A 45,146-nucleotide genomic window follows, 5' to 3' on the forward strand; every position below is an offset into this window, starting at 1 on the left:
TGCAGGGTGGCGGCTGCTCGGGCTTCCAGTATGGCTTCACGTTCGACGAGGAAGTCAACGAGGACGACACCGTGATGGACAAGAACGGCGTCCAGCTCCTGATCGACTCGATGAGCTACCAGTACCTGGTCGGCGCCGAGATCGACTACAAGGACGACATCAACGGCGCCCAGTTCGTGATCAAGAACCCGAATGCGACCACCACGTGCGGGTGCGGTTCGTCGTTCTCGGTCTGAGCGCACGACAGATCCGCACCGGTTCGCCGGAATGAAAAACGGGGCTTCATGCCCCGTTTTTTATGTCCGTGTGTGGCGCCTGCCGTGCGGCAGGCTTGGCGTCAGCCCGGATAGAGGGCGCCGAGCACGCGGTTGCCGGCCGCACCGGTGACCGTCGCGAGATTGCCTGGCTGGCGTGCGGTGAAGCGGTACGCGAGCCACGCGAACGCGAGCGCCTCGACCTGTTGCGGCGGCACGCCGAGCGCGGCCGTCGTATCGACCGTGGCCTGCATGCCGGCCTCGCGCAGCGCGTGACGGAGCGCGTCGAGCAGCACCGGATTGCGCGCGCCGCCGCCGCACACGAAGACGGCCTTGCAGCCGGGTGCGTGCTGCGCGACCTCGCGGGCGACCGAGACGGCGGTGAGCGCCGTGAGGGTCGCCTGCACGTCCTCCGGCGCGACCTGCGAGAACGCGGCGAGCTTTGTGTCGAGCCACGCGGGATTGAACAGGTCGCGTCCGGTGCTTTTCGGCGGCGGCGCGGCGAAATACGGTTCGTCGAGCAGCGCGTCGAGCAGCGGCGCGTGCACGGTGCCGCGCGCGGCGAACTTGCCGCCGTCGTCGTACGGCTTGCCGAGATGGCGGGTCGCCCACGCGTCGATCAGCGCATTCGCGGGGCCGCAGTCGAAGCCGCGCACGTCGCCGCTTTCGCCGGGCAGGATCGTGATGTTGCTGATCCCGCCGAGATTGCAGACGACACGCGTCTCGCCGGGCGTACCGAACACCGTCGCATGGAACGCCGGCGCGAGCGGCGCGCCGTGGCCGCTGGCGGCCACGTCGCGGCTGCGGAAATCGGCGATCACGTCGACATGGGTCAGCTCGGCGAGCAGCGCCGGGTTGTTGAGTTGCCGCGTATAGCCGCGCTCGGGGCGATGGCGTACCGTCTGGCCGTGTACGCCGATCGCGCGAATCTCGTCGCGCGACAGCCCGGCGGTGCGCTGCAATTCGTGGCAGCACACCGCGTAGCGCGTGACGAGCGCGTTCGCCGCGAGCGATTCGCGGTCGATCTCGTTGTCGCCGGGCTGCTGCAGCGCGAACAGCGCGTCGCGCAGCGATTGCGCGAAACCGACGAACGCTTCCGCGAGCACAGCCGGCGCCTTGCCGGTCTCGAAACGCACGGCGACGCCGTCGACGCCGTCCATGCTGGTTCCCGACATCAGCCCGAAGTAGATGCCGTCGGCCGGATGGGCGTTTTGCGGCTGTCGTTGCGGCACGTTGGGTTCTCCTGGATCGTGCGGCGCGGGCCGGTGCCGCGCGCCTTGCGCCCGATTATCCGCGCAACGTGACGTGCCGTTAAGCGATGCGCGCGCAAGTTATGGGAAAATCCCTGTTTTTGCGACATTTCTTCCTGGCACCGATGAGCACCGAACCCAGTTCCAAGCCTGTTTTCCCGATTACCGACGAAGTCCGGCATGCGCTCGCCGTCACGAAGCGCGGCGTCGACGAGCTGCTGATCGAGGAAGAGTTCGCGCAGAAGCTCGCGCGCAGCGCGGCCACCGGCACGCCGCTTCGCATCAAGCTCGGCCTTGACCCGACCGCGCCTGACATCCACATCGGCCACACGGTCGTGCTGAACAAGATGCGTCAGCTGCAGGACCTCGGCCACACGGTGATCTTCCTGATCGGCGATTTCACGTCGCTGATCGGCGATCCGTCGGGCCGCAACGCGACGCGCCCGCCGCTCACGCGCGAGCAGATCGAGTCGAATGCGAAGACCTACTTCGAGCAGGCCGCTCTCGTGCTCGATCGCGAAAAGACCGAGATCCGCTACAACAGCGAATGGTCGATGCCGCTCGGCGCGGACGGGATGATCAAGCTTGCGTCGCGCTATACGGTCGCGCGGATCCTCGAGCGCGAGGACTTCACGAAGCGCTTCCAGGGTGGCGTGCCGATCTCGATCCACGAATTCCTGTACCCGCTGATGCAGGGCTACGATTCGGTGGCGCTGAACGCCGATCTCGAACTCGGCGGCACCGATCAGAAGTTCAACCTGCTGGTCGGCCGCGAACTGCAGAAGCAGTACGGCCAGGAACAGCAGTGCATCCTGACGATGCCGCTGCTCGAAGGCCTCGACGGCGTCGAGAAGATGTCGAAGTCGAAGGGCAACTACGTCGGCATCAGCGAGAAGCCGACCGACATGTTCGGCAAGCTGATGAGCATTTCGGACACGCTGATGTGGCGTTACTTCGAACTGCTGTCGTTCCGCAGTCTCAACGAGATCGCCGGCTTCAAGCGCGAGGCCGAAGGCGGCCGCAACCCGCGCGATTTCAAGGTGCTGCTCGCGCAGGAAATCGTCGCGCGGTTCCATTCGCAGACCGACGCCGAGCGCGCGCTCGAGGACTTCAATCACCGCGCGAAGGGCGGCGTGCCGGACGACATTCCGTCGGTTACGCTCGCCGGCGCGCCGCTGGCGATCGGCCAGTTGCTGAAGCAGGCCGGCCTCGTGCCGTCGACGAGCGAAGCGCTGCGCAACATCGAGCAGGGCGGTGTGAAGATCGACGGCGCGACCGTGTCGGACAAGGGCCTGAAGGTCGAGGCCGGCGAGTTCGTCGTGCAGGTCGGCAAGCGCCGCTTCGCGCGCGTCACGCTGACCGCATGATCGCGCTGATCCAGCGCGTGAAGCGCGCCGACGTGCGCGTCGGCGACCGCACGACGGGCGAGATCGGCGCGGGCCTGCTCGCGCTGGTCTGCGCGGAGCGCGGCGACACCGACGCGGCGGCCGACAAGTTGCTGGCGAAGATGCTCGGCTACCGCGTGTTCAGTGACGCGGCCGGCAAGATGAACCTACCGGTGTCGAATATCGACGGCGCGGGCCGCGCGGGCGGCCTGCTGCTCGTGTCGCAGTTCACGCTGGCGGCCGATACCAACAGCGGGCTGCGCCCGAGCTTCACGCCGGCCGCACCGCCCGACGAAGGCGCGCGGCTGTTCGACTATTTCGTCGCGGCCGCGCGGGCGCGCCATCCCGTCGTCGAGACGGGCGAGTTCGGCGCCGACATGCAGGTATCGCTCGTCAACGACGGCCCCGTGACGTTCTGGCTGCAAGTGCGGCCCTGATTCTTCCCCGGAGACGCGCCGCGATGGCCACCACGCAGATTCTTTTCATCCGCCATGGCGAGACGGCCTGGAACCGCATCAAGCGCATCCAGGGTCATATCGACATCCCGCTGGCCGACACGGGTCTCGCGCAGGCGCAGCGGCTGGCCGCGCGGCTCGAACGAGAGGCGAGCGAGGGCGCACGAATCGACGCGGTCTATTCGAGCGACCTGGTGCGCGCGCAGCAGACCGCGCAACCCTTTGCCGATTCGCTCGGGCTGCCGCTGCAGTTGCGGGACGGGTTGCGCGAACGCTCGTACGGCGCATTCCAGGGGCATGACAGCACCGAGATCGAGACGCTGTTTCCGGACGCGTATGCGGCCTGGCAGACGCGCGATCCGGGCTTCGCGCCGGAAGGCGGCGAGTCGCAGCGTGCGTTCTATCACCGCGTGCTGCATGCGCTCGAGCCGATCGTCGCCGCGCATCCGGGCGGCCGGATCGCGTGCGTCGCGCATGGCGGCGTGCTCGATTGCGTGTACCGTTTTGCGAACGGTCTCGATCTGTCGGCGCCGCGCAATTACCAACTGCTCAATACGAGCATCAACGTCGTCGATTACGTGGATGGCCGCGCGCAGGTCGTGCAGTGGGCCGACGTGTCGCACCTGGGCGCCGAGAGCGACGACGACGGCTATCGCAAGGTGCTCTGAGCACGCGGGGCCGCCCGGCATTCCCTTCCTCCTGCGTGACGCTTACTGTGGCAGCGCGTGGCGCGTCTTGTAGTCGAGCGCGTATGCGATCTTGCCGGGCTGGTCGGCCGTGATCGGCTGGCGTAGCTTGTCGAATTCCCCGTTGTTGTATTTCTTCCCGCCGTTGATCGCATCGGCGCGCACGAGGTCGGCGCCCGTCTTGCCGTCGATCACGGGGGCCGTGGCCGCGACCATGCGCGTCGACGCATTCCAGGCCGCATTCACGTAGCCCGTGTCGGCCTTCGCCGGATCGGGGGCGGTCGTGCCCGCACACGCGCTTTTCCATTTGCCCGGTTGCGGCGTGACGGTGGCGGGCGGCGCGGGCGTCGTCGTGGTGCCGCCGGACGGCGTTGGGGTGTCCGTACGCACGACGGCGGCAACATCGTTGCCTCGGCAGGCGGACAGGGCGAAGACCGCGGACAGGCTGGCGGCAAGGACGAAGCGGATCGGCAGGCGTGGCATCGCGGGCATCGGATGTCGGTAGGGTGGCGGGACACCGCGCGGGTCACGGAAGGGCGGGACGTGCAGCACGTGCGACCGTGCGCAGGTGCAGGCCCGTCAGCTTGTCACAGGTATTTGAAATGAAATTGAAATAATCGGGAGAGGCTGATCGTCAGGCGGGTGGGGCGCCGTCGGGTGGGGGCGCGCTCGCGCGACGGCGCGCACGCTTCGACGCGCCGTTGACGAGCGCCCAGCGCAGTACGGGTGCGACGGCACGTACGCCGGGCCGGACCACCGCGCGCCGCAACGGCGCGAACGTCGACACGCCGAGCATGCGCTGCGCCCACGGCGGCAGCAGGTCGATCCCGGCATGCATCATCAGCGACGCGGCCGGCCGCAGCGCGGGCTTCGCGACCGGCACATTCAGCAGGATGGCCATCACGTCGAAGGTACGCGGCCCGGCTTCGAGTTCCGGCTGCATGCGCGCGAGATACGCGGCGACCTCGGCGCGCGAATGCGGCACCTCTTGTGCGCCTAGCATTTCGGCGATCAGCGCCGTTTCGGCGTAATAGCGGTCCTGCAATTCGCCCGACAGCGCCGGATTCACGTAGCACAGATGCGCGGCGAGGAAGCTCGATACTTCCGCGATATGCACCCAGGTCAGCAACGCCGGATCGTCGGCACGGTACGGCCGACCGTCGGGCGCGGTACCCGATACGCGCGAGTGGATCGATTTCACGCGCTCGATCAGCGCGAGTGCGTCCGCGCGACTGCCGAACGTCGTGCCCGTGATGAACGTGGCGGTGCGCCGCAAGCGGCCGAGAATGTCGGTGCGAAACGACGAGTGATCCCAGACGCCCGCGAGCGCGAGCGGATGGAGCGCCTGCAGCAGCAGCGCGGCGATGCCGCCTGTCATCATCGACGTGAAGTCGGCATGCACGCGCCAGCAGACGGCATCGGGGCCGAACAGCCCGGGATCGCCGGGCGGGGAAGAGAGATCGAGCGACGGGCCGCCGCCGCCCGCGGTCAGGTGCGTGATGCCGGCCACGAGGCGCTTGCGGATCGGCTCGGCCCAGCGCGGGCCCGGTGCGGGTGCGGCGGGGTGGCGGCTAGGCGGCGTCGTCATGGCTGGCGTGGCTCGGGCGGCCGGTTACTTCCCGGCGGGCGTATCCCACATGCCGCGTTCGGCGCTGCCGGCGTCGGGCGCGGAGAGCCCGAAGTGGCGGTACGTGAGCAGCGTCGCGACGCGCCCGCGCGGCGTGCGCTGCAGGAAGCCCTGCTGGATCAGGTACGGCTCGAGCACGTCCTCGATCGTGTCGCGCTCCTCGCCGATCGCGGCTGCCAGGTTGTCGATGCCGACCGGGCCACCGTCGAACTTGTACAGGATCGCTTCGAGCAGCTTGCGGTCCATCAGGTCGAAGCCGACCGGATCGACGTCGAGCATCGCGAGCGCGGCATCGGCCACCGCCGCGGTGATCTGGCCGTCGGCCTTTACCTCCGCGAAGTCGCGCACGCGGCGCAGCAGCCGGTTCGCGATCCGCGGCGTGCCGCGCGAGCGCTTCGCGATTTCCAGCGCCCCGTTCGGATCGATCTGCGCGTTCAGCAGCGACGCCGAGCGTCGCACGATACGCGACAGTTGATCGGCGTCGTAGAACTCGAGGCGCGAGACGATCCCGAAACGGTCGCGCAGCGGGTTGGTCAGCATCCCCGCGCGGGTGGTCGCGCCGACGAGCGTGAACGGCTGCAGGTCGAGCTTCACGCTGCGCGCGGCCGGACCTTCGCCGATCATGATGTCGATCTGGTAATCCTCGAGTGCCGGATACAGGATTTCCTCGACGACCGGCGACAGCCGGTGGATCTCGTCGATGAACAGCACGTCGTTCGCTTCGAGGTTCGTCAGCAGCGCGGCGAGATCGCCCGCGCGCTCGAGCACGGGGCCCGACGTCTGGCGCAGGTTCACGCCCATCTCGCGCGCGATGATGTGTGCGAGTGTCGTCTTGCCGAGACCCGGCGGCCCGAACAGCAGCACGTGGTCGAGTGGCTCGGAGCGGCGCTTGGCGGCTTCGATGAAGATCTCGAGCTGGCCGCGCACCTTTTCCTGGCCGACGTAGTCGTCGAGCTGGCGCGGCCGCAGCGCGCGTTCGAACACCTCCTCGTGCGACGAGGTGGGCGTGGCGGCGATGATCCGCTGCTCGGTGGCGAGTTTGTCGGTTTCAATCATGCGGCCATTGTACCGCGCGCCGCTCGCGGTCCGAACTGGCCGGGCGGCCGACTGGCGCGCGCCGCGCGGCGGCGCGACACTGCGTCCGACAGTCGGTTCTGGCAGGCGTTACGCCTTCGACAGTGCCTTCAGCGCGAGCTTGATGCCTTCGGACACGCCGGTGCCGGCCGGCACGTTCTTGATCGCAGCGAGGCCTTCCTTTTCGGAGTAGCCGAGCGCGAGCAGCGCGTTGAGGATGTCGGTCGCGTGGTCGGACGCCGACGCGGCCCCGGCGAGCGCGCCGAGGTCGGCGCCGAGCTTGCCCTTCAGCTCGAGCAGCAGGCGCTCGGCCGTCTTCTTGCCGATGCCTGGCAGGCGCGTGAGGCGCGCGGCGTCCTGCATCGTTACGGCCTGCGCGAGCTCCTGCACGCTCATGCCGGACAGCACGGCGAGCGCCATGCGTGCGCCGATGCCGGTGATCTTCAGCAGCTCGCGGAAGGTCGTGCGCTCCTGCGGCGTCAGGAAGCCGTACAGCAGGTGCGCGTCCTCGCGGACGATCTGCTGCGTGAGCAGCACGACGCGCTCGCCCGTCTGCGGCAGGTTGTAGAAGGTGCTCATCGGCACGTCGATTTCGTAGCCGACGCCGTTGCAGTCGACGAGCAGGTGAGGTGGGTTCTTTTCGAGCAGGATGCCGGCGATGCGACCGATCATGGATGGCGGGATGCGAGGAAGAAAGCGCGAGTGTAGCGCACGCGCGGCGCAATGCCGATGGGCTTCGCCGTCAGGCCGATGCGGTGCGTGTCGCGTGTGCGCCGCGCGCGGGCAAAACAGTCATCCGGTGTGCCGGGCGACGGTGCGCGCCGGCATCAGCCGACCAGCCGCCCGCGCCGCACACGCAGCCCTTTCTTCGCGAGCGCCGGTGCGAGGCCGCCGAGCGTGCTGAGCGTGTTGCCGCCGTGCGCATGGCAGATCGCCATGCCGAGCGCGTCGGCCGCGTCGGAACCCGGTTGTCCGGAGAGGTTGAGCAGCCGCGTGACCATTTCCTGCATCTGCGTCTTGGTCGCGCGGCCGTAGCCGACGACGGCCTGCTTGAGCTGCAGCGCCGTGTATTCGGCGACCGGCAGCCCGCCCGCGACGAGGCCGCAGATCGCGGCGCCGCGCGCCTGGCCGAGCAGCAGCGTCGACTGCGGGTTCACGTTGACGAACACCTTTTCGATCGCGGCCTGGTCGGGCGCATGTTCGCGCACGATCGTCGACACGCCCTGGAAGATCGTGCCGAGCCGGGTGGCCAGGTCGGCCGTCGGCGTGCGGATCACACCGCTCGTGACATAGGCGAGCCGGTGGCCGCTGACGTCGATGACGCCGAAGCCGGTGACGCGCAGGCCGGGGTCGATGCCGAGAATTCGCATGAGTGAGGAGAGATGCGTGATGCAGCGATACTACAACGAATGGTGCGGCGAGCCGGCCGCAAGGTCGCGCGCGACGGCGCCGCGCAATAACAAACCCGGCGGGTGCGACGCCGCCGGGTTGTCGTGCAACGGCCGCGCGGGCCGCGTGCGATCAGTGACGGAAGTGGCGCACGCCCGTCAGGATCATCGCGATGTTGTGCTCGTCCGCTGCCGCGATCACTTCGTCGTCGCGCACCGAGCCGCCCGGCTGGATCACGCAGGTCGCGCCGGCCGCCACGACGACGTCGAGGCCGTCGCGGAACGGGAAGAACGCATCCGACGCGACGGCCGAACCGGCCAGCGTCAGGCCCGCGTTCTGCGCCTTGATGCTCGCGATGCGCGCGGAATCGACACGGCTCATCTGGCCCGCGCCGACGCCGAGCGTCATGCCGTTGCCGCAGAACACGATCGCGTTCGACTTCACGTACTTCGCGACGCGCCAGGCGAACAGCAGGTCGTCCATTTCCTTCGGCGTCGGGTGGCGCTTCGTGACCACGCGCAGCTCGTGCGGCTGCACGTTCTTCGAATCGAGCGACTGCACGAGCAGGCCGCCGCCCACGCGCTTCAGGTCGAATGCGTTATGGCCGTCGCCGAGTGCGATTTCGAGCAGGCGCACGTTCTGCTTCGCGGCGAACACCTGCTTCGCGGCGTCGGAGAACGACGGTGCGATCAGCACTTCGACGAACTGCTTCGCAACCGCTTGCGCGGCCGCTTCGTCGACTTCGCGGTTGAACGCGATGATGCCGCCGAATGCCGACGTCGGATCGGTCTGGAACGCCTTCGCGTACGCGTCGGCCGAGTCGTTGCCGACCGCGACGCCGCACGGGTTCGCATGCTTGATGATCACGCAGGCCGGCGCGTCGAACGTCTTCACGCATTCCCACGCCGCGTCCGAATCCGCGATGTTGTTGTACGACAGTTCCTTGCCCTGCAGCTGGCGGTAGTTCGCGAGTGCGCCGGCCGGCGTCGCGATGTCGCGGTAGAACGCCGCGCTCTGGTGCGGGTTCTCGCCGTAGCGCAGGTCCTGCACCTTGTCGAACGCCATGTTCAGCGTTGCCGGGTACGCATTGCGCGATGCGTGCTTCAGCTCGTCGGTCAGGCTCGTCAGGTAGTTCGTGATCGCGCCGTCGTATTGCGCGGTGTGCGCGAACACCTTCGTCGCAAGGCGGAAGTTGGTCGGGTAGCCGACCGTGTTGCCGTTCGCCTTCATCTCGTCGAGTACGACCGCGTAGTCGGCCGGATCGACGACGACCGTCACGTCGCGGTGGTTCTTCGCGGCCGAGCGCAGCATCGTCGGGCCGCCGATGTCGATGTTCTCGATCGCGTCGGCGAGCGTGCAGTCGTCCTTCGCGATCGTCGCGACGAACGGGTACAGGTTCACGACGAGCAGGTCGATCGTCGGGATGCCGTGCTGTTCCAGCGCCTGCATGTGCTCGGGCAGGTCGCGGCGGGCGAGGATGCCGCCGTGCACCTTCGGGTGGAGCGTCTTCACGCGCCCATCGAGCATTTCCGGAAAGCCCGTGTAGTCGGCCACTTCGGTAACGGGCAGGCCCGCGTCGGCGAGCAGTTTCGCGGTGCCGCCGGTCGACAGCAGCTTGACGCCGAGGTCGGACAGCGACTTCGCGAAGTCGACGATGCCGGTCTTGTCGGAAACGGAAATGAGCGCTTGCTTGATCATGATGGAACCACCAATAGCCTGGGAAACGGGGACGGGGCGGCCGACTACAGCAGGCCGTGCTGCTGCAGCTTCTTGCGCAGCGTATTGCGGTTGATGCCGAGGTACTCCGCGGCGAGCGACTGGTTGCCGCCTGCCTGTACGAGCACGACCTCGAGCATCGGCTTTTCGACGCAGGACATCACCATTTCGTAGACGTCGTGCGGATTGGAGCCGTCTAGATCCCGGAAATACACGTCCAGGCTCTCGCGGACACATTGTTCGATGTTGTGCTTGCTCATGCTGCTAACTGGTTATGGTCGTCCGACTCGCCCTGGCCGTTTTCCTCTTCGTCATCGACGTAGACGAGATGGTCCGACAGCGCCTTTTGCGCCTCGAAGAATGCATTGACGGCGGCGAGTTGCTCGCGGGAGGAATCGAGCGTGTTCATCCTGTGCCGGAACCCGTTGGCACCGGAAAGGCCGCGAGTGTACCAGCCGATGTGCTTGCGCGCAGTACGGACTCCCGTGAATTCACCATAGAAAGCGTAGTGGTCTTCCAGGTGTTCGTTCATCACGTGCTGGATCTCGTCGATCAGCGGCGGGGGCAGCAGCTCGCCGGTTTGCAGGAAATGATCGATTTCGCGGAACAGCCACGGCCGACCTTGCGCGGCGCGACCGATCATCAGCGCGTCGGCACCGGTTGCATCGAGCACGGCCTTCGCTTTTGCGGGCGACGTGATGTCGCCGTTCGCGACGACCGGAATCCGCACGGCTGCCTTCACGGCCGCGATGGTGTCGTATTCGGCGTCGCCGCGGTAGAGATCAGCGCGCGTGCGGCCGTGCACGGTGAGCATCGAGATGCCGGCGGCTTCGGCCAGGCGCGCGACCGTGATCGCGTTCTTGTGCTCGCGGTCCCAGCCGGTGCGGATCTTCAGCGTGACGGGCACCGCATCGGGCCCCGTGCCGACCGCCGCGACGACGGCCTCGACGATCCGCTGCACGAGCGGCTCGTTCTGCAGCAGCGCGGAGCCGGCCGCGACGTTGCAGACCTTCTTTGCCGGGCAGCCCATGTTGATGTCGATGATCTGCGCGCCGTTGTCCACGTTGTAGCGGGCCGCTTCGGCCATCATCGCCGGATCGGCGCCGGCGATCTGCACCGCGATCGGCTCCACTTCGCCTTCGTGGTTCGCGCGCCGCATCGTCTTCGCGCTTTTCCACAGCTGCGCGTTGGACGCGACCATCTCGGACACGGCGTAACCGGCCCCCAGCCGCTTGCACAGCTGGCGGAACGGACGATCCGTCACCCCGGCCATCGGGGCGACGAACAGGTTGTTACGCAATACGTGAGAGCCGATAACGGGCATTGCAATGGCACCGCCCGCGACCGGCGCGGGCATGAAAAAGGCGGAGGGAAAACGCGCATTTTACCGTATTCCCATGCCCCGCCGATTTGACCCGGTTTGTGTGGTCCGGCGCGGGCGCACCGTACGGTGCGCCGCGCGTCAATTGCGCTGGCCGAACATCATCTGGCGCGCGATCGCCTTCTTGAGCGGCGGCACGAATTCGAGCGCGGTGAGCGCGGCGCCGCGCAGCAGCGGGAGCGGGCCCGCGTCGATCGTAAACAGTCGTGCAAGCGTGTCGGTCGCACCGATCGTGAAGCGCCGGTCGAGCGCGCGGCGCGCGTTGAAGGTTGCAAGTGCGGTCGCATCGAAGCCTTGCGAGGACAACGTGTCGACGAGCGTATGCGCGTCGCGCAGCCCGAGGTTGAGCCCCTGGCCCGCGACGGGGTGCAGGGTTTGCGCGGCATTGCCGACGATCGCGACGCGGCCGCTGACGAGCGTTTGCGCGGCGTTCAGCCCGAGCGGGAACGATGCCCGGCCCGCGATCGCGACGAACTGGCCCATGCGTTCGCCGAACGCGCTGCCGAGCTCGCGCAGGAACGCGTCGTCGGGCAGCGCCGCGCGGCGCGCCGCTTCGTCCGGCGTGCAGCACCAGACGAGCGCGTAGTCGGCCTGGCGCGGCCCGCCGAGCGGCAGCAGCGCGAGCGGGCCTTCGTGCGTGAAACGCTCCCATGCGACATTCGGGCGCGGCGCCGATACCGTGACCGTGCCGACGAGCGCGGTCTGCCCGTAGTCGCGGCGATGCTTGCCGGCGTCGGCGTGCTGTTCGTGGAACAGCCCGCCTTCGGCGTTGATGACGATGCGCGCGCGCAGCGTGCGTTCGCCCTGCGGGCCGTCGAGCGTCAGCGTGACGCCGTCGGTGTCCTGCCGCGGCGCGCGCGCGGTGGTCGACGTGAGCCAGTCGACGCGCGTGCCGCGCACGGCGTCCGCAAGCGCCTGCACCAGCGAGCCGTAGCGCACGACATAGCCGAGCGCGGCGAGGTCGTGCTCGTCGCGGTCGATCAGCGTGCGGCCGAAATGGCCGCGCTGCGACACGTGGATATGTTCGATCGGCGTCGCGTCGGCAGGCCACGCGAGCGTGTCGAGCAGCACGCGGCTGCCGTGCGACACGGCGATCGCGCGCGGGTCGTTCATGCTCGCGGCCGGTTCGCGCGCATCGATCAGCGCGATCGACGCGTGCTGCGTTGCGCTGCGGCGCGCGAGCCAGCCGGCGAGCGCGAGCCCGACAGGGCCCGCGCCGACGATGGCGAGGTCGTAGTCCGGCGTGGCCGGGGAAGAAGCGGTCGTCATCTTGATTCGTGAAACGGAGGTAACGGTCGGCAGCGGCCGGTCATGCGTCCGCGCGCATCAGCGCTTCGATCTCGGCGGCCGCGACGGGCACGCCGCGCGTGATCAGCTCGCAGCCGTGCTCGCGCACGATTGCGTCGTCCTCGATGCGGATGCCGATGTTCCAGTACTCGGGCGGCACGTCGTCGGCTGCGCGCACATACAGGCCGGGCTCGACCGTCAGCGTCATGCCGGGTTTCAGCGTGCGCCACGGCAGCGCGCCGTTGCCGTCGCGCTCGGCGAGCCGCTCGCGGTAGTCGCCGCAGTCATGCACGTCCATTCCGAGCCAGTGGCCCGTGCGGTGCATGTAGAAACGCGTGTACGCTCGCTCGACGATCACGTCGTCGACGTTCGAGAAGCGCGCTTTCGGGATGATGCCGGTGTCGAGCAGCCCCTGCGCGAGCACGCGCACGGCCGCATCGTGCGGCACTTCGAACGGCACGCCCGCGCGCGTCGCATCGATCGCGGCCTGCTGCGCGGCGAGCACGATGTCGTACAGCGCGCGCTGCGCGGGCGAGAAGCGCCCGTTGGCCGGGAACGTGCGCGTGATGTCCGACGCGTAGCCGTCGAGTTCGCACGCGGCGTCGATCAGGATCAGGTCGCCGTCCTGCGCGGCCGCGTTGCCGGCCGGGTAGTGCAGCACGCACGCGTTCGCGCCGGCCGCGACGATCGAGCCGTACGCGGGCGCCTGCGCGCCGTGCTTGCGGAACGTATACAGCAGCTCGGCCTCGAGTTCGTATTCGCGGATGCCGGGGCGGCACGCCTGCATCGCGCGGCGGTGCGCGAGCGCGGAGATGTGCGCGGCGCGCATCATGATCGCGAGTTCGTGCTCGTCTTTCACGAGCCGCATGTCGTCGACGAGCGGCGTGAGGTCGAGCATCGCGTCCGGCGCGGCGACGCCCGTGCGCGCCTGCGCGCGCACCGCGTCGAGCCAGCCCGCGAGCTGCCGGTCGAAGTCGGCCGAGGCGCCGAACCGGTAATGCACGGTGCCCGCGTCGGCGAGCAGGCGCGGCATCTCGGTGTCGATCACGTCGACCGCGAACGCCGTGTCGAAACCGAACGCGTCGCGCGCGGCTTCGGGCCCGTAGTGGAAGCCTTCCCAGATCTCGCGATCGACGTTCTTGCCGCGGCAGAACAGGATCGACTCCGGCGCGCCGTGCGGCGCGGCCGCGGTCAGCACGAGCACGGCATCCGGCTCGGTGAAGCCCGTCAGGTAATGGAAGTAGCTGTCGTACCGGTACGGGTAGGCCGTATCGCGGTTGCGCAGCAGTTCCGGCGCGGTGGGGATGATGGCGACGCCGCCGCCGGCGGCGCGCAGTGCGGCAAGCACGCGTTCACGGCGCTGGCGGTAGACGTCGACGGCGATGGCGGGTTCGAGGGGCGCATTCATCGTGCGATTGTAGCGCCGCCGGACGCGGCGCGTGAGAGGGCGGCCAAGCGCTGCGCCGGAAGGCCCGCGTGGCGGCTGTTGCAAACCATCCACAGGCCGGCCGGGCGATTTTCTACCGCGCGACGCTGGCCGGTTATGATCGGCGACAACGTATACTCTCGGCGGTTCCCTTAAAAAGGCAGATGATGAAATTAATCGGTTCGCTCAGCAGCCCGTACGTCCGAAAGGCGCGGATCGTGCTCGCTGAAAAGAAGATCGACTACAAGCTGGAGCTCGAGAACGTGTGGGCGCCGGAGACGGATATTCATGCATCGAATCCGCTCGGCAAGGTCCCGTGCCTCGTGATGGAGGATGGTGCCGCGGTGTTCGATTCCCGCGTGATCTGCGAATACGTCGATACGCTGTCGCCGGTCGGCAAGCTGATTCCGCCGTCGGGCCGCGAGCGCGTCGAAGTGCGCTGCTGGGAAGCATTGGGCGACGGCGTGCTCGACGCGGCGGTCGCGATTCGTCTCGAACACACGATGCGCGACGAGGTGCAGCGCAGCGCAAGCTGGATCGCGCGCCAGCAGCGCAAGATCGACGATGCGCTCGTTGCGATGTCACAGGGTCTTGGCGGCAAGACGTGGTGCGTCGGTAATCATTACTCGCTCGCCGACATCGCGCTCGGCTGCGCGCTCGGCTATCTCGACTTCCGGATGCCCGAGGTCAACTGGCGCGATCGCCACCCGAACCTCGACAAGCACTTCGTGAAGCTGCTGCAGCGGCAATCGTTCGCCGACACGCTGCCGCAGAACTGAGCCGCTGCCGGCCACGCATTCACGCCACGCAGTCGCACATTCGGCAGACGAAAGAAAAGCGCCCCGCAGGGCGCTTTTCTTTTTGCCGGGCCGCCCGGCAGCCGGGCGGTCGCGAGCCTCACTCGATCGACGCGTACACGGCCTCGCCGAGCGTGAACGAATCGCTGCGTGCAATCGGCCACCACTTGTCGTACAGCGAGAAGCCGCAATGGTTGCCGTCGAGCAGCGCGCCGGGCTTCAGGTACTTCAGCAACTGCGACATCAGCCGGACCTCGTGCGGCGCGATGCGCTGCACGATGTGATGCGCGCGCAGCTCGGACGGATGCGCGAGGCCGGCCGCCTGCACGAGTTCCTGCAGCGCGTGCAGCGTATTGCGGTGGAAGTTGTACACGCGGTCGGCCTTGTCGGGCACGACGAGCGCGCGCTGGCGCACCGGGTCCTGCGTCGCGACGCCGGTCGGGCAGCGGCCCGTGTGGCAGGTCTGCGCCTGGATGCAGCCGACCGCGAACATGAAGCCGCGCGCCGAGTTCACCCAGTCCGCGCCGATCGCGAGCGTGCGCGCGACGTCGAACGCGGAGATGATCTTGCCGCTCGCGCCGATCTTCACGCGGTCGCGCACGCCGATCCCGACGAGCGTGTTGTGCACGAGCAGCAGCCCTTCCTGCAGCGGCACGCCGACGTGGTCGGTGAATTCGAGCGGCGCCGCGCCCGTGCCGCCTTCCGCGCCGTCGACGACGATGAAGTCCGGCACGATGCCCGTTTCGACCATCGCCTTCGCGATCCCGAAGAATTCCCACGGATGGCCGACGCACAGCTTGAAGCCGGTCGGCTTGCCGCCCGACAGCGTGCGCAGGCGCTCGACGAATTCAAGCAGCCCGCGCGGCGTCGAGAATTCCGAATGCGTCGCGGGCGAGATGCAGTCCTTGCCCATCGGCACGCCGCGCGTCTCGGCGATTTCCGGCGTGATCTTCGCGGCCGGCAGCACGCCGCCGTGGCCGGGCTTCGCGCCCTGCGACAGCTTTACCTCGATCATCTTGACCTGCGGATCGGCGGCCTGCTTCGCGAACTTGTCGGGGTTGAACGTGCCGTCGTCGTTGCGGCAGCCGAAGTAGCCCGACGCGATTTCCCAGATGATGTCGCCGCCGTTCTCGCGGTGGTACTTCGACAGCGAGCCTTCGCCGGTGTCGTGCGCGAAACCGCCTTTCTTCGCGCCGAGGTTCAGCGAGCGGATCGCGTTCGCGGACAGCGAGCCGAAGCTCATCGCCGAGATGTTGAAGATCGAAATGTCGTAGGGTTGCGCGCGATTCGTGCCGACGCGGATGCGGAAATCGTGGTTCGGCAGTTTCGTCGGTGCAAGCGAGTGGCTGATCCATTCGTGCGCGACGGCCTTCACGTTCAGCTCGGTGCCGTACGGGCGATTGTCGGCGACGTTCTTCGCGCGCTGGTAGACGAGGCTGCGCTGCGCGCGCGAGAACGGTTTCTCGTCGGTGTCGTCCTCGACGAAGTACTGGCGGATCTCGGGGCGGATGAACTCGAACAGGAAGCGGAAGTGGCCCCAGAGCGGATAGTTGCGCAGGATCGCGTGGCGGTCCTGCTTCAGGTCGTACAGGCCGAGCGCGACGAGGGCGGCGGGGATCAGGATCCACAGCCAGGAGAGTGCGTGAGTCGACGCGAGCGCGGCCGTCGCGGCGAGCAGCAGCACGGCACACCACATCGCCAGATAGCGTCTTGAAAGCATGGGGACTCCGTAAGAATCTTGAAATACCGCCATGCGTACGCTGCGCGGCGGCACGCCGGCCTCGGCGGAATCGTGTTCCGTCGGGCGCGGCGTGCCGCAAGTCTAAACCGAATAGGTGTCAGCGTGCTTCGGCGAGCGCCGGTGCGTGGCCTTCCGCGGCTGCGGCCTGGCCGTGCCGGCCGGTTGCCGCGAACTCGATGATGCCGCCGCCGAGACAGATCTCGCCGTCGTACAGCACGGCCGACTGGCCGGGCGTGACGGCCCATTGCGCGTCGTCGAACGCGAGCGAGAAGCGCTCGCCGCCGGCATGCGCGAACGTGCACGCGGCATCGGCCTGCCGGTAGCGCGTCTTCGCGCCGCACGCGAAGCCTTCCGCCGGCGGCTCGCCGGCGACCCAGCTCACGTTGCCGGCGACGAGCTGCCGCGACAGCAGCCACGGATGATCGTGGCCCTGCACGACATACAGCGTGTTCGACGCGATGTCCTTCGCGGCGACGAACCACGGCTCGCCGCTGCCGCTCTTGCTGCCGCCGAGGCCGATGCCCTTGCGCTGGCCGAACGTGTAGAACGCGAGGCCGATGTGCTCGCCGACGACCTTGCCGTCGGGCGTCTTCATCGGGCCGGGTTTCGTCGGCAGGTAGCGGTTCAGGAAATCGCGGAACGGCCGTTCGCCGATGAAGCAGATGCCGGTCGAATCCTTCTTCTTCGCGTTCGGCAGCCCGATCTGCGCGGCGATCTCGCGCACCTTGGTCTTCGGGATCTCGCCGAGCGGGAACATCGTCTTCGACAGTTGCGCCTGGTTCAGCCGGTGCAGGAAGTACGACTGGTCTTTCGTGTGATCGAACGCCTTCAGCAGTTCGAAACGCCCGTCGCGCTCGCGCACGCGTGCATAGTGGCCGGTCGCGATCATTTCCGCGTCGAGCGACATCGCGTGATCGAGGAATGCCTTGAACTTGATCTCGGCGTTGCACAGCACGTCGGGGTTCGGCGTGCGGCCGGCCGAGTATTCGCGCAGGAACTCGGCGAACACGCGGTCCTTGTATTCCGCTGCGAAGTTGACGGCTTCCACGTCGATGCCGATCAGGTCGGCCACCGACACGACGTCGATCCAGTCCTGGCGCGTCGAGCAGTATTCACCGTCGTCGTCGTCTTCCCAGTTCTTCATGAACAGGCCGACCACGTCGTAGCCCTGTTCCTTCAGCAGCCACGCGGTCACCGACGAATCGACGCCGCCCGACATGCCCACCACTACACGGCGCTTGCTCATTTGCTGACCGCCTGACGTTCGAATGCCTCGGGGCGCGGCGCGACCGAATGCGTGTGCACGAAATCGAGCGGAATGCGCCGCCCGGCGAGATAGTCGTCGACGCAGCGCATCACCGCGGGCGAGCGATGGCGCTCGCTGCATGCGCGCAGTTCGTCGGCCGTCAACCACAGCGTGCGGACGATGCCGTCGTCGAGCACGTGGCCCGCGACCGGCTCGCCGGCCGTGCCGCAGAACGTGAAGCGCAGGTAGGTCGCACCGGCGCTGCCGGGACGGTCGTAGTGCGCGAGATAGACGCCGACGAGCGCGTCGGGCGTGAACGGGTGCGCGGTTTCCTCGAGCGTCTCGCGGATCACGGCGTCGGCCAGCGTTTCGCCGGCCTCGAGATGGCCGGCCGGCTGGTTGATGCGCAGGCCCGTCGAGGTTTCTTCCTCGATCACGAGAAAACGGCCGGCGTGCTCGACGAGCGCGGCGACCGTCACATGCGGGGTCCAGATTTCGGGTTTCATGGTTCGGCATTTTACCGGTTGCGCCCGAACGCTGCCCGGCATCTCGTTAGACGAATCCGACCCTCGCAGATCGTCCGTCCCGCCGATGCGTGGCGCCACGGGCCAGGCTGATGTCGCATTCGAGCACGATCGTGCGGAATGTGCTGGCGCAACCATCGCTTTCGGTTAAAGTGCAGCGTGAACGCCGTTGCCCGTGAGCCGGTAAGTCAGCCTGTCCGGCTCGTTGTGCAGTAAAAATCGCAAGAAAAGAAATACTGACAATGACTGGAGGAACCGACGATGCATATTGGAGTGCCTGCCGAGACGCGGGCGAACGAGGCGCGTGTGGCTGCGACGCCGGAAACCGTGAAGAAATACGCGGCTGCCGGCCATCGCGTCAGTATCGCGAAAGGGGCCGGCGTCGCAGCCAGCTATCCCGACCAGGCCTATGCGGCCGCCGGTGCCGAGCTGACCGACCAGTCGGCCGCTTTTGATGCCGACATCGTGCTGAAGGTCCAGGCGCCCACCGACGCGGAACTGCCATCGCTGAAGCGCGGCTCCGTGCTGGTCGGCATGCTCGAGCCGTTCAACGGCGAGCAGGCGGCGAAACTCGCGGCGGCCGGCGTGACGGGCTTCGCGCTCGAAGCCGCGCCGCGCACGACGCGTGCGCAGAGCCTCGACGTGCTGTCGTCGCAGGCGAACATCGCGGGCTACAAGGCCGTGCTCGTCGCCGCGGCGCTGTATCCGCGCTTCTTCCCGATGCTGATGACGGCCGCGGGCACCGTGAAGGCCGCGCGCGTGCTGATTCTCGGCGCGGGCGTCGCGGGTCTGCAGGCGATCGCGACCGCGAAGCGGCTGGGTGCCGTGATCGAGGCGTCCGACGTGCGGCCGGCCGTGAAGGAGCAGATCGAGTCGCTCGGCGCGAAATTCCTCGACGTCCCGTTCGAAACCGACGAAGAACGCGAGGCCGCGCAGGGCGTCGGCGGTTATGCACGCCCGATGCCGCCGTCGTGGCTCGGCCGCCAGGCCGCGCTCGTGCACGAGCGCGCGAAGCAGGCCGACATCGTGATCACCACCGCGCTGATTCCCGGGCGCCCGGCGCCGACGCTGATCTCGGTCGAAACCGCGCAGTCGATGAAGCCGGGCTCGGTGCTCGTCGATCTCGCGGCCGGCCGCGGCCCGGAATTCGACGGCAGGAAGAGCGGCAACTGCCCGCTGACGGTCGCCGACCAGGTGATCGTGCACAACGGCGTGACGATTGCCGGCTACACGAACCTCGCATCGATGGTCGCGTCGGACGCGTCGGCGCTGTACGCGCGCAACCTGCTCGACTTCATGAAGCTGATCGTCACGAAGGAAGGCACGCTGAACATCGACCTGACCGACGACATCGTCGCCGCGACGCTGTTGTGCCGCGACGGCGAAGTGACGCGCAAATAACGGAGGAGACCATGGAAGTCATCAATCACACGGTGATCAACGTGATCATCTTCGTGCTGGCGGTGTACGTCGGCTACCACGTCGTCTGGAACGTCACGCCGGCGCTGCATACGCCGCTGATGGCCGTGACCAACGCGATCTCGGCGATCGTGATCGTCGGCGCGATGCTCGCGGCGGCGCTCACCGTCGGCGTGACCGGCAAGTTCTTCGGCACGCTCGCGGTCGCGCTCGCGGCCGTCAACGTGTTCGGCGGCTTTCTCGTGACGAGGCGAATGCTCGAGATGTTCCGCAAGAAGGAGCCCAAGCGTGTCGAGGGCGGCAAGGAGGGCGCGCGATGAGCATGAACGTCGTTACGCTGCTGTACCTCGTCGCATCGGTGTGCTTCATCCAGGCGCTGAAGGGGCTGTCGAACCCGAAGAGCGCGCGCCGCGGCAACCTGTTCGGGATGGTCGGGATGGCCATCGCGATCCTCACGACGGTCGCGCTGATCGTCAAGCAGGCGGCCTGGCTCGGCGCGAACCTGCCGCTCGGCATCGCGCTGGTGCTCGGCGCGCTGATCGTCGGCGGCGGTGTCGGTGCGTTCGTCGCCGCGCGCGTCGAGATGACGAAGATGCCGGAGCTCGTCGCGGCGATGCACTCGCTGATCGGTCTCGCAGCCGTGTGCATCGCGTATGCGGTGGTGTCCGAGCCGGAAGCGTTCGGGCTCGTGCCGCAGGACGCCGTCGCGTCGAACTTCATCCCGTACGGCAACCGCGTCGAGCTGTTCATCGGCACGTTCGTCGGCGCGATCACGTTCTCCGGGTCGGTGATCGCGTTCGGCAAGCTGTCAGGCAAGTACAAGTTCCGGCTGTTCCAGGGCGCGCCGGTCGTGTATGCGGGCCAGCACCTGATCAACCTGATGCTCGCGATCGCAATGCTCGGCTTCGGCATCCTGTTCGTCATCACGCAGGCGTGGCTGCCGTTCATCATCATGACGGCGATCGCGTTCGTGCTCGGCGTGCTGATCATCATCCCGATCGGCGGCGCGGACATGCCGGTGGTCGTGTCGATGCTGAACTCGTACTCCGGGTGGGCGGCGGCCGGCATCGGCTTCTCGCTGAACAATGCGATGCTGATCATCGCCGGCTCGCTGGTCGGCTCGTCGGGTGCGATCCTGTCGTACATCATGTGCCACGCGATGAACCGCTCGTTCTTCAACGTGATCCTCGGCGGCTTCGGCGGCGAGGCGGCGGCCGGCGGCGCGGCGGGCGCGCAGGAGCAGCGCCCGGTGAAGTCGGGTTCGGCCGACGACGCGGCGTTCATGCTCGGCAACGCGGAATCGATCGTGATCGTGCCGGGCTACGGGCTGGCCGTCGCCCGCGCGCAGCACGCGCTGAAGGAGCTGACCGACAAGCTGATCGAGAAGGGCGTCGACGTGCGCTATGCGATCCACCCGGTTGCCGGGCGGATGCCGGGGCACATGAACGTGCTGCTCGCGGAAGCGGAAGTGCCGTACGACATCGTGTTCGAGATGGAGGACATCAACGGCGAGTTGGGCCAGGCCGACGTGGTGCTCGTGCTCGGCGCGAACGACGTGGTGAACCCGGCCGCGAAGAACGATCCGAAATCGCCGATCGCGGGGATGCCGATCATCGAGGCGTACAAGGCGCGCACGGTGATCGTCAACAAGCGTTCGATGGCGGCCGGCTACGCTGGCCTCGACAACGACCTGTTCTACATGGACAAGACGATGATGGTGTTCGGCGATGCGAAGAAGGTCATCGAGGACATGGTGAAGGCCGTCGATTAACGCACGCACCGGCAACTCGGGCGCCTGCTTCAACGCAGGGCGGCCCGACCGGACAGGCCCGACCGGCGCAAGCCGGCCGGGCCTCTTTCATGGTGCGACGAGGTTCGCGATGCACGCGGCGATCGCGTCCCGCACGCGCACGATCGCCGGATCGCGCTGCGTGCTCGTGCGCCAGCCGATTTCCACCGGATAGCGCGGCAGGTCGACGGGGCACGCGAGCGCGCGCAGCGGCGCCGATCGCTCGATCGCGCGTGCCGCGTGCGCGGGAATCGTCGCCACCGCGTCGGAGCCGGCGAGCAGGTATGGCAACGCGGCGAAATGCGTGGTCGATGCCACGACGCGCCGCTTGTGGCCGAGCGCGGCCAGCGCCTCGTCGACGATCCCGATCACGCCGCCCGACGAGACGAGCAGGTGGTCGCGCCGCAGGAAATCGGCGAGCGTGAGCGTGCGCGGCGGCCGCGTGCGGGCGGCCGGATCGATCAGGCACGCGTAGCCGCCGGTCGCGACCGCGCGCCGGCTGAGCCCGTTCGCCGAGAACCCGCCGGACGCGATCGCGAGATCGACGCCGTGCCGCAGCAGCGCATCGCCGGCGATGCCGCTGTGCGTTTGCCGGAAGATCAGCCGGATGCCCGCGGCTTCCCGCGCGACCGCATCGATCAGCGCGCGGCCGAGCGCGATCTCGAAGTCGTCCGACAGCCCGATCGAGATCGTGCGGCCGACGCGGTCGCCGCCGTCGGCCGCGATCGCGAGGCTTTCGCGGCAGCGGTCGAGCGCATCGGACAGGATCGGCTTCAGTTCGTCCGCGCGCGGCGTCGGCGCGAGCCCGCGGCCGGTGCGCGCGAACAGCGGATCGGCATAGATCACGCGCAGCCGCGCGAGCGCCGCGCTGACGGCCGACTGCGTGAGGCCGAGCCGCAGCGCCGCGCGGCTCGCGCCGCCTTCCTCGTATAGCGCCTCGAACACCTTCAGCAGATTCAGGTCGAGGCTGGCGATATCATCCTGGTTCATGATACTTATCGTTGTATCGATTTGATCGATGAGATTTTATCGATAAAGATGGCGTCACCCCATTCATCGGAGACGCCTTCATGTCCACGTCCATCATCGCCGCGCTGCAGATCGGCGCATCGCCCGCCGGCACGCGCGCCACGCTCGACACGATCCTCGGCTACGAAACCGCGATCCGCGACAGCGGCGCGTCGCTCGTCGTGCTGCCCGAGGCCGTGCTCGGCGGCTATCCCAAAGGCGAGATCTTCGGCACGCGGCTCGGCTACCGGCTGCCCGAGGGCCGCGACGCGTATGCGCGTTACGCCGCGCAGGCGATCGACGTGCCGGGCCCCGAAACCGACGAGCTGGCCGCGTTGTCGCAGCGTACGGGCGCGAGCTTCGTGGTCGGCGTGATCGAGCGCGGCGGCAGCACGCTGTACTGCACGGCACTGTTCTTCGATCCGCGCGACGGGCTCGTTGCGAAACACCGCAAGCTGATGCCGACCGGCACCGAGCGGCTGATCTGGGGGCAGGGCGACGGCTCGACGCTGCCGGTCGTCGACACGGCGGCGGGACGTGCGGGCGCCGCGATCTGCTGGGAGAACCACATGCCGCTGCTGCGCTGCGCGATGTACGCGAAAGGCGTGCAGATCTGGTGTGCGCCGACCGTCGACGAGCGCGACCTGTGGCAGAGCTCGATGCGGCACATCGCGCACGAGGGGCGCTGCTTCGTCGTGAGCGCGTGTCAGGTGCAGCCGTCGCCGCGCGCGCTCGGCATCGACGTGCCGGGCTGGGATCCCGAGCGGCCGCTGATCCGCGGCGGCAGCGTGATCGTCGGGCCGCTCGGCGACCTGCTGACGGAACCGCTGATCGGCGAGGCCGGGCTCGTGACCGCGCGCATCGATACCGACGAGATCGTGCGTGCGCGCTACGACTTCGACGTCGTCGGCCACTACGCGAGGGCCGACGTGTTTTCGCTGCACGTCGACGAGCGGCCGAAGCGGCCGGTGGTGTTCGGCGCGTAAGAAAATGCGGGCGCGGGCTCCGCGCGGCGGCCCGGGGAATGGACGGCGGCGGCACGCGCCCGCCGTCGTGCCGCGTCAACGCATCGGTGCTTCCGCGATCCGCATGTAGTCGGCGATCCGCCGTCCTTCCATGTCCGGAAACTGCTCGTGCACGGTGATGTCGCCCATCCGCGCGATGTCGAAGGTACGGAAATCGTCGCGCAGCTCGCACCACGCGCCGATCGTCCAGCGCCCGCCCCAGTAGACGAGCCCGAGCGGCCACACGCGGCGTTGCGAATGCGCGCCGAGCCGGTCGCGGTAGCCGAAGCTGACGATGTGGCGCGTGTCGATGGCCTGGTGGATCGCGTCGACCTTCGCGCAAAACGTCTCGTCGATGTGGAACGACGGCGCGAACACGGGCAGGCGGTCGAGCGCCGTGCGCTTGTCGGCCGGCATCGCCGACGCGATCTTCGCAAGCGCCGAGCGGGCGCCGCTCGCGAAGCGCGCACCGCCCCAGGTCTCGAGCATGCGCGCGCCCGTGGCGAGCGCCGCGAGCTCCTCCGCCGTGAACGTGAGCGGCGGCAGGCTCGCATTGCGGTTCAGCCGGTAGCCGATGCCGGCTTCGCCCTCGATCGGCACCCCTGACAGTTGCAGGTCGCGCACGTCGCGATAGACCGTGCGCGGCGACACCGACAGCCAGTCGGCAAGCTGCTGCGCGGTCGTGAGACGGCGCCCGCGCAACAGCTCGGCGATCTGGAACAGGCGGTCGGCACGGCGTGTCATGGCAGTACCTCGATTCCAACGGCTAAGGGGACTTCGCGATGATAGCGCCGCACCGCCCCGATGGCCGATGCGCTCAATGGCATTTCGGCGCGTGCAGGCCGACGCGGTTGCCTTCGGTATCGATCAGGTAGCCGATGTAGCCGTAGTTGTTCGGCAGCTCGACGACCGAGCCCTGCACGACGCCGCCCGCGCGCTTCGCGCGTTCCAGCGCCGCGACGACCGAGTCGCCGGCGTTCAGGTAGACCAGTACGCCGTTCGCGCTCGGCTTCATCTGCTGCGGATCGAACACGATGCTGCCGCCCGTGTTCGACGCCTCGTGATCGAACACGGCCATCGGCACGCCGCCGATGACTTCGCGCTGCAGCGTGGTTTGCAGCACGGTTTCGTAAAAGCGGATCGCGCGGTCGAAGTCGAGGGACGGAATGTCGAACCACGCGATCGCGCGTTCCTGGGTTGCGGTGGCAGTTGCGGACGTCATGACGAACTCCTTGTTGCGTTGTTATTCGGGTTCTGTGTGGAAACCAGCGTTGCATTGCGCCGGGATTGCAGTGTGAGCGCGGGCTGCTGACACCGTATTGTCAGTAGAGTTGTCATCCTTGACATGCAACCATTTGGTTGCATAATAAGGCCATCGACCCTGGAGTGGCATGGATCTCGTTTTCAAGGCGCTGGCCGATGCCACGCGCCGTCAGTTGCTCGACCTGCTGCATGCGAAAAGCGGCCAGACCCTGTCCGAACTGTGCGACGGGCTCGCGATGAGCCGGCAGGCCGTGAGCAAGCATCTCGCGCTGCTCGAGGCCGCGAACCTCGTTGCGACCGCATGGCGCGGCAGGGAGAAGCTGCATTACCTGAATCCGGTGCCGATCCACGATATCGCGGAACGCTGGATCGGCAAGTTCGAGCGTCAGCGCCTGCAGGCGCTGGCGGATCTCAAGCGCGGGCTGGAAGCGGCCCGCGGCACAGGAGACGACGATGGGTAACCCCGCCTTTGTGTACGTGACCTTCATCGCGGCGACGCCCGAGCGCGTGTTCGACGCGCTGACCAATGCCGAGCTGACGAAGGACTACTGGGTACGGCATCGCAACGCGTCGCCCGACTGGCGGCCGGGCTCGCGATGGGAGCATCAGGACTACGACGATCCGTCGCGGGTCGACATCGTCGGCGAAGTGGTCGAGAACGATCCGCCGCACCGGCTGGTCGTCACGTGGCGTACGCCGTCGGGAGAGGGCGAGGAATCGCGCGTGACCTATCTCGTCGAGCCGCACGAGGGCGTCGTGAAGCTGACCGTCACGCACGACGGGCTCGTGGCCGGTTCGGAGATGGATCGCGGGATTCGCGGCGGATGGCCGGTCGTGCTGTCGAGCCTGAAGACGCTGCTCGAGACGGGGCACGCACTGCCGTTCACGATGGCGCGCTGGTCGAAGTCGAAGCACTGACCCGCGCCGGGGGAGGAGCGCGCGGGCACCGCGATGGCGGCCCGCGCGATGGTGTCGCTTATGCGTCGCCTTCCGGCGCGGCCGGGCGCGCCTTCACGCTGCCGGCGATCAGGTCGAAGCGGAACAGCCGGCATTCGAGCGCGCCGTTGAACAGCGGCGTCTTCGCCGATTCGCGCAGCCGCAACTGGCCCGGCAGCGAACGGTCGGACGTCAGCAGGAATGCCTGCCAGCCCGTGAAGCGCTGTTTCAGCGCATCGCCGAGCGCGTTGAAGAACTCGCTGTCCGGCGCGTCGGTGTGCGTGCGGCGGAACGCATCGTCGTTGCCGCGGTTGCGGCCCGTCTCGCGCACCTCGCCGCGCGCGCTGCGGCCGCGCACTTCGATCCGCTCGCCGTACGGCGGGTTCGCGAGAATGATGCCCGGCCCGTCGCACGGCGGCGTCATCCCGCGGGCGTCGACCTGCTTGAGCCACACCGACGGCACGCCGGCGCGCTCGAGGTTCGCGCGCGCCTTCTCGAGCATGTCGCCGGAAATGTCGCTGCCGTACACGCCGAGCGCGTCGCCGCGCTTGCCGCGCGCCGCGCGCTTCGCGTCCAGCGCCGGGACCTTCAGCCCCTGCCACGCGGTGATGTCGTACTGCTTGAGCTTTTCGAAGCCGAACCGGCGCTCGACCCCGGGTGCAACGCCGAGCGCGATCTGCGCGGCTTCCGCGAGGAACGTGCCGCTGCCGCACATCGGGTCGTACAGCGGCGTGCCGGGCGCCCAGCCCGTCAGGCGCAGGATGCCGGCCGCGAGGTTCTCGCGCAGCGGTGCCGCGCCCTTGTCGAGACGCCAGCCGCGCTTGAACAGCGGCTCGCCCGATGTGTCGAGGTACAGCGTGCACTCGTTGGCCGTCAGGAACGCGAACACGCGCACGTCAGGCGCACCCGTGTCGATGCTCGGGCGCGCGCCGGTCTTGTCGCGCATCCGGTCGCAGATCGCGTCCTTCACGCGCAACGTCGCGAATTCGAGGCTTTTCAGCGGCGACTTGATCGCGGTGATGTCGACGCGCAGCGTCTGCGTCGCAGCGAACCAGCGCTCCCACGGCTGCTCGAGCGCGAGCGCGTAGACATCCTGCTCGTTGCGGTACGCGCGGTGCGCGATCTTCAGCAGGATCCGGCTCGCGATCCGCGAATGGAGGTTCGCGGCCATGCCGGCGGCCCAGCCGCCGCTGAAATGGACGCCGCCCGGCACCTGCGCGCCCGCGGCGAACGGCGCGCCGTTCAGGTGGCGGCCGGCGATTTCGGCCAGCTCGGCGGCAAGCGCCGCTTCGAGGCCGCGCGGGCAGGGGGCGAAGAATTCGTACAGGGTGGGCGAGGACATAAGGCGGGAGAGGACGTGCAAAAGTCCACTATTGTACGCGGCGCGGGCGACCGGGGCCGGCGTTTCGGCGCGGCGACGCAGGCGCGGCGGCCGCTTCCGCTCGCCGGGAGGCCGGCGCGGCGGCACCCGGCCGGGCACCGCCGCGCCGCCTCCGGCTCAGTGCGCGCCCGGCTGGCCGGTGCGCGCGGCCTGGCTGGCGGCCGGCCAGAACAGCGCGAACGGATTGGACAGCACCGTGCGGACGATCGCGCCGACGAGCGCGCGCACCTTGGTCGGGCGCAGGCTGCGGGAGCGCACGGCCATCGTGAACGCGAGCGCGAAACTCACGAGCACGTTGAGGATCGCCATGCTGAGCACGCCGGCGCCGGCCCACCACAGCTCGGGCGTCCCGAGCGCATTCTTGCCCAGCACGCCGAGCGCGACCCCGATCGAGCCGGCCGACAGCGTCACGTGCCGAACCTCGAACGGGAACATGAACACGGTGACGATCGCCGGAATGAGACCGAGCATCAGGCCGAGGCCGACGTTCGCGACCACGCCCGCGACGTTCGACCGGCAGAATTGCGCGAGCTTCGCGGCGCCGGCCGCGCCGAGCGTCAGGCGCAGCCGGCGGTTGTACGTGAGCGCGTCGCCGACCCGGTGCAGCACGAACCAGTTGTCGGCCCAGCCCGCGAGCAGGCTCGACGCCCACAGCAGCACGCCCGTCAGCGCCGCGTAGAGCGGCGTCGGGCCGAGCAGCGAGAACGAGTGCAGCGTCGCGTGCGCCTTCTCCGGCGAGATCAGGTTCGTGTGCAGCACGTTGCCCGCGAACAGTTGCACGAGCAGGCACACGGGCAGCACGACAAGCACGTTGCCGGAAATCGCGGCCGCCTGCGTGCGGATCAGCGCGATCACCGACGACACGAACGCCTTCACGCCTTCCTCGTGGCCGGTGTCGTCGAGTTCGCGCGCGAGCGTCGGCGCGGTCATCGCGGGCTGCTTGGTCGCGAGCGTGAAGTGCAGGAAGTGCATCAGCATGAAGCTGGCCGCGTAGTTGATGCCCGCGAGCAACCCTTCGAGCATCGACTGCAGGTGCGCGCCCGTGATCGCGAACTTCACGCACACGGTCACAACCGTGACGAGGCCGCCGCCCGCGGCCATCCGCAGCATCTTCAGGTACTCGGCGCGGCCGCGCGAGATGTAGTGCTCGCCGGTGTCCGCGTTGGTCTCGACGAGCTTGCGCGCGAACAGCGAGAAGTTGCTGCGCACGAGGTGCGTGACGCTCTGGCTGTTCTGGTTCGCGTCGACCAGCTCGGCCGTCAGGCGTGCCATCCCGTGCAGGTCGTCGCGTGCCATCCACGCGTTCAGCAGCGTTTCGGCGCGCAGGATGCGCATGCGCATCCGTTCGACCTGGAACACGATGTCGACCGACACGCCGTTGCGGTACAGGTGCGAGAACACGTTGTCGACCGCGATCCGGCATTCGTCGAGCAGCACGCGCAGGTAGTTCACCTCGTGCAGCAGCTTGCTCGGGTCGCCGCCGTCCTCGACGGCCGCGTGCGCGGTCTCGACCGCAAGCATCGCGCGCGTGAGGCGATAGAACGGCTGCGTTTCGAGCGGCTTGCGCGCATCGTCGTCGGACAGCCGGCTGCGCACCGTCTGCGACAGGCCGGTCGAGCTGATCTGGCAGGTCAGGTTGTGCAGCGCGGCCAGCAGGTCGCGCGAGAACGAGCCGGGCTCGTGGCGCTCTTCGTCGGTGACGTCGAACGAGAACAGCTCGGCGAGGCGTGCGAGCAGGTCGTCGGGCAGCGCGTCGATCCATTGCGCATCCTCGGGCGACGGGAACATCAGCGTGAACAGCGCCGACAGCTCGCGGCGGTTCGGCGCGGGCGGGATCAGCGACGAGTCGATCCGCTCGAACAGCGCGCCGAAGAAGCCCGAGTGCACGGGCATGCCGGCGTCGCACAGCAGCGAGATGCCGTCGCACTCGCGCAGGATGCCGCGCAGGATCCGCGCCGCGTGCGCTTTCCATGCGGGGTTGCGATCGAGCACGTGGAACAGGTAGCGCAGCCGCGCATGGGCCGGATACGTGCGTGCGTCGGCGTCGCGCTCGGCCGGTGCGTCCTGCATCGTGCCGTTGCGGCGCAGCCAGTGCGCGAGCTCGATCAGCCATTCGCTGCGCTCGGCGTACGACGCATCGGCATCGGCGTGCGCGAGCAGCGCATCGAGCTGGTGACCGGCATTGCGCGACGCGCGCCACTTCTTGATCAGGGTCGTCAGGGAACGAAACATAAACGGAATAGCGAAAGCCCTGGACGGGCGGGTTCGGGACGCCGGCCGGGAACGCGGCGCGGCGCCGGGGAGAACGGGTGAGACGGGGCCGGTTGCCGGACGATGCGCGGCGCCCCGCGGTGCGGCTGCCCCGCTGCGGTATACGCCGATCGCGTACGGGCGCCGGGAAGCACGGCGGTCGAGCCGAACGCGACCCGGCGCCGCCGGCTCGCACGCACGCCGAGCGTCGCGAGCCTGAAAGTGCGTAGGATGGTCAATCGGGACGGAAAACGCAAGCCGACCGCGTTGCATGGTGCCGGTTCCGGCCGACTTTGACAAACAATGCAAAGTTGCCGTTCGGCCGATGAAGCCGCTGTGCGATCGGCGGCGGCAGTGTCTGCGTCATGCAGGCGGCTGCCGGCGGACGCGCCGCGTCGGACGAAGCGGCACCGGCGAACGCCGCTTCAGGCGTCCGCCAGCGTGCTGCCCGCTTATGCGCCGGACTTGCCCGTCGCGCCGGCGTCGCCGCCGGACGTCGGGACGGCCGGGCACGGCACGACCGGCGCGGCCGTCGTCTTGCTGCCGGCCGCGGGCGTCGTACCGCGGCGTGCGGCCATCGCGCGCACGCCGGCCGCAGCCTGCGTGGCGATCACGTCGAGCGCGCGCCGATGGCCGGCGACGAGCGCATCGTAGCCGTCGGCGACCGGTTCAGCGACGCTCGTGCGACAGGTCATCACGGCCTGCGTGCCGAGCGGGCGCACGCTCCACACGGCGTCGACCGCTGCGCGCTTACCGGGCCACGACTCGAAGCGCTGCACGTTCACGCTGACGCGATACACGGGCACGCCGGGCGGGTACGCGGAATTCGCGACGTCGATCGTGCCGAGCTGCGCGGCGAGATCGTCGGACAGCGCGCGGCGGATCTCGTCGGCGGGCGGCGACGCCCAGCGCTCCTGCTCGAGCACGTCGACCTGCGCGGCGTTCTTTTGCACGACCAACTGGTTCTTCGCGACCTGCTCGGGCACGCCGACGGACGGCACCTCGATCAGGAACGCCGGGTTGGCCGGCGCGGTGCGCACCGGGGCCGCGGCGTCGGCCGGGCTGAGCGTGTAGAACCGCGCGGGCGGCGAGCTGCACGCGGCGAGCGCGAGTGCAGCGAAGGCCGCCGTCGCGCCGCTCGCGAAACCGTTCACGCGTGTCGTCATTGTTGATCTCCTGGCTTGCCCTTGAGCAGCGATTCGGGGTGGCGCTCCAGATAATCGGCGAGCGCGTTCAGCGACTGCAGCGTGCGGGTGAGCTCCTTCAGCGCGCCGCGCACGTCGGACTGCAGCGGCGAATCCTGCTGCAGCGTCGCCTCGGCGGTCGAGAAGGTCTGCTTCGCGGCCGACAGCGTGTCGCGCGCTTCCGGCGCGACCTGCGTGTCGAGCTGCTTGAACAGCTTGTCGGCGTTCGACAGCGCGCTGTTCAGGTTCGCGCCGATCTGGTCGAACGGCACCTTGTCGAGCTTCTTCGCGATGTCGGCGACCTGCAGTTGCAACTCGTCGAGCGTGTTCGGCACGGTCGGCAGCTCGAGCGGCTGGCGCGACGTGTCGATCTTCACGACCGGCGCCTTCGGGAAGAAGTCGAGCGCGACGTAAAGCTGGCTCGTCAGCAGGTTGCCGGTGCGCAGCTGGCCGCGCAGCCCGTGCTGGACGAGCCGCTCGACGATCTCGCGGCGGGCCGGTTCGCCTTTGCTTTCGATGGTTTCGCGGAAGCGGCGGCCGAGACGTTCCGGATACACGTTCATCGTCACCGGCATCGTGAAGTTCTTCGCCTTCGGATCGTAGTCGATGCCGATGTTCGTCACTTCGCCGAGCACGATGCCGCGGAAGTCGACCGTCGCGCCGACGGCGAGCCCGCGCAGCGACTGGTTGAAGTTCATCACGACCTGCAGCGGCAGGCCGTCCGGGTCGCGCATCGCGTCGCCCTCGTCGGAAGCCAGGCGGAACGTCGTGTTGTTCGGCGCCGTCGTGCCGCTGCCCTGGTTCGGCGGCGTCTGGAACGCGATGCCGCCGAGGATCACCGTCGCGAGCGACTGCGTGTTCAGCTTCAGGCCGCTCGAATCGAGCCGCAGGTCGACGCCGCTTGCCTGCCACCAGCGCGAGTTCACGCCGACGTACTGGTCGTACGGCGCATTGACGAATACGTTGAACGTGACGCCCGTGCCGTCCTTGTCGAGCGAGAAGCCGACCACCTGGCCGACCTGCACGCGGCGGTAGTAGACGGGCGAGCCGATGTCGACCGAGCCGAGCGAATCGCCGCGCAGAACGTACTGCGTGCCTTTCTGGTCACCCGTGACGGCGGGCGGCGTCTCGAGGCCCGTGAAGTCGGTCAGCGTATCCTGCCCGTGGCCGGCGTCGACGCCGATATACGCGCCGGACAGCAGCGTGCCGAGCCCCGACACGCCGGTCGCGCCGATGCGCGGCCGCACGATCCAGAAGCGCGAGCCCTTGATCGCGAAGTCCTCGGCTTCTTTCTTGAGCTGCACCTGGACGAGCACGCGCGACAGGTCTTTCGACAGCTTGATCGTCTTGACCATGCCGATCTCGACGTCCTTGTACTTGACCTGGGTCTTGCCGGGCTCGAGCCCTTCGGCGCTGTGGAAGCTGATCGAGATTTCCGGGCCACGCTCGCGCACGGACTTGATCACGAGGCCGATGCCGATCAGCGCCGCGATCAGCGGCACGAGCCAGACGAGCGACGGCAGCCAGCCGCCTTTCGTCGAGATCGTCGGGTCGGGTGGCCGGGACGCGTCGTGCTGCGGGCCTTGCGGACTATTCATGGTGATTCCCTGAGGTTTCGACTGGATCCCAGATCAGGCGGGGATCGAACTGCATCGATGCGAGCATCGTCAGGATCACGACCGAGCCGAACGCGAGCGCGCCGGGGCCGGCCGTGATGACGGCGAGCGAACGGAAATGGACGAGCGCGACGGTAAGCGTCACGACGAAGATGTCGAGCATCGACCAACGGCCGATGCGCTCGACGATCCGGAACAGGCGCGTGCGCTGCAGCGGTCGCCACGCGGAGCGGCGCTGCGTGCTGATCACCAGGATCAGCAGCACGCCGAGCTTGAGCATCGGCACGAGGATGCTCGCGACGAACACGACGACGGCGAGCGGCCAGTCGCCCGATATCCAGAAATAGATGACGCCGCTCATGATCGTGTCTTCCTGCGAGCCGACGATCGACGCGGTGCGCATGATCGGCAGCAGGTTCGCCGGAATGTAGAGGATCGCGGCCGCGAGCAGCAGCGCCCACGTGCGCATCAGGCTGTTCGGTGTGCGGAAATGGAGCACGCTGCCGCAGCGCGCGCAGCGCGCGTGCGGATGGTCGAGCGTCTGGACGAGCCCGCACGCGTGGCAACTGGCGTAACCCTCGCGGGCGGCGGTCGGGATCGTCATCGGCGGGCGGCCTCGGACAGTGGCGCGGCGTCGTCGGGCGGCTGCGGCTGTTCGGGCGGGCGCCCGGCGCGCAGGTCGTCGGCGATGTCCCACAGCGTGCGCGGGTCGAACATCAGCACGACGGCGATCATCAGCGTGAGCGCGGCGAACGCGAACAGCGCGGCATCGGGAACGACACGTGCGAGGCTCACCATCTTCACGATCGTCACGAGGATTCCGAGCATCAACACCTCGATCATGCCCCATGGCCGCACGAGCTCGATCGCGCGCAGCACCAGGTTGAAGCCGGGCGGCACGACGCCGCGCCGGATCGGCAGCAGCAGGTACAGCAGCGCGGACATCTCGACGAGCGGGAACAGCACGGTCGAGCAGAACACCATCACGCCGACGACCGCCATGTCCTGGTGCCACAGCGAGTCGATCGCGCCGATCAGCGTCGTCTGCACGCGGTTGCCGTTCACGTCCATTTCGAGGATCGGGAACGCCTGCGCGATCGTAAACGTGATCAGCGCCGCGAGCGCGAGCGCGCAGATCCGCTCGATCTGCGCGGCGCTGTTGCGATAGAGCAGCGCGTCACAGCGCGGGCAGCGCGCGATTTCGCGGCCGCCGAGGCGCGGTTTGTGCAACAGTGCGTCGCACTCGTGACAGGCAATCAGGTCGTTTCGTTGCATGGAAAAAGCGGTTGTGCGACGGCTGGAGGAGCGCGTCGACGGGGCCGGAACCCGCGCCAATCTTACCAAAACGCCTTTTTCTCGGTGTCAACGATCGCATGCTCGGTGACCGATCGGTAACATGGCGGGAAGCGGGCGGCAGGCTGACATGCCTGTCCTCAGCGTCCGCGCAGGTCAAAAGGTTGCGGTAGCATGGCGCCCTTGACATGCGTCGGACTCATGGCCGGCGCGGCTGTTCGCTGAACTGAGGAACCCAAGATGGCATCGAATTCGCTGCCGGCCAGGCCGGTACGTTATACGCAGACCGCGATCGCGCTGCACTGGCTGATCGCGCTGCTGATTATCAGCGGCTTCGCGCTCGGCTGGGTGATGACGGACATTCCCGGCTTCACGCCGACGAAGCTGAAGTACTTCTCGTGGCACAAGTGGATCGGCGTGACGGCGTTCGCGCTGGCCGTGGTGCGCGTGCTCTGGCGCGCGACCCACGTGTCGCCGCCGCTGCCGGGCGATACGCCGGCGTGGCAGCGTGCGGCGTCGCACGGCGTGCACATCCTGCTGTACGTGCTGATGCTGGTGATTCCGATCACGGGCTACCTGTACAGCTCGGCGTCGAACATTCCGGTCGTGTACCTCGGCATCGTGCCGCTGCCGCGGCTGATCGATCCCGATCCGGTGCTCAAGGAAACCTTCAAGACGCTCCACGTGACTTTGAATTACATTCTGCTTGCGCTCGTGTCGCTGCACGTGCTCGCGGCGCTCAAGCACCAGTTGTTGGACCGCGACGGCCTGCTGTCGCGGATGCTTCCCTTTGCCAAATGAAGGATCCCATGAAAGTGTCTTTCTCCCGCTCCATGCTGACCGCATTCGCCGCGGTGTCACTGGCCGCATCGGGCGCGGCGCTCGCCGATGTCGATTTCGCGAAGAGCAAGGTGTCCGCCGTGTCGAAGCAGATGAACGTGCCGACCGAGGGCGCGTTCAAGAAGTTTTCCGCGCAGGTGAAGTTCGATCCGGCGAAGGCCGCGCAGGGCAGCGCGCAAATGACGATCGACGTCGCGAGTTATGACCTCGGCGACAAGATGTACAACGACCAGGTCGCGGGCAAGGACTGGTTCGACGCGAAGGCGTATCCGCAGGCGACGTTCGTGTCGTCGGCGATCGCGCCGGCCGGCGGAAACAAGTACAACGTGACCGGCAAGCTGACGATCAAGGGCAAGGCCGAGACCGTCACCGTGCCCGTCACGGTCACGCAGAGCGGCGCGACGCAAACGTTCGACGGCGTGCTGCCGATCAAGCGTTCGGCGTTCAACGTCGGCACCGGCGAATGGAAGGACACGTCGATCGTCGCCGACGAAGTGCAGATCAAGTTCCATCTCGTCGCCACGAAGTAAGCGGCGGGCTATCGAGTCACCCGAATGCCGCGCGAGGGCGCGGCACCGTTCCAAGGAGAATGAGTTGAAAAAGCATCTGATGATCGCCGCCGGCGCACTGGCCGCTTCGCTGTCGTTCTCGGCATTCGCCGACAGCGCGACGTACCAGTTCGACCCGAGCCACACGTACCCGAGCTTCGAGGCCGACCACTTCGGTGGCCTGTCGGTCTGGCGCGGCAAGTTCGACAAGTCGAGCGGCACCGTGACGCTCGACCGCGCGGCGAAGACGGGCACCGTCGAAGTGACGACCGACGTCGCGTCGATCCAGACGGGCAGCGCGAAGCTCGACGAGCACCTGCAGACGAACGAATTCTTCGATGTCGCGAAATTCCCGCAGGCGACCTACAAGGGCGCCATCAAGTTCGACGGCGACAAGCCGGTGTCGGTGGTCGGCAACCTGACGCTGCATGGCGTCACGAAGCCGCTGACGCTGAAGATCGATTCGTTCAAGTGCATGCCGCACCCGATGCTCAAGCGTGAAGTGTGTGGTGTCGACGCGGTCGGCGAATTCAGCCGCGACGATTTCGGCCTCGACTACGGCAAGCAGTACGGCTTCAAGATGAAGACGAAGCTGCTGATCTCGGCCGAAGCCGTCAAGCAGCAGTAACGCCGCCGGCCGGGCCTGTCGCCGTCGGCCCGCCGCGAGCCAACCGCCGCGTTCCCGTTGCCGGGGGCGCGGCGTTTTTTTTTGCGCGCCTATAATCGCCCGAGCGCCGCTCGCGGCGCCCGGCGGGCCGACGGCGCGGGCGTGGCCGCGGCCGCCTCGAACAGAACGTACAACGACAAGGAGATCGCCGATGCATGCCGCCACGCAGTCCCGTTCCATTGCCTCGTCGCCGCGCGTGTGGCGCGCGGTGGTCGCCGCGTCGATCGGCAATGCGCTCGAGTGGTTCGATCTCGTCGTCTACGGCTTCTTCGCGGTGACGATCTCGAAGCTGTTCTTTCCGGCCGGCAACGATACCGTGTCGCTGCTGCTCACGCTCGGCACGTTCGGCGTGTCGTTCTTCATGCGGCCGCTCGGCGCGATCGTGCTCGGCGCGTATGCCGACCGCGCGGGCCGCAAGGCCGCGCTTACGCTGTCGATCCTGCTGATGATGGTCGGCACGCTGATCATCGCGGTGCTGCCGACCTACGAGACGATCGGCGTCGCGGCGCCGGTGATCCTCGTCGCCGCGCGGCTGATGCAGGGTTTCTCGGCCGGCGGCGAGTTCGGCAGCGCGACCGCGTTCCTCGCCGAGCACGTGCCGGGCCGGCGCGGCTTCTTCGCGAGCTGGCAGGTCGCGAGCCAGGGGCTCACGACGCTGCTCGCCGCCGGCTTCGGCACCGTGCTGAACGCGCAGCTGTCGGCCGCGCAGATGGCCTCGTGGGGCTGGCGCGTGCCGTTCTTCTTCGGCCTGCTGCTCGGGCCCGTCGCGTACTACATCCGCACCAAGGTCGACGAGACGCCCGAATTCCTCGCGGCCGAAGGCACCGCGAACCCGCTGCGCGACACGTTCGCATCGCACAAGGCGCGCCTGGTCGCGGCGATGGGCGTGGTCGTGCTCGGCACCGTCGCAACCTATCTCGTGCTGTTCATGCCGACCTACGGCGTGAGGCAGCTCGGCCTCTCGCCGTCCGCCGCGTTCGCGGCGATCCTCGTCGTCGGCGTGATCCAGATGGCGTTCGCGCCGCTCGTCGGCCACTGGTCGGATCGTTACGGCCGCGTGCGCGTGATGATCGCGCCGGCCGTCGGCATCCTCGTGCTGATCTATCCGGCATTCGCGTATCTGGTCGCGCATCCGGGCTTCGGCACGCTGATCGCGCTGCAGGTGCTGCTCGCATTCCTGATGACCGGCTACTTCGCGGCGTTGCCGGGCCTGTTGTCCGAGGTGTTTCCGGTGCAGACGCGCACGACCGGGATGTCGCTCGCGTATAACGTCGCGGTGACGATTTTCGGCGGCTTCGGGCCGTTCATCATCGCGTGGCTGATCCGCGCGACCGGGATGAAGACCGCGCCGAGCTTCTACCTGATGTTCGCGGCCGTGCTGAGCCTCGCGGCGCTGGTCGTGCTGCGCCGGCGATTCGGCTTCCGGTAGAAGGAGGGCGGGCGGCGCCGCGTCAGTTGCCGCCGCGTTCGCACACGGGCTGCGCGGGCATCAGTTGCGCCGGCGCGTCGACGGTCCGCACGGGGCGCCCCGCGAGCGCGGCGAGCGCCTGCTGCAACTGCCAGTCGCCGGCCGTGCCGAACGCGCGTTGTGGAAGCGCCGCGCTCTTCGACGTATCGACCTTCGCGCGCACGCGTGCTTCGCGCAGCTTCTGCCGCTCCTTGCGCACGGGCGCGAAAGGGTCGGGTGCTTGCCGGTCCGCATACGGTGCGCGCGCGAGATCGACTTCCCGGTACCACAGCATCACGCCGTCGACGTCCGAGTCGCGGCGCGGCGGCACGAGCCAGTCCGGCACGACGCCGTAGCCGTCCATCGGGCAGCCGTTCGGCCGCAGGTTGCGCGCGAACGTGAAATTCAGGCGCGTGCCGTCGATCAGGTCGACGCCGGTCTGCGCGAGCCCCTTCCCGTAGGTCGGCATGCCGAGCAGTTTCGCGCGGCCGAGATCCTTCAACGCCGCGGCGGTCGCTTCGGCCGCCGACGCGCTCTGTCCGTCGACGAGCACCACGAGCGGCACGGTGCGCCACCAGTCGTCGGCCTGCAGCGGCGCGAGCGGATCCTGCCCGTGCATCACCGGCAGTTCGTAGTCGGGCCAGTTGGTCGAGAAGCGGCGGCGGTTGGCATCGCCGCGCTCGACCGTCACCATCGCGGTGCGGTCGCGTCCGGCGAACAGCGCGGCGATGCCGATCGCCGCATTGAGTGCGCCGCCGCCGTTGATGCGCAGGTCGAGAATCATCCCTTTCGCCGGCGGGCCCGCGCGGCGCACGGCCTGCACCGCGTCGATGTAGTCGCCGACCGCCGGTTCCGGAAAGCTCGACAGCCGCGTGTACAGGATGTCGCCGTCGAGCCGCTTCGCGATCGCCGGATGCGGCTTGATGATCGCGCGCACGGGCGCGAAGCTCAGCACCGCATGGTTCGGGCCGCGCTGCACCGTGAGCTTCAGCGGGACGCCCGCATCGCCCTTCGCGAGTTTCACGAGCTCGCTGCTGTCGATGCCGACGACGCTCCTGTCGTTCATCGCGACGACGAGATCGTCGGGGTGCACGCCGGCCTTCTCGGCCGGTGCGTCGGGAATCACGTCGATGATGTGCAGCCCGTCGGGCCGCGTCTCGAAGACGATGCCGATGCCCGGCGCGCCGTCGCGGGCGCGCCGCTCGTCGTCAAGCTGCTCCTGGTGTTCCTTCGCGTTGAAGAAGCGTGCGTACGGCAGCGTCTTGATCCCGTCGTGGGTCGCGGCGTCGAGCAGCGCGCCGATGTCGACGTCGGTCAGGTGCTGCTTCTTCAGCACTTCGACGGCGGCCTTCAGTTCGCAGATTTGCGGCTCCCAGTCGCGCGGGCAGGGCGACGGCGATGCGGCGGCAGGCTGGGAGGCCGGGGGAACGGGCGGGGCGACGGGTTGTGAGACAGGCGGTGCGGCGGGCGGCGCGGCTGTTGATGCGGATGCCGACTGTGCGCTGGCAGGTTGCGTGCACGGCAGCAACGCAGCCGCGACGGCTGCGCAGACGGCGAGGCGGCGAACGACACACATCGGAGGCATCATCGGGACGGCACGTTCGGACGGGTGGCGAGGGTGCTTGCCCGCCGGCGCGCGACCGGCATGCAACGGGGCAGGGCGGTGACGATTGTAGCCGACGCCCGTGACGGTGCATGTCGGGCTGGCCGCGCGCCGCACGGCGGCGGCCCGCGCATGAAAAAAAGGCCGGTCCAACAGGACCGGCCTCTTTGCGTTTACCGAAACGGCGCGGTGCTTAAACCTGCGCGCCCGCGTTCGGATCGTCCGGATCGTGCGCGGTCTTCTTGTCCTTGATCAGGTCTTCGCGCTTGATGCCGAGCCACATCGCGAGCGAGCCCGCGACGAACACCGACGAGTAGATGCCGAACATGATGCCGACCGTCAGCGCGAGCGCGAAATAGTGCAGCGTCGGGCCGCCGAAGAAGAACATCGACAGCACCATCATTTCCGTCGATGTGTGCGTGATGATCGTCCGCGACATCGTGGTCGTGATCGCGTGGTTGATCACTTCCTGCACGCTCATCTTGCGTTCGCGGCGGAACGTCTCGCGGATCCGGTCGAAGATGACGACCGACTCGTTGACCGAGTAGCCGAGCACCGCGAGGATCGCCGCGAGCACCGCCAGCGAGAACTCCCACTGGAAGAACGCGAAGAAGCCGAGAATGATCACGACGTCGTGCAGGTTGGCGATGATGCCGGCGACCGCGTACTTCCATTCGAAGCGGAACGACAGGTAGATCACGATGCCGATCACGACGCACGCGAGCGCGAGCAGGCCGTCGGTCGCGAGCTCCCGGCCGACCTGCGGGCCGACGAACTCGACGCGCTGCAGCGTGACGTCCGGGCTCTGCGCCTTCAGCGCGGTCATCACCTGGTCGCTCTGCTGCGCGGACGTGAGGCCTTCCTTCAGTTGCAGCCGGATCAGCACGTTGCGCGACGTGCCGAAGTTCTGCACCTGCGCGTCGGCGTAGCCGAGCTTGCCGAGCGTCGCGCGCACGGGTTCGAGTTCCGCGGCCTGCTGGTACTGCACCTCGATCACCGTACCGCCGGTGAATTCGACGGACAGGTGCAGCCCGCGGTGGAACAGGAAGAACACGGCGGCGAGGAACGTGACCAGCGAGATCACGTTGAACACCAGCGCGTGCCGCATGAACGGAATGTCTTTACGGATGCGGAAAAATTCCATGGTCTCGTCTCCGGGGCCTTATTGGGTCGAGCCCGGTTTCTTCGGCGACACGCCTTGCTGCGCGCGATTGCGCAACTGCGGCTTGCCGGTGCGCGGCGCGTTGCCCTTCGCGGGTGCGGCGAGCTTCGCGGCGCGCGCGGTGTCGGTCGATTCGTCCGCGTCGGTGAACGACGCGGCGGCGGCGGCGCCTTCCGGCCTCCACACCTGGCCGATCGCGAGCGACTTCAGCTTCTTGCGGCCGCCGTACCAGAGGTTGACGATCCCGCGCGAGAAGAACACCGCGGAGAACATCGACGTCAGGATACCGAGGCAGTGCACGATCGCGAATGCGCGAACCGGGCCCGAGCCGAACGCGAGCAGCGCGAGGCCGGCGATCAGCGTCGTGACGTTCGAGTCGAGAATCGTCGCCCATGCGTGCGCGTAACCGGCCTGGATCGCGAGCTGCGGCGGCTGGCCCGCGCGCAGTTCTTCACGCACGCGCTCGTTGATCAGCACGTTCGAGTCGATCGCCATGCCGAGCGCGAGCGCGATTGCGGCGATACCAGGCAGCGTCAGCGTCGCTTGCATCAGCGACAGCACGGCGACGAGCAGCAGCAGGTTCACCGACAGGCCGATCACCGAGACCACGCCGAACAGCATGTAGTACGCGATCATGAACACGGCGATCGCGCAGAAGCCCCAGATCACCGAGTGGACGCCCATCTTGATGTTGTCGGCGCCGAGGCTCGGGCCGATCGTGCGTTCCTCGATGATGTCCATCGGCGCCGCGAGCGAACCGGCGCGCAGCAGCAGCGCGAGGTCGGCCGCGGCCTGCGGCGTCGGCTGGCCCGTGATCTGGAAGCGGTCGCCGAGTTCGGACTGGATCGTCGCGACCGTCAGCACCTCGCCCTTGCCCTTCTCGAACAGCACCATCGCCATCGGCTTGCCGATGTTGTCGCGCGACACCGTGCGCACCTCGCGGCCGCCTGCCGAGTCGAGGCGGATGTTGACCGACGGACGCTGGTGTTCGTCGAAGCCGGCCGATGCATCGATGATGCGGTCACCGGTGAAGATCACGTCCTTCTTCAGCAGCACGGGCGCCTGGATACCCTGCGTGAACAGCTCCTCGCCCGGCGGCACCGGGTCGTTCGGGTTCGGGTGCGTGTTGATCGGGTCGGCGAGGCGCGCCTCGAGCGTCGCGGTGCGGCCGATGATGTCCTTCGCCTTCGCGGTGTCCTGCACGCCCGGCAGTTCGACGACGATGCGGTCGCTGCCTTGCTGCTGCAGGATCGGCTCCGACACGCCGAGTTCGTTCACGCGGTTGTGGAGCGTCGTCAGGTTCTGCTTGAGCGCGGCGTCCTCGACGGACTTCTGCACGGCCGGCGTGAACGTGCCGACGACCTGCGTGCCGCCGCCGCCGGGCTGGGTCGCCCATTGCAGTTCGGTGACCGACTGCGCGAGCACCTTGCGGGCGTCTTCCGCGGTCTGCGCATCGCTGAAGTTGACGACGACGGACTGGTCGACGCGGCTCACGCCGCCGTCGCGGATGTTCTTGTCGCGCAGCAGCGAGCGCGCGTCGGATGCGTCGGAGTCGAGCTTCTTCGTGAGCGCGCCCGTCATGTCGACCTGGAGCAGGAAGTGGACACCGCCGCGCAGGTCGAGGCCGAGATACATCGGCAGCGCGTGCAGCGCGGTCAGCCAGCGCGGCGACGCGCTCTGCAGGTTCAGTGCGACGACGTACTGCGGATCGTTCGGGTCGGCATTCAGCGACTTCTGCAGCAGGTCCTTGACGCGCAGCTGCGTATCGGTGTCCTTCAGGCGCACGCGGATGTTCGCGTTGGTCGCCGTGTTCTCGAAGGTGACGTCGTCCGGCGTGATCTGCGCGGAGGCGAGCGCCGCCTCGACCTGGGTCAGCGTGGTCGAGTCGAGCTTGACCGTGGCCTTGCCGCTCGACACCTGCACCGCCGGCGCTTCGCCGAAGAAGTTGGGCAATGTGTACAGAAGGCCGATGGCGAGCGCCACGACCATCACGACATATTTCCAGAGTGGGTAACGATTCATGAGGGGGCCGAACGGGTGGTTGGCGTGAAAGCGTCGCGTCCGGCGCCGCGGCGTCCCGCTCTCTCAGGCGGGCACGGCGCGGGGAGCCGGACGCTCGGTGAAGGGCTTACAGCGACTTGATCGTGCCCTTCGGCAGAATGGTCGTGACCGCAGCCTTCTGCACGGTGATTTCGGTGCCTTCGGCGATCTCGACGCCGATGTAGCCTTCGGTGACCTTCGTCACCTTGCCGACGAGGCCGCCGCTCGTGACGACTTCGTCGCCCTTGGCCATGGCCGCGAGCATGTTGCGGTGTTCCTTCTGACGCTTCATCTGCGGACGGATCATGATGAAGTAGAGCACGCCGAACATCAGGATGAGCGGCAGGAAGCTCATCAGGCTCGATTCGGCGCCACCGGCACCTTGAGCGAAGGCATTGGAAATGAACGGCACGTTGGTCTCTCCGTAGGGGAAGATCGAAAAATAAGCCGGTTATTCTACCACCGGCCCCATGCGCAAACGGCGCAGCAAATGCGCTTTCGGATCAAGCTGTTAAAGCGCGAACCGGCACCATTGCGACTTGTTTGGAAAGGCAATTGTAATATTTGGCGGTCGGGTCCGGCAGTCGGGGCACGTTATTTAGTACATGTCCCATGTGACGAACCGCCGCGCGGCCCGTCGGCCCGTCAGTCGACGCCTCTGGCGCGATCCTCCGCGAAGCGCTGGCGGAACGCGTCGAACGTATGGGTCTCGATCGCGTCGCGGATCTCGCTCATCAGCTGCAGGTAGTAGTGCAGGTTGTGGATCGTGTTGAGCTGCGCGCCGAGGATTTCGCCGACGCGGTGCAGGTGATGCAGGTAACCGCGCGAGAAATTCCGGCACGTGTAGCACGCGCAGCTCGCATCGAGCGGCTTCAGCGAGTTCTTGTGCGTCGCGTTGCGGATCTTCACGTCGCCGAAGCGCGTGAACAGCCAGCCGTTGCGCGCGTTGCGGGTCGGCATCACGCAGTCGAACATGTCGATGCCGTTGGCGACGCCCTCGACCAGGTCCTCCGGCGTGCCGACGCCCATCAGGTAGTGCGGCTTGTGGGCCGGCAGCTTCGGGCCCACGTGCCGCAGCACGCGCATCATGTCTTCCTTCGGCTCGCCGACCGACAGCCCGCCGATCGCGAGGCCGTGGAAGCCGAGCTCCGACAGGCCCGCGAGCGATTCGTCGCGCAGGTCCTCGAACATCCCGCCCTGGACGATCCCGAACAGCGCATTCGGGTTGCCGAGCCGGTCGAACTCGTCGAGCGAGCGCTTCGCCCAGCGCAGCGACATGCGCATCGAGTCGGCCGCTTCCTTGTGCGTCGTCGGCACGCCGTCGGTCGCGTACGGCGTGCATTCGTCGAACTGCATCACGACGTCGGAATTCAGCACTTTCTGGATCTGCATCGACACTTCCGGCGACAGGAACAGCTTGTCGCCGTTGATCGGCGACGCGAACGTGACGCCGTCCTCCGTGATCTTGCGCAGGTCGCCGAGCGAGAACACCTGGAAGCCGCCCGAATCGGTCAGGATCGGCTTGTTCCAGCCCATGAAGCCGTGCAGGCCGCCGTGCGCGTCGATCGTGTCGAGGCCGGGGCGCAGCCACAGGTGGAACGTGTTGCCGAGGATGATCTGGGCGTTGATCTCGTGCAGCTCGCGCGGCTGGATCGCCTTCACGGTGCCGTAGGTGCCGACCGGCATGAAGATCGGCGTTTCGACCACGCCGTGGTTGAGCTTCACGCGGCCGCGGCGCGCGTGGCCGTCGGTCGTCAGCAGTTCGAATTCGAGCCCGCCCGCCGGGCGGTCGTGCACGGGGGCGTGCGTATCGTGATCGTGGGATGAACCTTCGGTCATCGCGTCGTTCTCCTTGCCACCGGAAAAAGCCTTGCATGGGACCGGAGTATGCGCTGAAGCGCTGACTCCGGATCGCAAGTCCGGCGCATGTTTGGAAACGCCGCCGGCGAGCCGGCGACGGGGAAAAACGGGGGGGGCGCGTCATCGTAGCGCGCGGCGGGCGAACGCGGCGGCCGCGCTGCGTGCGGGCTGTCGCGCCTGCCGCGCTTACGCGCGCGGCGCCTCCGGCGTGTCGCGCCGCGTGAGCAGCATCGCGTCGCCGTAGCTGAAGAAGCGGTAGCGTTCGTCGATCGCGTGCCGGTATGCGGCGCGGATCGTCTCGACACCCGCGAACGCCGACACCAGCATCAGCAGCGTCGACTTCGGCAGGTGGAAGTTCGTGACGAGCCGGTCGACCACGCGAAAACGATAGCCGGGCGTGATGAAGATGTCGGTCTCGGCCTGCGTCGCCGCGAGCGGGCGGCCCGCTTCGTCGGCCGAGCGCGCGGCCGCTTCGAGCGCGCGCATCGACGTCGTGCCGACCGCGATCACGTTGCCGCCGCGCGCGCGGGTCGCAGCGATCTTGTCGACGAGCGACTGCGGCAGGTCGTACCACTCGCTGTGCATCTTGTGCTCGGCGATGTTGTCGACGCGCACCGGCTGGAACGTGCCGGCGCCGACGTGCAGCGTCAGCGTCGCGCGCTCGACGCCCATCGCGTCGAGCTTCTCGAGCATCGGCTGGTCGAAGTGCAGCCCGGCCGTCGGCGCGGCGACCGCGCCCGGATTGCTCGCGTAGACGGTCTGGTAGCGCGTCTCGTCGGTCGCGTCGGGATCGTGCTCGATATACGGCGGCAGCGGCAGGCGGCCGTACTGCTCGATCAGCGCAAGGCACGGCTCGGGGAAGTGCAGCGTGAAGAACGGCTCGACGCGCTCGCCGACGGTCACGTCGAACGCATCGGCAAGGCGCAGCGTCGTGCCGGCGCCCGGCGACTTGCTCGCGCGGATCTGCGCGAGTGCCGTGTGCGTGCCCGTCACGCGCTCGATCAGCACCTCGATCTTGCCGCCGCTGGCCTTCTGGCCGAAGAAACGTGCCTTCAGCACCCTGGTATCGTTGAAGACGAGCAGGTCGCCGGGCGCGATGCACGACGGCAGCTCGGTGAAACGGCGGTCGACGAGGCGCGCGGGCTCGACGGTGCGGTCGACCTCGAGCAGGCGGCTCGCGGTGCGGTCGGGCAGCGCGGTTTGCGCAATCAACTCGGGCGGCAGATTGAAATCGAAATCGGAAAGCGTGAACATGCGGGCTGGTTCGAAGCCGCCGGCGGGCGTCGCCGGCAGGGCGGAAACGCGTAAATGGGGCGCGCGAGCCGCTATGATGACGGGATGCGCGGCCTGGCCGGCGTCGTTCGTTCGGACGACGTGAAAGCCGCTATTGTACTTGCCTTGCGAAGCACCCAGACGATCCGATGCCTGTGTCACCACGCCGTTCCACCGCCGCCGTTGCCGATTCCGCCGATCCGTTCGACACGGAGGATGTTGCGTTGCCCGTGCATCGCGCGGCGGAGCGCGATGCGCAGGGGCATGCCGAGCCGCCGCGCGCCGCGCCGCGCCGCGCCGGCCCGAAGCGCGGCGCCGACGGGCGG

Annotated in this window: 43 protein-coding genes and 1 pseudogene (1 of these 44 running past the window's edge); 15 read left to right on the top strand and 29 right to left on the bottom strand. The window is 68.1% G+C overall.

The genetic code is table 11. The features are described from left to right. On the top strand, positions 1-236 hold the 3' portion of the coding sequence (gene erpA, locus OEJ37_RS29370) for an iron-sulfur cluster insertion protein ErpA (RefSeq protein WP_174421732.1). It extends 136 nt beyond the left edge of the window; 236 of the gene's 372 nt are visible here — the last part of the coding sequence; its start codon lies beyond the left edge, outside the window; it ends in the stop codon at positions 234-236. A gap of 101 nt (positions 237-337) precedes the next feature. On the opposite strand, the gene OEJ37_RS29375 is transcribed toward erpA, so the two are convergent. Then, positions 338-1,486, bottom strand: coding sequence for an anhydro-N-acetylmuramic acid kinase (locus OEJ37_RS29375; RefSeq protein WP_175919081.1), 1,149 nt, complete (start codon positions 1,484-1,486; stop codon positions 338-340). A gap of 143 nt (positions 1,487-1,629) precedes the next feature. On the opposite strand from OEJ37_RS29375, the gene tyrS reads away from it, so the two are divergent. The 3 genes from tyrS to OEJ37_RS29390 are packed head-to-tail and all read left to right on the top strand — an operon-like array spanning position 1,630 to position 4,012. Continuing rightward, entirely contained in the window at positions 1,630-2,871 is a 1,242-nt protein-coding gene (gene tyrS / locus OEJ37_RS29380) for a tyrosine--tRNA ligase (protein WP_175947251.1), read from the top strand. Further along, the gene (dtd, locus tag OEJ37_RS29385; protein ID WP_034182741.1) at positions 2,868-3,326 is read left to right on the top strand and encodes a D-aminoacyl-tRNA deacylase; all 459 of its coding nucleotides are present in this window, start codon (positions 2,868-2,870) and stop codon (positions 3,324-3,326) included. Before tyrS ends, dtd begins: the two co-directional genes overlap by 4 nt. A gap of 23 nt (positions 3,327-3,349) precedes the next feature. Then, on the top strand, positions 3,350-4,012 hold the full coding sequence (locus tag OEJ37_RS29390) for a histidine phosphatase family protein (protein ID WP_263347999.1): 663 nt from the start codon (positions 3,350-3,352) through the stop codon (positions 4,010-4,012). A 42-nt stretch (positions 4,013-4,054) separates the two neighbouring features. Here the strand turns inward: OEJ37_RS29390 and OEJ37_RS29395 are convergent. The 10 genes and pseudogenes from OEJ37_RS29395 to OEJ37_RS29440 all read right to left on the bottom strand — a co-directional run. After that, positions 4,055-4,321, bottom strand: a pseudogene (locus OEJ37_RS29395) (chromosome partitioning protein ParB); the annotation flags it as partial. A 343-nt stretch (positions 4,322-4,664) separates the two neighbouring features. Further along, positions 4,665-5,618 (bottom strand): oxygenase MpaB family protein, encoded by a 954-nt coding sequence (locus OEJ37_RS29400; RefSeq protein ID WP_175919079.1) that lies wholly within the window; start codon positions 5,616-5,618, stop codon positions 4,665-4,667. A gap of 24 nt (positions 5,619-5,642) precedes the next feature. Beyond that, a complete protein-coding gene (gene ruvB, locus OEJ37_RS29405) occupies positions 5,643-6,713 on the bottom strand; it encodes a Holliday junction branch migration DNA helicase RuvB (protein WP_111015292.1) in 1,071 nt (356 codons plus the stop codon). A gap of 108 nt (positions 6,714-6,821) precedes the next feature. Beyond that, positions 6,822-7,403, bottom strand: coding sequence for a Holliday junction branch migration protein RuvA (gene ruvA / locus OEJ37_RS29410; protein WP_006401679.1), 582 nt, complete (start codon positions 7,401-7,403; stop codon positions 6,822-6,824). A 155-nt stretch (positions 7,404-7,558) separates the two neighbouring features. Then, positions 7,559-8,101: a crossover junction endodeoxyribonuclease RuvC gene (gene ruvC / locus OEJ37_RS29415; protein ID WP_034182746.1), complete on the bottom strand. Its 543-nt coding sequence runs from the start codon at positions 8,099-8,101 to the stop codon at positions 7,559-7,561. A 151-nt stretch (positions 8,102-8,252) separates the two neighbouring features. Further along, complete coding sequence (gene purH / locus OEJ37_RS29420; protein WP_152859077.1) at positions 8,253-9,818, bottom strand: bifunctional phosphoribosylaminoimidazolecarboxamide formyltransferase/IMP cyclohydrolase; 1,566 nt, start codon at positions 9,816-9,818, stop codon at positions 8,253-8,255. 44 nt (positions 9,819-9,862) lie between these two features. Next, positions 9,863-10,096 carry a Fis family transcriptional regulator gene (locus tag OEJ37_RS29425; protein WP_006476892.1) on the bottom strand — a complete coding sequence of 78 codons (234 nt, stop codon included), beginning with the start codon at positions 10,094-10,096 and terminating at the stop codon, positions 9,863-9,865. Further along, the gene (gene dusB, locus OEJ37_RS29430) at positions 10,093-11,160 is read right to left on the bottom strand and encodes a tRNA dihydrouridine synthase DusB (RefSeq protein ID WP_174421738.1); all 1,068 of its coding nucleotides are present in this window, start codon (positions 11,158-11,160) and stop codon (positions 10,093-10,095) included. The genes OEJ37_RS29425 and dusB overlap by 4 nt, the downstream gene beginning before the upstream one ends. A gap of 138 nt (positions 11,161-11,298) precedes the next feature. Next, complete coding sequence (locus OEJ37_RS29435; protein WP_263348004.1) at positions 11,299-12,486, bottom strand: UbiH/UbiF/VisC/COQ6 family ubiquinone biosynthesis hydroxylase; 1,188 nt, start codon at positions 12,484-12,486, stop codon at positions 11,299-11,301. A gap of 40 nt (positions 12,487-12,526) precedes the next feature. Beyond that, positions 12,527-13,912: an aminopeptidase P N-terminal domain-containing protein gene (locus tag OEJ37_RS29440; RefSeq protein WP_263348007.1), complete on the bottom strand. Its 1,386-nt coding sequence runs from the start codon at positions 13,910-13,912 to the stop codon at positions 12,527-12,529. Positions 13,913-14,097: 185 nt separating this feature from the next. On the opposite strand from OEJ37_RS29440, the gene OEJ37_RS29445 reads away from it, so the two are divergent. Beyond that, complete coding sequence (locus tag OEJ37_RS29445; RefSeq protein WP_034183409.1) at positions 14,098-14,709, top strand: glutathione S-transferase family protein; 612 nt, start codon at positions 14,098-14,100, stop codon at positions 14,707-14,709. Between the two features lie 118 nt (positions 14,710-14,827). Here the strand turns inward: OEJ37_RS29445 and OEJ37_RS29450 are convergent, their stop codons facing one another. The 3 genes from OEJ37_RS29450 to OEJ37_RS29460 all read right to left on the bottom strand — a co-directional run bounded on the left by OEJ37_RS29450 (position 14,828) and on the right by OEJ37_RS29460 (position 18,220). Further along, positions 14,828-16,447 (bottom strand): FMN-binding glutamate synthase family protein, encoded by a 1,620-nt coding sequence (locus OEJ37_RS29450; protein ID WP_263348009.1) that lies wholly within the window; start codon positions 16,445-16,447, stop codon positions 14,828-14,830. A 118-nt stretch (positions 16,448-16,565) separates the two neighbouring features. Next, complete coding sequence (mnmA, locus tag OEJ37_RS29455; protein ID WP_263348012.1) at positions 16,566-17,714, bottom strand: tRNA 2-thiouridine(34) synthase MnmA; 1,149 nt, start codon at positions 17,712-17,714, stop codon at positions 16,566-16,568. Next, positions 17,711-18,220, bottom strand: coding sequence for an NUDIX hydrolase (locus tag OEJ37_RS29460; RefSeq protein WP_174421743.1), 510 nt, complete (start codon positions 18,218-18,220; stop codon positions 17,711-17,713). The genes mnmA and OEJ37_RS29460 overlap by 4 nt, the downstream gene beginning before the upstream one ends. Before the next feature lie 279 nt (positions 18,221-18,499). Here OEJ37_RS29460 and OEJ37_RS29465 point away from each other — a divergent pair, with 279 nt between their 5' ends. Genes OEJ37_RS29465 through OEJ37_RS29475 form a run of 3 tightly spaced genes read left to right on the top strand, consistent with a single transcriptional unit; the run spans position 18,500 to position 21,428 of the window. Further along, a complete protein-coding gene (locus tag OEJ37_RS29465; RefSeq protein WP_034182753.1) occupies positions 18,500-19,639 on the top strand; it encodes a Re/Si-specific NAD(P)(+) transhydrogenase subunit alpha in 1,140 nt (379 codons plus the stop codon). Between the two features lie 11 nt (positions 19,640-19,650). Then, positions 19,651-19,977 carry an NAD(P) transhydrogenase subunit alpha gene (locus OEJ37_RS29470; protein ID WP_034182754.1) on the top strand — a complete coding sequence of 109 codons (327 nt, stop codon included), beginning with the start codon at positions 19,651-19,653 and terminating at the stop codon, positions 19,975-19,977. Beyond that, entirely contained in the window at positions 19,974-21,428 is a 1,455-nt protein-coding gene (locus OEJ37_RS29475; RefSeq protein ID WP_175919074.1) for an NAD(P)(+) transhydrogenase (Re/Si-specific) subunit beta, read from the top strand. The genes OEJ37_RS29470 and OEJ37_RS29475 overlap by 4 nt, the downstream gene beginning before the upstream one ends. 87 nt (positions 21,429-21,515) lie before the next feature. On the opposite strand, the gene OEJ37_RS29480 is transcribed toward OEJ37_RS29475, so the two are convergent. Next, positions 21,516-22,436, bottom strand: a complete 921-nt coding sequence (locus tag OEJ37_RS29480; RefSeq protein ID WP_263348017.1) for a LysR family transcriptional regulator — start codon at positions 22,434-22,436, stop codon at positions 21,516-21,518. Positions 22,437-22,516: 80 nt separating this feature from the next. Between OEJ37_RS29480 and OEJ37_RS29485 the strand changes: the two genes are divergently transcribed. Continuing rightward, on the top strand, positions 22,517-23,440 hold the full coding sequence (locus OEJ37_RS29485; protein WP_263348019.1) for a carbon-nitrogen hydrolase family protein: 924 nt from the start codon (positions 22,517-22,519) through the stop codon (positions 23,438-23,440). Between the two features lie 75 nt (positions 23,441-23,515). On the opposite strand, the gene OEJ37_RS29490 is transcribed toward OEJ37_RS29485, so the two are convergent. Beyond that, entirely contained in the window at positions 23,516-24,202 is a 687-nt protein-coding gene (locus OEJ37_RS29490) for a helix-turn-helix transcriptional regulator (RefSeq protein WP_034182756.1), read from the bottom strand. Positions 24,203-24,275: 73 nt separating this feature from the next. Then, positions 24,276-24,680, bottom strand: a complete 405-nt coding sequence (locus OEJ37_RS29495; RefSeq protein ID WP_174422333.1) for a VOC family protein — start codon at positions 24,678-24,680, stop codon at positions 24,276-24,278. Positions 24,681-24,849: 169 nt separating this feature from the next. On the opposite strand from OEJ37_RS29495, the gene OEJ37_RS29500 reads away from it, so the two are divergent. After that, positions 24,850-25,182 carry an ArsR/SmtB family transcription factor gene (locus OEJ37_RS29500; protein WP_034182758.1) on the top strand — a complete coding sequence of 111 codons (333 nt, stop codon included), beginning with the start codon at positions 24,850-24,852 and terminating at the stop codon, positions 25,180-25,182. Further along, entirely contained in the window at positions 25,175-25,639 is a 465-nt protein-coding gene (locus tag OEJ37_RS29505; protein ID WP_174422334.1) for an SRPBCC family protein, read from the top strand. The genes OEJ37_RS29500 and OEJ37_RS29505 overlap by 8 nt, the downstream gene beginning before the upstream one ends. Positions 25,640-25,697: 58 nt before the next feature. Here OEJ37_RS29505 and OEJ37_RS29510 read toward each other — a convergent pair whose 3' ends face one another. The 6 genes from OEJ37_RS29510 to OEJ37_RS29535 form a co-directional block, all read right to left on the bottom strand. Continuing rightward, entirely contained in the window at positions 25,698-26,999 is a 1,302-nt protein-coding gene (locus OEJ37_RS29510; protein ID WP_175947263.1) for a class I SAM-dependent RNA methyltransferase, read from the bottom strand. Between the two features lie 156 nt (positions 27,000-27,155). Beyond that, positions 27,156-29,270, bottom strand: a complete 2,115-nt coding sequence (locus OEJ37_RS29515; RefSeq protein ID WP_263348030.1) for a site-specific recombinase — start codon at positions 29,268-29,270, stop codon at positions 27,156-27,158. Between the two features lie 470 nt (positions 29,271-29,740). Continuing rightward, a complete protein-coding gene (locus OEJ37_RS29520) occupies positions 29,741-30,454 on the bottom strand; it encodes a membrane integrity-associated transporter subunit PqiC (RefSeq protein WP_263348032.1) in 714 nt (237 codons plus the stop codon). Next, positions 30,451-32,070 (bottom strand): intermembrane transport protein PqiB, encoded by a 1,620-nt coding sequence (locus OEJ37_RS29525; protein ID WP_174422272.1) that lies wholly within the window; start codon positions 32,068-32,070, stop codon positions 30,451-30,453. Before OEJ37_RS29525 ends, OEJ37_RS29520 begins: the two co-directional genes overlap by 4 nt. Beyond that, positions 32,063-32,692 (bottom strand): paraquat-inducible protein A, encoded by a 630-nt coding sequence (locus OEJ37_RS29530; protein ID WP_152865113.1) that lies wholly within the window; start codon positions 32,690-32,692, stop codon positions 32,063-32,065. The genes OEJ37_RS29525 and OEJ37_RS29530 overlap by 8 nt, the downstream gene beginning before the upstream one ends. Further along, positions 32,689-33,363 carry a paraquat-inducible protein A gene (locus tag OEJ37_RS29535; RefSeq protein WP_175919069.1) on the bottom strand — a complete coding sequence of 225 codons (675 nt, stop codon included), beginning with the start codon at positions 33,361-33,363 and terminating at the stop codon, positions 32,689-32,691. Before OEJ37_RS29535 ends, OEJ37_RS29530 begins: the two co-directional genes overlap by 4 nt. Before the next feature lie 258 nt (positions 33,364-33,621). On the opposite strand from OEJ37_RS29535, the gene OEJ37_RS29540 reads away from it, so the two are divergent. The 4 genes from OEJ37_RS29540 to OEJ37_RS29555 all read left to right on the top strand — a co-directional run bounded on the left by OEJ37_RS29540 (position 33,622) and on the right by OEJ37_RS29555 (position 36,865). Continuing rightward, a complete protein-coding gene (locus OEJ37_RS29540; protein WP_174422274.1) occupies positions 33,622-34,182 on the top strand; it encodes a cytochrome b in 561 nt (186 codons plus the stop codon). An 8-nt stretch (positions 34,183-34,190) separates the two neighbouring features. Further along, a complete protein-coding gene (locus OEJ37_RS29545) occupies positions 34,191-34,751 on the top strand; it encodes a YceI family protein (RefSeq protein ID WP_174422275.1) in 561 nt (186 codons plus the stop codon). A 64-nt stretch (positions 34,752-34,815) separates the two neighbouring features. Next, positions 34,816-35,397, top strand: coding sequence for a YceI family protein (locus OEJ37_RS29550; RefSeq protein WP_174422276.1), 582 nt, complete (start codon positions 34,816-34,818; stop codon positions 35,395-35,397). Between the two features lie 190 nt (positions 35,398-35,587). Continuing rightward, positions 35,588-36,865, top strand: coding sequence for an MFS transporter (locus OEJ37_RS29555; protein ID WP_174421718.1), 1,278 nt, complete (start codon positions 35,588-35,590; stop codon positions 36,863-36,865). A gap of 22 nt (positions 36,866-36,887) precedes the next feature. Here the strand turns inward: OEJ37_RS29555 and OEJ37_RS29560 are convergent, their stop codons facing one another. The 6 genes from OEJ37_RS29560 to queA all read right to left on the bottom strand — a co-directional run bounded on the left by OEJ37_RS29560 (position 36,888) and on the right by queA (position 44,802). After that, the gene (locus tag OEJ37_RS29560) at positions 36,888-38,459 is read right to left on the bottom strand and encodes a S41 family peptidase (RefSeq protein WP_263348039.1); all 1,572 of its coding nucleotides are present in this window, start codon (positions 38,457-38,459) and stop codon (positions 36,888-36,890) included. 220 nt (positions 38,460-38,679) lie between these two features. Next, on the bottom strand, positions 38,680-39,630 hold the full coding sequence (gene secF / locus OEJ37_RS29565; RefSeq protein ID WP_034182770.1) for a protein translocase subunit SecF: 951 nt from the start codon (positions 39,628-39,630) through the stop codon (positions 38,680-38,682). 18 nt (positions 39,631-39,648) lie between these two features. Continuing rightward, a complete protein-coding gene (gene secD, locus OEJ37_RS29570) occupies positions 39,649-41,670 on the bottom strand; it encodes a protein translocase subunit SecD (RefSeq protein WP_263348041.1) in 2,022 nt (673 codons plus the stop codon). Positions 41,671-41,776: 106 nt separating this feature from the next. Next, complete coding sequence (gene yajC, locus OEJ37_RS29575; protein WP_034182772.1) at positions 41,777-42,100, bottom strand: preprotein translocase subunit YajC; 324 nt, start codon at positions 42,098-42,100, stop codon at positions 41,777-41,779. 233 nt (positions 42,101-42,333) lie between these two features. After that, positions 42,334-43,527 (bottom strand): tRNA guanosine(34) transglycosylase Tgt, encoded by a 1,194-nt coding sequence (gene tgt / locus OEJ37_RS29580; RefSeq protein ID WP_263348044.1) that lies wholly within the window; start codon positions 43,525-43,527, stop codon positions 42,334-42,336. A 207-nt stretch (positions 43,528-43,734) separates the two neighbouring features. Continuing rightward, positions 43,735-44,802 carry a tRNA preQ1(34) S-adenosylmethionine ribosyltransferase-isomerase QueA gene (queA, locus tag OEJ37_RS29585; protein WP_174421721.1) on the bottom strand — a complete coding sequence of 356 codons (1,068 nt, stop codon included), beginning with the start codon at positions 44,800-44,802 and terminating at the stop codon, positions 43,735-43,737. Between the last annotated feature and the right edge of the window lie 344 nt (positions 44,803-45,146).

The sequence above is a fragment of the Burkholderia sp. BKH01 genome, from assembly GCF_025685725.1.
GTDB lineage: Bacteria > Pseudomonadota > Gammaproteobacteria > Burkholderiales > Burkholderiaceae > Burkholderia > Burkholderia pyrrocinia_C.

What these genes read in the sequence shown, in the direction of transcription:
- OEJ37_RS29480 (WP_263348017.1), bottom strand. Translation starts at nt 22,436, where the DNA reads ATGAACCAGGATGATATCGCCAGCCTCGACCTGAATCTGCTGAAGGTG.
- OEJ37_RS29460 (WP_174421743.1), bottom strand. Translation starts at nt 18,220, where the DNA reads ATGAAACCCGAAATCTGGACCCCGCATGTGACGGTCGCCGCGCTCGTC.
- OEJ37_RS29510 (WP_175947263.1), bottom strand. Translation starts at nt 26,999, where the DNA reads ATGTCCTCGCCCACCCTGTACGAATTCTTCGCCCCCTGCCCGCGCGGC.
- OEJ37_RS29525 (WP_174422272.1), bottom strand. Translation starts at nt 32,070, where the DNA reads ATGAATAGTCCGCAAGGCCCGCAGCACGACGCGTCCCGGCCACCCGAC.
- ruvA (WP_006401679.1), bottom strand. Translation starts at nt 7,403, where the DNA reads ATGATCGGTCGCATCGCCGGCATCCTGCTCGAAAAGAACCCACCTCAC.
- OEJ37_RS29540 (WP_174422274.1), top strand. Translation starts at nt 33,622, where the DNA reads ATGGCATCGAATTCGCTGCCGGCCAGGCCGGTACGTTATACGCAGACC.
- dtd (WP_034182741.1), top strand. Translation starts at nt 2,868, where the DNA reads ATGATCGCGCTGATCCAGCGCGTGAAGCGCGCCGACGTGCGCGTCGGC.
- ruvB (WP_111015292.1), bottom strand. Translation starts at nt 6,713, where the DNA reads ATGATTGAAACCGACAAACTCGCCACCGAGCAGCGGATCATCGCCGCC.
- OEJ37_RS29465 (WP_034182753.1), top strand. Translation starts at nt 18,500, where the DNA reads ATGCATATTGGAGTGCCTGCCGAGACGCGGGCGAACGAGGCGCGTGTG.
- OEJ37_RS29475 (WP_175919074.1), top strand. Translation starts at nt 19,974, where the DNA reads ATGAGCATGAACGTCGTTACGCTGCTGTACCTCGTCGCATCGGTGTGC.
- OEJ37_RS29435 (WP_263348004.1), bottom strand. Translation starts at nt 12,486, where the DNA reads ATGACGACCGCTTCTTCCCCGGCCACGCCGGACTACGACCTCGCCATC.
- OEJ37_RS29485 (WP_263348019.1), top strand. Translation starts at nt 22,517, where the DNA reads ATGTCCACGTCCATCATCGCCGCGCTGCAGATCGGCGCATCGCCCGCC.
- secD (WP_263348041.1), bottom strand. Translation starts at nt 41,670, where the DNA reads ATGAATCGTTACCCACTCTGGAAATATGTCGTGATGGTCGTGGCGCTC.
- secF (WP_034182770.1), bottom strand. Translation starts at nt 39,630, where the DNA reads ATGGAATTTTTCCGCATCCGTAAAGACATTCCGTTCATGCGGCACGCG.
- OEJ37_RS29535 (WP_175919069.1), bottom strand. Translation starts at nt 33,363, where the DNA reads ATGCAACGAAACGACCTGATTGCCTGTCACGAGTGCGACGCACTGTTG.
- tyrS (WP_175947251.1), top strand. Translation starts at nt 1,630, where the DNA reads ATGAGCACCGAACCCAGTTCCAAGCCTGTTTTCCCGATTACCGACGAA.
- OEJ37_RS29390 (WP_263347999.1), top strand. Translation starts at nt 3,350, where the DNA reads ATGGCCACCACGCAGATTCTTTTCATCCGCCATGGCGAGACGGCCTGG.
- OEJ37_RS29560 (WP_263348039.1), bottom strand. Translation starts at nt 38,459, where the DNA reads ATGTGTGTCGTTCGCCGCCTCGCCGTCTGCGCAGCCGTCGCGGCTGCG.
- purH (WP_152859077.1), bottom strand. Translation starts at nt 9,818, where the DNA reads ATGATCAAGCAAGCGCTCATTTCCGTTTCCGACAAGACCGGCATCGTC.
- OEJ37_RS29450 (WP_263348009.1), bottom strand. Translation starts at nt 16,447, where the DNA reads ATGCTTTCAAGACGCTATCTGGCGATGTGGTGTGCCGTGCTGCTGCTC.
- OEJ37_RS29470 (WP_034182754.1), top strand. Translation starts at nt 19,651, where the DNA reads ATGGAAGTCATCAATCACACGGTGATCAACGTGATCATCTTCGTGCTG.
- OEJ37_RS29425 (WP_006476892.1), bottom strand. Translation starts at nt 10,096, where the DNA reads ATGAGCAAGCACAACATCGAACAATGTGTCCGCGAGAGCCTGGACGTG.
- OEJ37_RS29515 (WP_263348030.1), bottom strand. Translation starts at nt 29,270, where the DNA reads ATGTTTCGTTCCCTGACGACCCTGATCAAGAAGTGGCGCGCGTCGCGC.
- OEJ37_RS29520 (WP_263348032.1), bottom strand. Translation starts at nt 30,454, where the DNA reads ATGACGACACGCGTGAACGGTTTCGCGAGCGGCGCGACGGCGGCCTTC.
- queA (WP_174421721.1), bottom strand. Translation starts at nt 44,802, where the DNA reads ATGTTCACGCTTTCCGATTTCGATTTCAATCTGCCGCCCGAGTTGATT.
- dusB (WP_174421738.1), bottom strand. Translation starts at nt 11,160, where the DNA reads ATGCCCGTTATCGGCTCTCACGTATTGCGTAACAACCTGTTCGTCGCC.
- ruvC (WP_034182746.1), bottom strand. Translation starts at nt 8,101, where the DNA reads ATGCGAATTCTCGGCATCGACCCCGGCCTGCGCGTCACCGGCTTCGGC.
- OEJ37_RS29545 (WP_174422275.1), top strand. Translation starts at nt 34,191, where the DNA reads ATGAAAGTGTCTTTCTCCCGCTCCATGCTGACCGCATTCGCCGCGGTG.
- tgt (WP_263348044.1), bottom strand. Translation starts at nt 43,527, where the DNA reads ATGACCGAAGGTTCATCCCACGATCACGATACGCACGCCCCCGTGCAC.
- OEJ37_RS29490 (WP_034182756.1), bottom strand. Translation starts at nt 24,202, where the DNA reads ATGACACGCCGTGCCGACCGCCTGTTCCAGATCGCCGAGCTGTTGCGC.
- OEJ37_RS29400 (WP_175919079.1), bottom strand. Translation starts at nt 5,618, where the DNA reads ATGACGACGCCGCCTAGCCGCCACCCCGCCGCACCCGCACCGGGCCCG.
- OEJ37_RS29495 (WP_174422333.1), bottom strand. Translation starts at nt 24,680, where the DNA reads ATGACGTCCGCAACTGCCACCGCAACCCAGGAACGCGCGATCGCGTGG.
- mnmA (WP_263348012.1), bottom strand. Translation starts at nt 17,714, where the DNA reads ATGAGCAAGCGCCGTGTAGTGGTGGGCATGTCGGGCGGCGTCGATTCG.
- OEJ37_RS29440 (WP_263348007.1), bottom strand. Translation starts at nt 13,912, where the DNA reads ATGAATGCGCCCCTCGAACCCGCCATCGCCGTCGACGTCTACCGCCAG.
- OEJ37_RS29505 (WP_174422334.1), top strand. Translation starts at nt 25,175, where the DNA reads ATGGGTAACCCCGCCTTTGTGTACGTGACCTTCATCGCGGCGACGCCC.
- OEJ37_RS29500 (WP_034182758.1), top strand. Translation starts at nt 24,850, where the DNA reads ATGGATCTCGTTTTCAAGGCGCTGGCCGATGCCACGCGCCGTCAGTTG.
- OEJ37_RS29555 (WP_174421718.1), top strand. Translation starts at nt 35,588, where the DNA reads ATGCATGCCGCCACGCAGTCCCGTTCCATTGCCTCGTCGCCGCGCGTG.
- OEJ37_RS29530 (WP_152865113.1), bottom strand. Translation starts at nt 32,692, where the DNA reads ATGACGATCCCGACCGCCGCCCGCGAGGGTTACGCCAGTTGCCACGCG.
- OEJ37_RS29445 (WP_034183409.1), top strand. Translation starts at nt 14,098, where the DNA reads ATGAAATTAATCGGTTCGCTCAGCAGCCCGTACGTCCGAAAGGCGCGG.